Origin of the sequence: Clostridium muellerianum, assembly GCF_012926525.1 — a bacterium.
Taxonomy (GTDB): Bacteria; Bacillota; Clostridia; order Clostridiales; family Clostridiaceae; genus Clostridium_AM; species Clostridium_AM muellerianum.
Genome location: NZ_JABBNI010000001.1, coordinates 1 through 57,671 on the forward strand (window position 1 = coordinate 1; position 57,671 = coordinate 57,671).

The window sequence follows — 57,671 nt, forward strand, 5'->3', positions numbered from 1 at the left end:
AAAGTTTTTTGAAAATCCATTTTATAAAACTGTATAAGTGTTTCTATTAATTTTGGATGAAATAACCTATAAATCATGTTTTATCCTCAATATGAAATTTAGATTTTAAAATTGCATAACTGAAGTTATTTAGTTAAAATAATATGTTTTTTTTATTTTATAAATAGATAAAAATTATATATACAACTGCTTTTAGTTAAGTATCCTTGCAATATTATAATATGTAGTAAGTTTTTATTTGCCACATATTTTCAATATTTTATATACTCAGTAATTGAAAATTATTAATTTAACACATTGCTAAGTAGATGCATAGTATGAAATAAAAATTATATATAGCAAAAAACTTATCTATAGGATAAATAGAGGTGAAAAATTGTGAAAAAGAATAATAATGAATATTTAATGGTATTTACCTGCTATAGCAAGGCAGTATTTGTATATAAAAAACTCATAGAAAAAGGATATAAAGTTAATTTAGTTTCTACTCCTTGTAAAATTTCATCAGGATGTAGCCATTCTATTAGATTTAAAGAAGAAGATTTTTCAATTGTTAAAAGCGAGACAGAAAAAAATAATATTGTACCTAAAGCTATATATAAAATAGTTTTACAAAATAATAAGGAAAGCTATGAATTATTATAAAGGCAAGTTTTCAAATATTTGCGAAGTTTAGGGAGGAGATTATGATTTATTTAGACAATGCTGCAACTACTTTTCCTAAGCCTAATGAAGTTTACAAAGAAGTTATAAATTGTATGGAAAATTACGCAGCAAATCCTGGAAGAAGTTCTCACAACTTAGCTATAAAAGCGCAATCGAAAATTATGGATACAAGAGAGGCTATAAAAGAAATTTTTAATATTCCTGATCCTTTTCAGATAATTTTCACAAGTAATGCAACTGAGTCGTTAAATATAGGAATTAAGGGGATTTTAAAAAATGGTGATCATGTAATAAGTACAGTTATTGAGCATAATTCAGTATTAAGACCTTTAAATAGTTTGGTAAAAAAAGGAGTACAGGTTACACTGCTTAAGGTGGATAAAAACGGTCATATAAATATAAAAGATTTGAAACAAGAAATAAGAAAGAATACAAAATTAGTAATTATAAATCACGCTTCAAATGTTATAGGAACTGTACAATCTATATCAACTATTGGTAAAATAGCAAAAGAAGCAGGTATTTTATTTATGGTAGATGCATCTCAAAGTGCAGGAACTATAAATATAGATGTAGAGGAAAGTAATATAGATGTATTAGCATTTCCTGGACACAAAGGATTATTTGGACCTCAGGGTACAGGTGGTTTATTTATAAGAGATGGGGTTTTTGTAGAAGCATTTAAAGAAGGTGGAACAGGAAGTAATTCAAGCGATGTGAAGCAGCCTGATTTTATGCCAGATAAATTTGAAAGTGGAACATTAAATACTCCAGGTATTGCAGGATTATGTGAAGGAATAAAATTTATTAAAAAGGTTGGTATGAAAGAGATTTACAAGCACGAATTATTATTAACAGAGTATTTACTAATAGAATTAAAAAAACTTGACTATGTAAAAGTTTATGGCCCAACTAGTTTAAAAGATAGATGTGCAGTAGTTTCAATTAATATTGATGGAGTGGATAGCTCAATAGTAGGGTATAAACTTAACGAAAAGAATATAGCAGTAAGAACAGGATATCACTGTGCACCATTAATTCATAAAGTTATAGGAACTAGCAACAAAGGTACAGTAAGAATAAGTCCAGGTTATTTTAACACTTTTAAAGATATAGAAACCATAATAAAAAGTATAAGGGGGATATATAAACAATAAGCATAAAGCAACGCAATGTAGTGAAGTAACATTTAATTATATTAGTTCATGTATAGTTGAAAGTTACTTCCTATAATTTTTATATTATTAGAAAAATAAGGTATATTGTATTAGCGAACATGTTAAACATAGAATAAGCGATTTGAAGAATTAATAATTCACAAATCGCCTATTTTTATATATTTAGACATAAGGTATCTTCAAAAAATAACAAGTCTATATGCTAATCTATTTTTGTAATACTGCATCCACAGAACCCTTAGATAAAACAATTATCCGAGGAACCTGCCTTCTTGTCTTACAAAAAATATCCGTCGCATATTCGACTTATTATTTTCTTTTAGATGCCTAAAGTTAACTTTTAAATATTAGAAAATGATATTCCTCGTGTTGTAAAAGAAATTTCAACAAAACCATTTTCTGTATTTGTTGAAATAATATTGACAGGGTTGATTCCACCGTTGAAGGAACCACCGCCACCACCACCGTCAGTACCAACCTTATAACCATTGCCACCGCCGCCACCGCTGAAACCTCCGGCGCCGCCGCCACCGCCCCAAGTTGGGTCGGTATCACCACCACCGCCGCCACCGCCGAATCCGCCAGGGCCGCTATTGCTAGTACCACCTTTACCAGGATTTATAGGATCATTAATTGCTGTTCCACCACCGCCGCCACCGATAGAGGCAGAGGTCCCATTACCTAGAATACCTGCACCACCACCGCCGCCATTACCGCTTCCATTCCCAGCAGTACCACCACTGCCATTTGTACCACCTTGGCTCCCTCCACTGCCTGGATCAACAGTTACACCATCACCACTGTTGGCATTTGCGTCAATTCCAGGAGCATCATTAGTAGCACCGCCACCACCACCTGCGGCAATTAGTAAGTTAGCAGCTGTTACGCTTCCTGTTCCTCGCCAAACAAAGGAACCACCGCCGCCACCGCCACTTAAATGAGTACCGTTACTACCTCTTCCACCTACTAATATACTTAAAATGTCTCCTGGAGTTACAGCAAAGTCACCCTGTATTGAGGCTGGTTTGCCAGGTACCTTACCTCCGATAATAGTACCACCACCACCACCTACAGCTTTTATTGTAATTGATGTTACTCCAGTAGGAATTGTAAATGTTTGAATTGTATTATCTATAAATCCAAAATTAACTGACATAGAAAGTTTACCTCCTCCTATAAAATGTTTAGCTGTGCTCAATTTTATAATATTCAATAAAGGGATTTATGCTACTATAAGACATAAAATACATACAACTAGAGTTACTAACTTGGATTTGAGATTTTATGTGGAAATATGAAAATAATACTTCGTATTATGCTTAAAGTGTAAAATACTCCACTTATGTGCCTAAAATAAGTTTTAAAAGATAAGAATATACTGTATAATAAAAAACGTATGGTTAAGAAAACAGTAGGAGAGATGTAGGATGAATAGAATAGAACTGCTGGCGCCAGCAGGAAGCATGGATAGTCTTTATGCAGCAGTACAGTGTGGAGCAAATGCAGTATATTTAGGAGGAAATAAGTTTTCAGCAAGAGCTTATGCTTCTAATTTTGATAATGAAAATATGAAAAAAGCAGTGGAATACTGTCATTTATATGAAGTGAAAGTATATGTAACTATAAATACCTTAATGAAAGAAAAGGAGCTTAAAGAAGCTTTAGATTATGCTAAGTTTTTATATAGTATTGGTGTAGATGCACTAATTATACAGGATATATCATTAGTAGTGTTGATAAAGGAAGTGTTACCTGATTTTGAACTTCATGCTTCAACTCAAATGACAGTACATAATGGTGAGGGCGCTATTCTTTTAAAGAACAAAGGATTTAAAAGAATTGTGCTTTCAAGAGAGCTTTCTTTAAATGAAATAAAATATATATCTGAAGATTTGAATATAGAAACAGAAATTTTTATACATGGAGCATTATGCGTATGTTATTCTGGTCAGTGCCTTATGAGCAGCCTAATTGGTGGAAGAAGTGGCAATAGAGGAAGATGTGCTCAGCCTTGTAGGCTACCATATACCATAGTTAATAGTATTAGTGGAAGAGAAAAAAAAGGATATTTATTAAGTCCAAAGGACATATGCACTATAGAAAATATAAAAGATATAATTAAAAGTGGAGTTACTTCTTTAAAGATAGAAGGAAGAATGAAAAGACCTGAGTATGTAGCTGCAGTAGTATCATCCTATAGAAAAGCTATAGATAGTATTCTAAAAGGATCAGATGTTAATATTGAACAAGAAAAGAAAAAGCTTTTACAGCTTTTTAATAGAGAAGGTTTTTCAAAGGCTTATTTGTTTGGAAATGTAGGTAAAGATATGATGGCCTATACTTTCCCTAAAAATACAGGGGTAATGCTTGGAAAAGTTCAAAAGGATTTGAGTATTACATTACAAGAAGACTTGAGCATTAAAGATGGTATAAGAAATGGAGAAAAAGGATTTACAGTTTCAAAAATAATACAAAATGGAAATGAAGTTTTAGAAGCTACTAAGGGAAACAAAGTAAAACTTAAACCAGCAGATTTTAAAAATGGAGATATTCTTTATAAAACTTCAGATGTAAAATTACTTACTTCTATGGAGAGTATTTATAAAAGTCCTTTTGGAAAAAAAGTAGATTTAGATTTAAAAGTAACCTTTAAGTTAAATGAACCTATAAAATTAAGTACCATTTATAGAAAAAAACAATATTTTATTGAAGGTGAGTTAGTTCAAAAGGCTTTAAATAAACCTGTATATGTAAATAAGTTGAAAGAGCATCTTGAAAAAAGCGGAAATACTCCTTTTAGGTTTACAAATATACAATTTGAGGATTTTGAAGAAGGTTTTATGCCTGTATCATCCATAAATGAAAGTAGAAGAAAATTAATAGAGTCTATAGAAAAAGATTTGCTTAAAGTAAATAGGGATACTAGTATAAAAATGTTAAATAAAGAAAAAAGTGTTTTTGCAGAAATTCCTAAATACATGGTTTGTGTTAATACAATAGATCAAATGAAAGCCACTCTGGAAAATGGATTTTTAGATGTGATAGTGGATATATTTTATAGAAAAGGTGATATAAAAGATGAATCAATAAAAGAAAACAATGTTTGGCTTAAGGTTCCTAATATTATAAAGGAGGAATTTTCAGCTATATGTTCTAAAGTAGAAGAATTACTTCCTCATATAAAAGGTATAGTTACAGCAAATTTGGGCATATTGCATAAATTTAAAGGAAAAACTACAATAATAGGAGATTATAAATTAAATATATTTAATCCTACTTCTGCACAATTTTATAATGACTTATTAGATGGCACATGTATAAGTGTGGAACTTAATAAAAGTGAAATATTGAATTTAACTAAAAAGTCTAAAATGCCATGTCAAGTAATGGTTTATGGCAAAATAGAAAATATGGTTTCGGAGTATTGTGTATTAGGAAGTACCTTTGGAGGCAAAAATGCTTCTCAAAATTGCAGCAGAGCGTGTGAAAAAGGAACATTTTATTTAAAAGATAGAATGGGAGCATGTTTTACTGTTAATACAGATAAATTCTGTAGGTGTCATGTTTACAATAGCGTACCTACAAATTTGATAGATAACATAGATGAATTAGAAAAAGCAGATATAAATAATTATAGAATTGATTTTATAGATGAAAGTTATAATGAAGTGAATAATGTACTAAAATGTTTAAAAGAAAAAAAATGGAATGGAGATTTTAGTAAATTTACAAGAGGACACTATAAAAGAGGCGTAGAGTAGCCTATGTTAAATAAATAATACAGTTTGTAAAAAGGTGGTTGAACAAGTTGAATGAAAAATCATTAAAAGTGCTGGAATTTTATAAGATAAAAGAACAGTTAAAGAATTATACAAGTACTGGCGCAGCTAAGGATTTAATAGAGGAATTAAAACCTTATGATAATATATATGAAGTTAGAGAACATATTGAGGAAACAAAGGAAGCCTTTAAACTTTTAGTAACAAAAGGTGCACCTCCTTTTGAGGGCGTTTATGATGTAAGGGAAGGTATAAGTAGAGCTGGCAAAGGATCTACTTTAATGCCAGGGCAACTTTTAAAAATAGCAGCAATACTTAGAGCAGCTAGAAGATTTCAAGAATATATAAGTCATAAGCAGGAAGAAGAAGGTTTTAGGGTTTTAGAAGATATATGTCAGGGAATTATTCCGTTAAAAAACATAGAAGATCATATATTTATGTCTATAGAAAGTGAAGAACAGGTTTCAGATAGAGCAAGCACAGCTCTTTATAATATAAGAAAAGCTTTAAAGGATAAAAATTCTTCTGTAAGGGATAAAGTAAATTCTCTTATAAGAACTTATTCAGATTATCTACAGGATAACTTATATACTATGAGAGGAGATAGATATGTTTTACCTGTAAGAGCAGAACATAAAGGAGCAGTTCCTGGACTTGTTCATGACCAAAGTTCTAGTGGAGCGACTTTATATATAGAACCTATGGGCTTAGTTAATTTGAATAATGAAATAAAAGAACTTATGTTAAAGGAAAAAGCAGAAGTAGATAGGATATTAGCATACCTATCAAATGAAATTTATGGCAGTATAATAGCAGTAAGAACTGATGCAAATATAATATGGGAACTAGATTTTATTTTTGCTAAAGCTAAGTTTGCTAGTGAACTTAATTGCATAGCTCCTAAGGTTAATGATGAAGGAATTATTGACATAGTACAGGGAAAACATCCTTTAATAGATAGAAAGATAGTAGTACCTTTAGATGTATATTTAGGTAATGGTTTTACATCATTGGTGGTAACTGGGCCTAATACAGGAGGTAAAACAGTTACATTAAAAACAGTTGGATTACTACATATTATGGCATTAAGTGGACTTATGATTCCAGCTAGAGAAAATTCTACTGTAAGCTTTTTTAAAGAAGTATTTGCAGATATTGGAGATGAACAGAGTATAGAGCAAAGTTTATCAACTTTTTCATCACATATGACTAATATAGTAAATATAATTAATGAAGCAGATGATAAGTCTTTAGTTCTTTTTGATGAATTAGGAGCAGGAACAGATCCTACAGAAGGAGCAGCACTAGCTGTATCTATTTTAGAAAATTTGAAAAGTAGAGGGTGCAGAATAGTTGCCACTACTCATTATAGTGAACTTAAAGTTTATGCTTTAAAAGTTGATGGGGTGGAGAATGCATCTGTAGAATTTGATGTAGAAACATTAAGACCTACATATAGACTTTTGATTGGAATACCCGGTAAATCAAATGCTTTTGAAATATCTAGAAGATTGGGACTTGCAGATTATATAATTCATGATGCAAAAGAAAATATAAGCAGTGAGACTCTTCAATTTGAGGATTTAATACAAAGCTTACAGGATAAAACTGTAAAAGCTGAAACTAATGTACGAGAAGCAGAAACTCTAAAATTAGAGGCTGCTAAAATTAAGGATAAGTATGAAGAAAAAATGGTTACACTTCAAAATGCTAGGGAAAAAGCTGTAATAGAAGCTCAAAGAGAAGCAAAAAGAATTGTAAAAGAAGCTAAAGAGGAAGCAGATAATATTCTTAAGGAAATGAGAGAATTGGAGAAAGTCGGGTATGCTTCAGATGTACGACATAAGCTTGAAGAGGAAAGAAGAAAACTATCAGAAAAGCTTGATAATATAGATGAAAAAGTTAATAAGGTGAAAAAGGATGATGGTGAGGAATTAAAACATGTAACCCAAGGTCAAGAAGTTTTTGTACCTTCTTTGAATCAAAAGGTAATAGTCATATCTAAACCAGATAGCAAGGGAAATGTTCAAGTTCAAGCTGGAATTATGAAGATAGAAGTTAAATTAAAGGATTTAAGAGCAGTAACTGGTGCTATGAATAAAGAACAGAAGAAAAAAATAAAAAGAGAAGCAAAGCTTAATTTAAAATCTGTAGCTTCATCAGTGGATTTAAGGGGAATGGATTCTTTAGAAGCAGTATATACTGCAGATAAGTATTTGGATGAAGCGTATTTAGCAGGACTAAAGGAAGTAACTTTAATTCATGGTAAAGGAACAGGTGTATTAAGAAATACTATAACAGATATGCTTAAGCACCATTCTCATGTAAAAAGATATAGATTAGGTGAATATGGCGAAGGTGGTACTGGAGTTACAGTGGCAGAACTTAAGTAGAATAAGTAATAATAGATTTGAGTAATAAAGATAATGCGAAGCATTATTTTTAAGAGGATAGAGGACAATTCTCCTCTTAAAAAAGTTGATTCACATTATTTTTAAAATTGTAAGAATTAATTTTAGATTTATAGGGGAGAGTGAAAATCTATGATATTAGTTAGTGCGTGTTTATGCGGAGTAAACTGTAAATACAATGGTGGTAACAATTTAAATACTAAGGTTCTGGAACTATTGAAGCAGGGGAAAGCCATACCTGTATGTCCTGAACAATTAGGGGGGCAGAGTACACCAAGACCGGCACATGAAATAAATAATTCTACTGGAGCAGAGGTATTGGATGGAAAGGCTAGAATAGTTGGACCGGAGGGGGATGATGCTACTGCAGAATTTTTAAAAGGAGCTTATGAAACTCTTAAAATAGCAAAAGAATGTGAAGCAAAAGTTGCTATTTTAAAGGCAAGGAGTCCTTCATGTGGATACGGGAAAATTTATGATGGCACATTTACTGGAAATAAAATAGATGGTAATGGAGTTACTGCAGAGTTATTAAGTAGAAATGGAATTACAATTTATACAGAAGAAGATGTTAAGGCATATGAAAGAAAATAGCAAGTCAAAGATGTTAGTATATTTTGCGATGGACAAGGAAACAGGTTCCGCTGATAGTTGTTCTATCAAAGGGTTCTGTTGACGCAGTATGACGCAAAATATACTAACATACTGACTTGTTATTTTTTTGAATATGCCTAATAGTGGTAAATGTAAATTTGACCTTTATTAACTTTGCAGACAGATAAGGAAAATTTTTAATAACAATGGTTTTGTTAAATCTGCTTATATAATTTTAAAAATTAACAATGAAATTTAGTTAATAATTATTGAGATTTAAAATAAATGAATTATAATTAAAGTGTATGTTTAAATTAAAATATTATATTCATAAAATAGTATAAGTGGGGAGATAAAGATGGATTACAAAGAAGTATTAAAAAATGCTCGTGAAAATTTAAATGGAAGTTGTAAAGTATGTCCGATTTGTAATGGTAAGGCTTGTGCTGGAGAAGTTCCAGGAATGGGTGGAAAGGGTACAGGAGAAGCTTTTTCAATTAATGTTGAAGCTTTAGATAGTTACAAACTTAATATGAGAGTTATACATGATGCTAAGAATCCAGATACTAGTATAGAATTATTTGGAAAGAAAATGGATGTACCAGTATTTGCAGCACCAGTATCAGGAACCACATTAAATATGGGGGGAAAGTTTACAGAGGAACAATACATATCATGGGTAATTGGAGGATGTCTTGATGCAGGTATATACCCTATGGTAGGAGATACTGCAGTAGATTCATTTCTTATAACCAACCTTCAACAGTTAAAAGAGTTTAATGGAGAAGGAATTGCTATAATAAAACCTTGGGAAAATAGTAATGTTATAAATAAAATAAAACTTTCAGAAGAAGCAGGTGCATTTGCCGTAGGTATGGATATAGATGCTGCAGGACTTATAACTTTGGCACTTCATGGAAAACCAGTGGGACCTAAAACAGTAAATGAAATAAAAGAAATAGTACAAAGTACAAAGCTTCCGTTTATATTAAAAGGAATAATGACTGTGGATGAGGCAAAGCTTGCAGTAGAAGCTGGGGTGGATGCTATAGTTGTTTCAAATCATGGTGGAAGAGTACTTGATCAAACACCAGGGGTAGCAGATGTACTTCCAGAAATTGCAGAGGCAGTGAAAGGTAAAGTTACAATACTTGCAGATGGTGGAGTTAGAAATGGTGTAGATGTTCTTAAAATGTTAGCTTTAGGGGCAGATGCAGTTCTTATAGGAAGACCATTTGTAACAGCTTCATTCGGAGGAGAAAGAAACGGAGTTAAACTATATATAGATACATTAAAGAGTGAATTAAAATCAGCTATGGTTCTTACAGGATGTAAGTCTGTAAAAGATGTTACAGATAGAATTTTATACTAATATATATTGAAAAATCCAGGCTTATGAAGATAAGTCTGGATTTTTTTGTGCGTACAAAACTTTAATTTAATATTATAAGCATATTGCGATGCAAAGGTGCAGTAGTAGTTTGGATTTTAACTTTTACCATATATTCAATGCGGACTCCACCTAAAAAGTTGCGTTGCAATATTTTTAAACTGCGAAAGTCAAGTGTGCAATCAATAGTACTAATGGTATCGTTACTTAATACCGTTAGTACCATTAATCAAAATATTAAAAAGTAAAAATATTAAAAATCATTAGAATAGAAGTACTATAAGATTGGCATAGTATTTGCTATCTATTAATGTAGCGTTGATATAAAGTTATTTTTAATAGAACTAAATGATGGTATGAAAAAATAAATACTTGTTTAGGTAAAAGAGATTACTAATTAAGGTAAGTACGATGTGGTGAATTAATTACAATAATGGGGGTAAATATTTATGGTGAAGAAACTAGAACAATTAATAAGCTTAGCTAAAGAGAAAAGTAAAAAAACACTTTCAGTAGCAGTAGCTCAAGATAAAGAAGTTTTAACAGCTGTATCAGAAGCAGTTAAACTTGGAATAGTAGATGCTATTTTGGTGGGGAATGAAGAAGTTATAAGAAATATAGCCAAAGAAGAAAATTTATATATAGATAATGTTGAGATTGTGAATGAAAAGGATATCAAAAAAGCAGCAGCGAAAGCTGTGGAGTTTGTATCTAGTGGACAGGCTCAATTCATAATGAAAGGAATGCTTGGAACTGCAGATTTATTAAGGGCTGTATTAAATAAGGAAGCAGGACTTAGAAGCAAAGGCTTACTTTCACATGTAATGGTTTACCAGGTACCTTTATATCACAAACTAATTTTTTTAACTGATGGAGGTATGGTTCCGTATCCAACTTTGGAAGACAAGATAGGGATAATAAATAATTCAATAAAGGTTGCACATAAGTTAGAAATAGAAAAACCTAAAATAGCGCCTGTTTGTGCAGTGGAAGTTGTTAACCCTTCAATGCAGGCAACTATTGATGCAGCTGTATTAACTCAAATGAATAAAAGAGGACAAATAAAAGGTTGCATTATTGATGGACCTTTAGCTTTTGATAACGCAATATCAAAAGAAGCAGCAGAACATAAAGGCATTGTAAGTGAAGTAGCAGGAGATGCAGATATACTTTTAGTTCCAAATATAGAAGCTGGAAATTTTGTAGGAAAGTCTATGACGTATTTTGGTAAAGGAGAAAATGCTGGAGTTATAATGGGTGCTAAATGCCCTGTGGTACTTGTTTCAAGGGCAGATAGTGCTAGGTCAAAATTATATTCTATAGCATTGGGATCTATAGTATCATAGTAAAAACAATTTTATTGAATTAAATAAAACATAGTTTAATTAACGATTTAACAGTAATGTGTATGTTGAGCCAATTAACAAAATTTAAAAATGGAGGTATATATATGAAAGTCATTATGTCAGGAAATGAAGCTATTGCAAGAGGTGCGTATGAGGCAGGATGTAAAGTTGCTTCAGCTTACCCTGGAACACCAAGTACAGAAATACTTGAAAATTTTGCTACTTATGATGGAGTATATGCAGAATGGGCGCCAAATGAAAAGGTTGGTTTAGAAGTAGCATCAGGGGCTGCTATTGGAGGAGCAAGAAGTTTAACAACCATGAAACATGTAGGATTAAATGTAGCAGCAGATCCATTATTTACTATGGCATATGAAGGTGTAAATGGGGGATTAGTAGTAGTTACAGCAGATGACCCAGGAATGCATTCATCACAAAATGAACAGGATAATAGACTTTTTGCTCCTCATGCCAAAATAGCTATGGTAGAACCATCAGATTCACAAGAATGCAAAGACTTTATGAAAGAAGCTTTTAATATAAGTGAGCAGTTTGATACAGTTGTACTTTATAGAAGCACTACAAGAGTTTCACATTCAAAAAGTGTAGTAGAATTAGGAGAAAGAGAAGAGGTAGAAGTAAAGCCTTATGAAAAAGACATAAAAAAATATATAATGATACCAGCACATTCTAAAAAGAAACATTATGAAGTAGAAGAAAGACTTAATAAGCTAAAAGAGTATTCTAATAATTGCGGTTTAAATAGAATGGAGATAAAAGATACTAAAATAGGCATAGTAACGAGTGGTATATCTTATCAATATGTAAAGGAAGTTTTTGGAGATAAAGTATCTATATTAAAAATAGGAATGAGCTATCCACTTCCAGATAAAATGATGAAAGAATTTGCTTCAAAGGTAGAAAAACTTTATGTTGTAGAAGAAAATGAGCCTTATTTAGAAAATGCACTTAAAGTTTTAGGAATAAATTGTATAGGAAAAGAAGTTATTCCTATATGTGAGGAGTTAAATCCGGATATTATAAGAAAAGCTATATGTAAAGAAAGCGTTGAAGAAAATTATTCAATAGATATAAAAGCTCCATCAAGACCTCCTGTACTTTGTCCAGGATGCCCACATAGAGGAATTTTTTATGCAGTTTCAAAATACAAAGATAATATAATATCTACAGGAGATATAGGATGCTATACTTTAGGTATGGTAGCTCCTTTAAGTGTAACTGATACTGTAGTTTGTATGGGTGCTTCAATTACAGCAGGACTCGGAATAGAAAAAGCAAATCAGTTGGCAAAAAGAGATAAAAAGGTATTTGCTTTTATAGGAGATTCAACATTCTTCCATTCAGGTATTACAGGACTTACAAACTCAATATATAATAATATACCTATAGTTACATGTATATTGGATAATAGGACAACAGGTATGACAGGTCATCAGGAAAATCCAGGAACTGGCAAAACTCTGCAAAATAAGCCAGCACCAATGATAGATATAGAAAAAGTTGTACTTGCATTAGGTGTAAAAGAAGAAAATGTAAAAGTAGTAGATCCTTATAAATTACAACAAACTGAAGAAGCTGTGAAAGTTGCATATGAGAGTAGAGAGCCTTTTGTTATAATAACAAAGCAGCCTTGTGCTTTAAAGAAAGATGTTATAAAGAGAAGGGCAAATATGTTCTGTCATGTAGATTCAGATAAATGTAAAAAATGTAAAGCGTGCTTGAAAACAGGATGTCCAGCACTTAAGTTTAAAGAAAATGTAGTTAGTATAGATAAAAATATGTGTAATGGCTGTGAATTATGCAAACAGGTTTGCAAATTTGATGCTATAGAAAAGGTTGGTGAATAATATGAATAATGTTAAAAGTATATTATTCGTAGGAGTAGGTGGACAAGGAACTATACTTGCTTCAAAGATTTTAACAGAGGGATTGTTAAAAAACGGATATGATGTAAAGATGTCTGAGGTTCATGGTATGGCACAAAGGGGAGGTAGCGTTAGTACTCAAGTTAGATTTGGAGAAAAGGTTTATTCACCACTTATAGAGAAAGGAACAGCAGATGTTGTAGTAGCTTTTGAAAAGAGTGAAGCGGCAAGGTGGCTTCCTTATTTAAAAAAAGATGGGTACTTAGTTGTAAATGATTATGAAATATATCCAGTTCCAGTTTTAATAGGTGAGGAAGAATATCCTAAAAATGTTAATGAATCATTAAAGAAAACAGTGAAAAATACAATAATAGTTAATGCTACTAAAGTAGCAGAAGAACTTGGAAATATTAAGGCACAAAATGTTGTGCTTCTAGGAGCATTGCTTACAGCTCTTAAGTTAGAAAGTATAAACTGGAATGAAATTTTAGAAGTTATAGTTCCGCCTAAAGCTATTGAATTGAATAAAAAAGCTTTAGCAAAAGGAATGAAAGCATAACTGAAATTTAAGGCATATAAAAGAAAATAACAAGCCCAATAGGCGATGGATATTTTTGTAACACAAGAAGACAGGTTTAACAGAAGTTTAAGTTATCTAAGGAATATGTGGACGCAGTATTACAAAAAATAGACTAGCATATAGACTTGTTATTTTTTGAAGATATCTAAAGGCGAATAGCGTAAAAATTTTACCCAGCACTTTTAAAAGTGCTGGGTATTTTCAAAGCTCGAGATATATGGTTTAATATATATCTTCATTATTATTTTACAACTTTAATTATTTCTACTTCAGGATCTTCAGTTCCCTGTACGTATAATCCGGTTTGTTTAAGCTTTTGAACATAGTCTATAATTTCTTTTGTTATTTCTTCCCCGGGGCATAGTATAGGTATTCCTGGTGGATAAGCCATTAAAAATTCTCCACTTATCATGCCAATACTTTCTTTTAAAGGCACAGCAGTTTTTGTTCCGTTAAAAGCTTCTCTAGGTATTCTAATTTGTTTTGGTATGGAAGGAATATCTATAAAATCAGATTTTTTATTTCCATTACCATAATATTGTCTGCTTATTTCTTTTAAAGCATTTATAAGGGCATTTATGCTATATTCAGTATCACCAAATGATCCTACTGCAAGTACATTGTATAAATCGGAAAGCTCAAGTTGTATATGATATTTATTTGAAAGTATCATATCTAAATCATATCCTGTTATTCCTAAATCTCTACATGTAATTGTTATTTTAGTTGGATCAAGGGCAAAAACGCCTTCATTTCCTAAAATTTCATCTCCAAAACAATAAAAGCCTGGAATTTTATTTATTTCACGTCTAGCATAATTCGAAAGTTCAATAGTTTTATCTAAAAGTTCTTTACCATTAAGAGCAATTTGTCTTCTTGCACAATCTAATGAAGCCATTAATATATATGAAGGTGATGTAGTTTGTAATAAAGATAAAATTTGTTGAACTCTATTTATATCTATACGATTTGATCTAACTTGTAATAAAGAGCACTGAGTTAGAGCTCCAATTATTTTATGTGTGCTTTGGGCACATATATCAGCTCCAGCTTCCATTGCAGAAGTTGGTAATTTCTTATTAAAACCAAGGTGTGGACCATGTGCTTCATCCACTATTAAGGGAATATCATAACCATGAACTATATCTGCTATTTTCTTTATATCAGCAGCAACTCCATAATAAGTTGGATTTATAATTAAAACTGCTTTAGCATCAGGATTTTCTTTAAGTGTTTTTTCTACTGTTTCTGGTGTAACTCCATGAGCTATACCAACCTTTTTATCTAACGCAGGCTGCATATAAACAGGTACTGCACCACTTAATATAATTCCTGCAGTAATGGATTTGTGAACATTTCTTGGTATTATTATTTTATCTCCAGCTTTAACTACAGACATAACCATGGCTTGAATAGCACCTGATGTTCCGTGTATTGAAAAAAAAGAGGCATCTGATCCATATGCATCGGCAGCTAATTGTTGAGCTTTTTTTATAGGGCCAGTTGGATGATGAAGGCTGTCAACTAATTTAAAGACAGTAACATCTATTTTAAATGGATTTTCTCCTATAAAATTTTTAAACTCTTCATCTACACCTATACCTTTTTTATGGCCAGGAACATGGAAAGGAATTGTTTCTCTATTTACATATTCCATTAATGCATCATATAAAGGGGTTTGAGTTTGATCTAATTTATACACCTTGATAAAGCACCCTCTTTCATAAAAATACAACCGTTGAACTGTGATAGTTCAAGGGTTGGCCTATATTTTCATTTAAACCAATATAATTATATGTTAAATGTTTTCTAAATGCAACAAAGAGAAGAAATTTTATAAATAAATATTTTTTACAGCAAAATTGTGAATAATATGAGTAACTATGTAAATAATTAATAATATGATTAAATTATGTTAAATGCTTTTATAAAGTCCATGTTTAGGAGGAATTTAAAATGGAAGAATTAGAATTATATAAAAGAAGTAAGAATACAGTACATGAAGCTAGAAAAGAAAGAAAGCTTGGAAAAGTACCAGGTATTATTTACGGAAAAAATATCAATAATTTAATGTTTGAAATAGGAGAACTTGAATTAAATAAAAAAATCAGTAATAATGGAGAGCATGGTATATTAAATGTTAGATTCCAGGAAGAGAAGTATAATACTTTGATAAAAGAGGTGCAGAGAGATTCTGTAAATCATAGAATAGTTCATATAGATTTAGAAGAAATACCTAAAAATGAAACTATTCAAACGGATGTTCCTATAATATTTACAGGTGAAGAGTTAATAATGAGAAAAGGCGGCGTTGTTCAAAAGGAAAAAACTAATATAAAGGTTCAATGCAAGAGTGAAAATATACCAAACCATATTAACATAGATATTTCTAATTTGGAAATAGGCCAGTCTTATAGAGTAGGGGATATAGAACTTTCAAAGGATATAGCTTTTATAGATGATTTAAATACTATAATAGCATTTGTAACTGCTAATAATAAGGTTGATGACAATGGATTAGAAGGAGTGGTAGTAGATTAAAAGTTGGTGATAAGAATTTATAATTCTTATCACCAATATTTTTTGAAAGTTAATAAAAATGTTATTGATTAGAGATATAATTGTAACATAATTTATAGTATAATAGTAAATGTTAAATATTACATATTTAAGGAGGGTTATGAAATGGAATATAAAGAAAAATATAATTTATGGGTAAATTCGGAGTTTTTAGATGAAGATTCAAAAATAGAATTAAAAAAATTGCAAAATGAAAAAGAGATAGAAGATAGATTTTACAAAGATTTAGAATTTGGAACAGGTGGATTAAGAGGAATTATCGGGGTAGGAACCAATAGAATGAACATATATACTGTAGGTAAAACTACGGAAGGTTTATCCCAATACTTAATAAATAAATATAAAAGCGACATTTCTGTAAGTATAGCTTATGATTCAAGAATAATGTCAAAAGAGTTTGCAGAGGCAGCAGCATCGACGCTATGCGCTAATGGAATAAAAGTATATTTATTTGAATCCTTAAGACCAACTCCTATTTTATCTTATACTGTAAGACATCTTAAAAGTAAGGCTGGAATTGTGATAACCGCATCTCATAATCCAAAAGAATATAATGGATATAAGGTTTATGGCGAGGATGGTGGACAGGTAACAGATAACAATGCAAAGGAAATTTTTTCATTTATTGAAGGAATAAATGATTTTGATAAAGTAAAAACTATGAATTTAGAAGAAGCAAAACAAAGTGGTCTTCTGGTTATTATAGGAGAAGAAGTAGATAAAGAATATATTGATAGAGTAAAAGCTTTAACTATAAGAAAAGAATTAGTGGACAAATGTGCAAATGACTTAAAGATAATTTATACTCCAATACATGGAGCGGGAAATATACCAGTGAGGAGAGTTCTTAAGGAATTAGGATATAATAATGTAACTGTAGTAAAGGAACAAGAACAGCCAGATGGATATTTTCCTACAGCAGCTTATCCTAATCCAGAAGATCCTAAAGTGTTTACTATAGCACTAGATATGGCCAAAAAAATCGAACCAGATATAATATTTGGAACAGACCCTGATTGCGATAGAATAGGTATAGTTGTTAAGGATAGTAGCGGAGAATATAGAGTGTTAACGGGTAATCAGACAGGAGCACTTTTAACTCATTATATATTATCATCTTTAAAAGAAAAAAATAAATTGCCTAAAAATGCAGCTGTAATAAAAACAATAGTTACTACTGAAATGGCAGCTGATATTGCAAAAGAATATGGCGTAAATCTTATAGATGTATTAACTGGATTTAAGTATATAGGTGAGAAAATAGGTGAGTTTGAGAAAAAGGGAGACCAAAAATACATTTTTGGCTTTGAAGAGAGTTATGGATATTTAGCAGGAGATTTTGTAAGGGATAAAGATGCAGTTATAGCATCAATGCTTATATGTGAAATGACATTATATTATAAAAGTAAAGGTATGAGTTTATATGAAGCTTTAATGAATTTATATAATAAATATGGATTTTATAAAGAAACTCTAGTATCTTTAGAGCTTAAAGGAAAAGAAGGACAAGAAAAAATAGAAAAAGCTCTTCAATATTTAAGACATTCTATGAGTTATAGTTTAGGAGAAGTTAAAATAGTAAAAAAGATGGATTATAAAATAAGTGTAGAAAAAGATTTAGTAAATATTAATGAAAAAATAATACAATTGCCAAAATCAAATGTACTTAAATTTATAATGGAAGATGACTCTTGTTTTGTAGTAAGACCTTCAGGCACTGAGCCTAAGATGAAAGTTTATCTATCTGTAATTGGTAATAGTATAAAAGATTCAGAAGAAAAAATGGAATTATTCAAAAAAAATGTTATGGAAGTTATAGACGAAGCATGTAATTGCTAAAAGAATTAATAACTTTTAGGGTGGAGATAAAGAAGATATTTCTACTTTAGAAATTAAGTTATAGATTTTTACTTTATATTAACTAGTATTTATAGTAAAATTCAAAGTGTTAAATATATTAAATTAAGTAGGTGTTATATTTTATGAATCCAAAATCTCATTTTAAAGATAAATTATCTCAAGTTCTATTTTTAGAGATAAAAAAAGAAAATATAAAGAGGTTATTTAATACAGAGGTTAATGAAGACATATATATTCCAGTTAAGTCCTCAAGCATAGTGAATCAGGTTAAAACAGAAAAAAATGTAGGAAAAATACCCATAAGTTTTTTTATTGAAGGTATGTTTTATGTTATAGGAGCAGATGAAAAGTTTAGATTTAATGATATCTATAATAATATACTTATTAATATAGAAGATAGTGATAAATTTATTAAAGGAAAGATTGCAGAGAATATAAAGCATAAGAATTACGAAGATGCATATATACTTCTTAAAGGATTATCTAAAACTGAAAACAATATAGAAATTTACGATAAACTTTTAATTGTAGTTGATGAATTAAGAAAATTAGATAAAAGTTATGAAGATGAAGAATTGTCACTTATTGAAATAGTGAAAAAAAATAAAAACTATCCAATGGCATACTTTTATGAGGCTATTATAATGAGGGAACAGGGGGATTTTGAAAAAGCTCTTTTTTGTATAAATAATTATACAGAGAATGGAGGAAAAGAGTCTTTGGAAGTTACAGAGTTTAAGGAATCATTAAAATTAATTATAAATTATGAAAAAGGTAAAGAAATATTATATGATTCACCAAAAGAAGCTTTAAGTTTACTTTTACCTCTTGTTAATGAATTTGGTAATGACGCTATTTTATACTATCACATTGCAGTAGCGTATAGAATATTAGAAAATTATGAAAAAGCTATATACTATTTAAATGAATCAATGAGCATAGATAGCAATATTATGGAGGTAATAAATGAATTTGGAATTAATTATGCTTCATTAGGTGATTATGAAACTGCTATAGCATACCTAAGAAGGGCATTTGAAGCAACTAAATCTATAGAAATATGTACTAACCTTATTATGTGTTACTTGAATAACAATGACATAAAAAATGCTAAACTTCATTTAGAAATTGCAAAAAAGATAAATCCTGAGGATGATGTTGTGGTGGAACTTGACGGTATAATAAAGTAATTACTGCTTTTTATACAGGTATATAAATTAAAATAAATGTGAAAAATAAATTGGATGTGTATTTTGTAATATTTTTAATTGGAAGTGAAAGGGGATTTGTTATGACAGTAAAAAAAGCTATAATACCTGCAGCCGGACTTGGAACAAGATTTTTGCCAGCAACTAAGGCACAGCCAAAAGAGATGCTTCCTATAGTAGATAAGCCTACAATACAATATATTATAGAGGAAGCAGTAGCTTCAGGAATAGAAGAAATACTTATAATAACAGGAAGAAATAAAAGGGCTATAGAAGATCATTTTGATAAGTCAGTAGAATTAGAAAAGGATTTAGAAGATCATAAAAAAGAAGATTTACTATATCTAGTTAGAGAAATATCTAATATGGCAGATATATATTATATAAGACAAAAGGAACCTAAAGGACTTGGACACGCCATAAGTTGTGCAGAAACTTTTGTAGGAAATGAGCCCTTTGCAGTAATGTTAGGTGATGATGTAGTAGATAGTAAAATTCCTTGCTTAAAGCAGCTTATAGACTGTTATGATGAATATAAAACATCTATTATAGGAGTTCAAGAAGTTAATAAGGAAGATGTATATAAGTATGGAATAGTAAAAGGAATGTACATTGAGGACAGTGTTTATAAAGTAAAAGATTTAATTGAAAAACCTAAAGTAGAAGAGGCACCTTCAAATATTGCAATACTAGGACGATATATAATAACCCCTGCTATATTTGATATATTAAAAAACACTATTCCGGGTAAAGGAGATGAAATTCAACTTACAGATGCACTAAGAACATTGATTAAATCTGAAGCAATGTATGCGTATAGTTTTGAAGGAAGAAGATATGATGTAGGAGATAAATTGGGATTCCTTAAAGCTACAGTCGAGTATGCATTAAAAAGGGATGAACTTAAAGAACCTTTTATGGAATATCTTTTAACATTAGGTGAAACAGAGTTTTTTAAAAATCTTAAAAATGAAATATCAGAAAATAAGGAAAAAGGGCTGTAATATCTTACAACTCTTTTTTAAGTGTGCTCCATTCTTTAAAAAAATATATTGAATAATTTTTTCTATGATGTAAAATAGAAAAAGGGAGTTTTAGTACAAAGTTTTTACAATAATGTTTAAGGATGTGTTAACATGGAGAAAGATAAAAAGCTTATAATATATGATATAGTTTTTCTTATAGTTTCTTTATATTTTGCTTTTCTTTTGAAATTTAATTTCAAGATACCACCAGAGGATATGGTATTTTTAAAATTATCATTAATTCCAGTGGTTGTTATAACTTTAATATGTAATAAGTTCTTCAAATTATATAATAGTATATGGAAATATGCTTCTATTGAAGAACTGATGTCTATTATATATTCGATATCTGTATCAAATATTATATTTGTAATATATAGTTATCTTATAACTTATAAGTTTTTAGAAAAGACTTATTATAGATTTCCATTTTCAGTACATATAATATTTTGGATATTATCTGTAATTGCATTAGGCGGAATAAGATTTAATTATAGGGTTAAGGAAGAAAGTAAGGGAGAAAAGGTTGGCAAAAAGCATGATAAGAAATTGCTTATAATTGGAGCTGGTGATGCTTCAGCAATGCTTATAAAGGAGATAAAAAGACATAAAGATTTAAATTATGATATAGTAGGACTTATAGATGATGATGAATCTAAAAAAGAAAAATTAATTAATGGAATAAAAGTTATAGGTGGTAGAGATCAGATAAATAGAATATGTACTCAAAAGGGAGTAGAGGAAATTATACTTGCTATACCGTCAGCTGATCTTAATATAAAAAGGGAGATAATAAATATATGCAAAAGTACTAATTGTAAGTTAAAAACTCTTCCTGGAATATACCAAATAATAGATGGGAAAATTAATATAAGCAAGTTGAGAGATGTTAATATAGAAGATTTATTAGGAAGAGATGAAGTTAAACTTAATAATGAAAATATTAATAGGTACATAAAAGATAAAACCATTCTTGTTACAGGAGGCGGTGGCTCAATAGGATCAGAGCTTTGTAGGCAAATAGCTAGGTTTAGTCCTAAAAAACTATTGATATTAGATATTTATGAAAACAATGTCTATGATGTACAAATGGAATTAAATTACAATCAGCCTGACCTTAACAAAGAAGTTATCATAGCTTCTATAAGAGATAAAAAACGAATGAATAAAATTTTTGATAAGTATAAGCCAGATGTGGTATTTCATGCAGCAGCGCATAAACATGTGCCTTTAATGGAAGGTAATCCATCAGAAGCTATTAAAAATAATATTATAGGTACATACAATGTGCTTAGATGTTGTGATGAATTTAAAGTTAAAAAATTTGTGCAAATAAGCACGGATAAAGCTGTAAATCCTACAAATATAATGGGAGCTACAAAAAGATTTTGCGAAATTATGGTTCAAGCCTTTGATAGGGCTAGTGAAACAGAATATGTGGCAGTTAGATTTGGTAATGTTTTAGGAAGTAATGGTTCAGTAATACCATTATTCAAAAAACAAATAGCTCATGGAGGTCCAGTTACAGTAACCCATCCTGAAATAAATAGATTTTTTATGACTATTCCAGAAGCAGCACAGCTTGTAATTCAAGCAGGGGCTATAGCTAAAGGTGGAGAAATATTTGTATTGGATATGGGTCAACCAGTAAAAATAGCGGATTTGGCTAGAGATTTGATAACTTTATCAGGTTATAAGCCTGATGTAGACATAAAAATAGAGTATACAGGACTTAGACCTGGTGAGAAGTTGTATGAAGAATTGTTAATGAATGAGGTTGCATTAACTTCTACAGAACATGATAAAATATTTGTAGATAAACCTATTGGTGAAGATATGAAATTTATAGAAGAATCAATAGATCAGTTTAGTAATGTTGCCTATATGGATAAGGAAAGCATAATTAAGCTTGTAGAGGAAAAGGTACCAACATATAAAAGAAAACAATAAAGTGAATTACAAATAATAAATTAAACTTATTATTTGTTAAGTATATTTCAGATTAAGTAAAAAATCATATCTGAAGGTGATAAGTGTGTTAATATATAAGCATACAGAAAATTAAGCCGGTAAACGTAACAGTAGATACAGTTACGATATTATAAGAAATACGGGAGGAAGAAAGATGTCACAGTTAAGAGATGAATTAATATTAAGACTAAAAAACAAAACAGCTAAACTAGGTGTTGTAGGATTGGGTTATGTAGGACTTCCACTTGCAGTTGAAAAAGCTAAAGCTGGATATAATGTCATAGGATTTGATGTTCAAGATAAAAAAGTAGAAATGGTAAATAAAGGTGAAAATTATATAGGAGATATAGTAGATACAGATTTAGAAAGGCTAGTAAAGGAAGGAAAGTTAAAAGCTACTACAGATTTTAGTTTTGTAGAAAGTGTAGATGCTGTTTCAATAGCAGTACCAACACCATTAGATTTATACAAACAACCAGATTTATCTTATGTTGTAAGTTCGGCTAAGAGTGTTGCAAAATATTTACACAGAGGAATGCTTATAGTTCTTGAAAGTACAACATATCCAGGAACTACTGAAGAAGTATTAAAGCCAATTCTAGAAGAAAGTGGATTAAAATGTGGAAAAGATTTCTTTTTGGCATTTTCACCAGAGAGAGTTGATCCAGGTAATAAACAATTCAAAACTAAAAATACTCCAAAAGTAGTTGGTGGTTGTACAACAGAATGTACCGAAGTTGCTGCTACTCTTTATAGAAGTGTTCTAGAAGGAGAAGTTTTCACAGTATCTTCACCAGCTGTAGCTGAGATGGAAAAAATACTTGAAAATACTTTTAGAAATATAAATATAGGTCTTGCAAATGAAATGGCTATATTATGCAATAGAATGAAAATAGATATATGGGAAGTAATAGAAGCTGCAAAAACTAAGCCATATGGATTTATGCCATTCTATCCAGGTCCAGGACTTGGTGGTCATTGTATACCATTAGACCCATTCTATTTATCATGGAAAGCTAAAGAATTTGATTTCCATACTAAATTAATAGAGGCATCAGGAGATATAAATGATTCCATGCCAGCTTTTGTAGTAGATAATGCAATGAAGCTTTTAAATACTCAAAAGAAAGCAATGAATGGTGCAAATGTATTATTATTAGGTGTAGCATATAAAAATGATATTGATGATATGAGAGAATCACCAGCTCTTAAAGTTATAGAACACTTAGAGAAGAATGGTGCCAATGTAATAATAAATGATCCTTATATTCCTAAATTTAAACACAATGGAAAAGAGTATGTTTCAGTAGAGTGGGAAGAGGCTATAAAAACTGCTGATATTGTAATTATAACTACAAACCATAGTTGTTATGATTATGAAACAATAGTTGAAAAAGCTAATTTACTTTATGATACAAGAAATGCTACAAAGGATGTAAAGAATAACAGAGAAAAAATTCATAAGCTTTAATATAATGTTTTCGGAAGGCACTACACCTTCCGAAAATTATTAAAAGGCAGTTTTATATACAAGAAAATATAAGATTTAGGAGTGATATTTGTGAAAAAATTGAAGTTTGCAATTATAGGTTGTGGAAGAATATCATATAAACATGTAGAAGCATTAATTGATAATCAAGAAGAAGCTGTTTTAGTAGCTGTTTGTGATGTTATAAACGAAAAAGCAGAAGAAAAGAAAAAAGAATATATAACAAAAATAGGAAAAGAAGTTCAAGTTTCTGTATATACAGATTATAAAGAGATGCTTGAAAAAGAAGATATAGATGTAGTAACTATAGCTACAGAAAGTGGTTATCATCCTGAAATATCTAAGTACTGCATGAATAAGAAGAAACATGCTATAGTTGAAAAACCAATGGCATTATCAATAGAAGATGCTGATAGCATGATAAAATGTGCAAAAGAAAACAATATTAAGCTTTGTGTAAGTCATCAAAATAGGTTTAATGTACCAATACAACAATTAAGAAAAGCTGTAGAGCAAAATAGATTTGGCAGACTTGTTAATGGAACTGCGAGAATACTTTGGAATAGAAATATGGGTTATTATACTCAAGCGCCATGGAGAGGTACATGGAAGCTTGATGGTGGTACTTTAATGAACCAGTGTATACATAACATAGACTTATTGCAGTGGATGATGGGCGGAGAAATTGATACTGTATATGCTCAGTGCGATACATTTTTAAGAGATATAGAAGCTGAAGATTTTGGAGCAATAGTTATAAGATTTAAAAATGGCGCTATAGGAATAGTAGAGGGAAGTGCTTGTGTATATCCAAAGAATTTAGAGGAAACTTTAAGCATATTTGGAGAAAAAGGAACTGTAGCTATAGGCGGTCTTGCAGTAAATAAAATAGAAACTTGGAGATTTGAGGATAATAAAGATAATGAGGATGAAATATTAAAAGCTCAAGGTGCTGATCCAGATTCTGTTTATGGATTTGGACATAATCCATTATTTAAAGATATGATAGATGCTATAAATAATGATAGAGCTCCTCTTGTAAGCGGTGAAGAAGGTAAAAAGGGTATGTCTATAATTCTTGCAGCGTATAAGTCAAGACTTACAGGAATGCCAGTTAAGTTCCCAATGGAAAGTTTTTCAACTACGGAAATGGTGAATGTAGAAAAAATACATAAAAAATAGTGTTTTAGAATGGAGAATTGAAAATGGAAAACTATATATCGGGTAAAGCTAAAATAGGCGCTAATGTAAGCCTTGGAAGATTTGTAGTAATAGAAGATGATGTGGTTTTAGGAGATAACTGTCTTATAGGTCACAATGTAGTAATACATAAAGGTACTAAGGTAGGAAATAATGTTAGAATAGATGATAATACAGTAGTAGGAAAACAACCTATGAGAGCTGTAAATAGTATATTCAAAGATGAGAAGGAATTCCCAGGAGCGAAAATAGGAGAAGGATGCTTAATAGGAGCAGGTGTTATTATTTACTGTGGCTGTGAAATAGGAGAAAAAACTCTTATTGCAGACTTAGCTACTGTAAGGGAAAATGTAACTATAGGAAGTAAAACTATAATAGGAAGAGGAACTGCTGTTGAAAACTTCTGCAAGGTTGGTTCAAATTGCAAATTAGAAACAAATGTATATTTGACAGCATATTCTGTAGTTGAAGACAATGTATTTATAGCGCCTGGAGTAGTAACTTCAAATGATAACTTTGCAGCTCGTTCAAAGGAAAGATACAATCATTTTAAGGGAGTTACTGTTAAGAAGGGTGGAAGAATTGGAGCTCAGGCTACAATATTACCTGGAAAAGTTATAAATGAAGATGGTTTTGTAGCTGCAGGAAGTCTAGTAACAAAAGATGTACAAAAGGAAATTATAGTGGCAGGAAATCCAGCTAAAGAATTGAGAAAAGTGCCAGAAGATCAACTACTTAGGAATCAATAATATATAACATTATTCAGCAGATAGTTGGCAATGTCCATTGTCAACTGTTGCTGTTTTAGGGAGTGTAATTAATGGCTAAAATATGTTTTTTAGCAGATGCGGAAAGCATCCATACAAGGAAATGGATAAATTATTTTTCTGATCTTGATAATGAAATATATTTAATATCTATGAGAGATACTAAATATAAATACAGTGAAAATGTAAAAAGTTTTGTTATAAAACCGCCTTTTGGAAATAAGCTATCATATTTTTTTATTGTTAATAAAATAAAAAAATTAGTAAATGAAATAAAACCAGATATATTGCATAGTCATTATGCTACAAGCTATGGACTTTTTGGCAGGATTAGCGGATATCACCCCTTTATTGTATCTGTATGGGGAAGTGATGTGTATGACTTTCCTAAGTCTAATGCTTTTAATGCTAAGTTATTAAAATACATACTTAATGGTGCAGACGCAGTATGTTCTACCAGTATGGATATGGCTAATGAAACGAAAAAGTATTATAAAAGCAAAAAAGATATAACAATAACTCCTTTTGGGGTAGATATAAATAGATTCAAGGAAAGTACTTCAGTTCTACAAAAAAGTTATATAACTATAGGTGTAATGAAAAATTTAAATAAAATATACGGAATAGATTATTTAATAAGTGCTTTTAATGATTTATGCAAAGAAAGTAATAAAGACATAAGGTTAATGATAGTTGGAGATGGAGAGGAAAGACAAAATTTAGAAGGTCTATGTACAGAATTAAATATAGAAAATAAAGTTACTTTTACAGGAAAAGTAGATAATGTAAAGGTACCTGAATACATAAATATGATGGATATAGTATGTATACCATCCTTAAGAGAAAGTTTTGGAGTAGCAGCAGTAGAAGCATGCGCATGTGGAAGACCGGTAGTGTCAACTAATGTTGGTGGATTAACAGAAATAGTTTTTAATGATGTTAATGGTTATACTGTAGAACCTAAAAATATTAAATTATTAAAGGAAAAATTAAAGATTTTAATAGAAGATGAAGATAAAATAAGAAAATTTTCTGTTAATGCTAGAAAGTTAGTTGAAGATAGATATAATTGGATACATAATGCAGGAACTATGAAGAAATTATATGATAGTTTTCTGATTTCGGGAGGAAAAACAGATGAACAAACTAGATAAAAGAAGCTTAGGATTTTTATGTGTAGTATTTATTGCTGTACTTGCAAGATCATTTTTAATTCACGATTATGTAATTGGAATGCTATTTTTTGTATGCACAGCTTTAAGCTTAAGCTTAACTTATTCACCTGAATTATATGATAAATTGTATTGTACATTGTTAGTATCTGCTGCATTTGAATATACAGCATATTTGCCAGGGCATGAACAAATTTATTTTTTTCATGTAATGTTGTTTATTATGATTATTTTTACAGCTTTACAGTGGATTAAAAATGGTGGAATAAATGTAAACATGGATAAAAAGATTTTAGTTTTTTTTGTAATATGGTTTATATACATATGTGCAGGCTATTTTTGGTCAAAGAATAAATCTTTTAATATTAAATATATTGCAATTTATGCTATGATGTTTGCTTTTTTAGCAGTGATTGTTATATATAATAATACAAAAGAGAAATTTAAAAATACTATAAAAATTATTGGATTAATGGCTGCAGTAATAGTTGTTATAGGAATAATAGAAACTGCAGTTGGTGTAGAATTACCTGTAAAACATTATTATAACTATACTGTTCATAAGCTCTCAGAAATGGAGATAGAGCTTTTAAAAACAAGACCTATGGTATTTTCCTATAACCCTAATAATTTGGCTACACTATTAAGTTTATGTTTGCCTATTCCAGTGTTTCTTTTCACTTTTGGAAGGTATAGCAAACAAAAAATAGTTTATTTGTTGTGTAGTTTACTTATTTTTGCTGCAATAGCACTTACAACATCAAGAGTGAGCCTTTTGTCTGTAATATTAATGGTGGCAATTTTTACTATAGCTATGTTAAAAGAGTATAAACTAAAAGGTTTAATATATCCACTAATAATTGTTATAGGCTTTGGGGTTGTATACAAATTCAGCTATGTATTTGTAATGAGAAACAGTGATATGTATCGTAATCAAATGAAGCAAAAAATGAATAAACTTACTAATATAGAAAATGTTAAAGTCGGTGAAGAAGGTTCAGAAGGTGAAAGATTAACGGTAGTATATGATGTAGTTGAAGGTGTATTTCATGATAAAAAACTTTTAGGTTTCGGTGCAGGAAATACTACTCAGCAACTAATGGATAAAGGAAATACTCATGGCATATACAGTCCCCATGGATTAGCCATAGAGGTGCTTGGTGATTTTGGAGTTTTCTTCTTTATTTTATATGGAATTTACTATTTATATTTATTATACAGATTACTTCTTATATCCAATATGAGAGATTATGAAGCTAAAATATCAGCATACACCTTAATAGCGGCATTGTTTGGTTTTGCGTTATCCAGTTTTGGACCAAGTTCTGTTACTTACTTCTTTCCATATTGGATGATGTATGGTGTTACAATATCATGCATTAATTTATATAGTAGACAGTAAAAAAGGTGAAAAAATGAGTGATGGAAATAAATTAGTAAAAAGTGCTACTATAATAGTTGTATGTACTTTTATAAGTAAAATACTTGGACTATTAAGGGATAGTGTAACAGCTGCAAAATTTGGAACTATAGAGTTAGATGCTTATAATGCAGCATCTAACCTTCCAATGGTATTATTTATAATGATAGGAGCAGCAATTACTACTACACTAATTCCACTTTATAATGAAAAGAGGAAACAAGGTAAAAAAGAAGCATGTGAATTTGTAAGCAATGTCTTGAATTTCTTTATATTCATAACTGTAATTATATCTGTAATGTGTGTAATTTTTATAAATCCTATAGTGTCTCTTTTAAATCCAGGATTCGTAGGTGGTAAGCTTCAATTTACAAAACTACTTACGATTATATTAATACCTACACTTACAGTTAATGCAGTATTATATATATTTAATGGTATGCTGCAATCTGAAAATAATTTTGCAGTACCTTCTTTAGTAGCGCTTCCATTTAATGTACTTATAATTGGATATTTGTTTATTTTTGGCAAAAAATATGGCGTAATGGGATTTACAATAATAACTCTTATTGCAACTGCAATTCAAATACTACCTCAAATACCATATGTAGTAAAGATTGGATTAAAGCATAGTTTTAAAATAAATTTCAGAGATCCTATGCTTAAAAGAATGTGTTTAATGCTTATTCCTGTTATTTTAGGAACAGGAGTTCAGCAAATTAATACATTTGTTGAGAGGGGAGTAGCTACGGGTTATAGTGCGGGAAGTTTATCATCTCTAACTTATGCTTATAGAGTTTTTGCTTTATTTGTAGATATATTTGTAGTGGCCATATCTACAGTAATTTATCCCAAGATGGCAAGGCAAACAGCCAATAATGAGATGAAGGAAATGAAATCTACTTTAAGTGAATCTATATGTACGTTAATAGTGTTTATATTACCTATGTCTTTAATTGTAATGATGCAAAGTAAACCTATTATTTATATATTGTTTGAAAGAGGAGCATTTACTAGAAGTGCTACAGATATAACTTCTAGTGTATTATGTTTTTACTCATTAGGACTTTTAGCTTTTGGCTTAAGAGATTTTGTATGTAAAGCGTATTATACACTGCAGGATACAAAGACTCCGATGATAAACAGTGCTATATCACTTGTATTAAATATAATATTAATATTTATATATAAATACTTTCTAGGACTTAAAGGATTAGCTTTAGCTAATGCTACATCTATGTATATAGCTTGTGCATTACTCATTTTCAGTTTGAGAAGAAAAATAGGAAGTATGAATGGTAAGAAGATACTTATAACTGCAATAAAAACCATTATTGCTTCAGCTGTTATGCTAATAGTTATATACTATTTAAATATGGTATTGGATTTAAAATATGTATCAACAGTTTCAGTATTCATTAAAATTTTAATTTCTTCATTTGCTGGAGTTATTGTATTTATAATAACTGCATTTATAGTAAGGATGGAAGAAATTATTAAATTAAAAGAAATGATAATGTTTAGAAAAGCAGTATAAGTCAAAAATATTAAAAAGGCTTTTCAAATAGGAGGAAGAGGTATGAAGATATTAACAGTGGTTGGAGCAAGACCACAATTCATAAAAGCTGCAGCTGTGTCTAATGTTATAAGAAAGCAGCACGAGGAAATACTTATTCATACAGGTCAGCATTACGACGAAAACATGTCTAAAGTATTTTTTGATGAACTAAAGATACCTAAACCAGACTATAACCTAGAAGTTGGTTCAGGTAATCATGGACATCAAACAGGAACAATGCTTATTAAGCTGGAAGAAATATATTTAAAGGAAAAACCAGATTTGGTTTTAGTATATGGAGATACTAATTCTACATTGGCAGGAGCGCTATGTGCTAGTAAGCTTTTAATTCCAGTAGCTCATGTAGAAGCTGGACTTAGAAGTTTTAATATGACTATGCCTGAAGAACAAAATAGAATTTTGACAGATCATATTTCAAAGTTCTTATTTGTCCCTACAACTTCAGCTATAGAAAATCTTAAAAATGAAGGCATAACCAAGGGAGTTCACAATGTTGGAGATGTAATGTTTGATGCTGTACTTCATTTTAAAGGGTTAGCTGAAGATAAATCTAACATAATTAATGAACTTAAAGTTAACAAGAATGAATATATCTTAACTACCATACATAGGGCAGAAAATACTAATGATATAAATAGATTGAAAAATATAATTGAAGCATTAAATGAAAGTGGTAAAACAGTAATATTGCCTATGCATCCAAGAACTAAAAAATATATTAGTGATTATGGACTAAAATTTAATGAAAATGTAAAAGTAATAGAGCCTGTAGGATATCTTGAAATGATAAATTTAGAGATGAATTCACAAAAAATAGTAACAGACAGCGGCGGAGTTCAAAAGGAAGCTTTCTTCTTAAAGAAACCATGTGTAACCATGAGAGATGAAACTGAATGGGTTGAAACAGTTCAAAATGGATGGAATAAGGTTGTAGGAACAGATAAAAACAAAATACTTGATTCAATAGTTAATTTTGAGCCAAAAGAGCAGCAAAAGGACATATTTGGAGATGGAAAAGCTGGACACAAAATACTAGAGATAATAGGAAAATAAGGAGTGGAAAAATGAAAATCTTATTTTTAACTCAATATTGTCCTCCAGAAGTTGGAGCTCCTCAAAATAGAATTTTTGAGTTTGCTAAACAGTTAAAAAAGTTTAACCATGAAGTTACTATATTAACTGCTATGCCTAATTATCCTAAGGGGGAAATATTTGAAGGATACAGGGATAAAAAAGTTGTTCTTGAAGAAATAGATGGAATAAAAATAGTTCGTACAAGTATTTATGCAACAAAGGATAAAAGTTTTACAAAAAGACTTAGAAACTATTTATCATTTACATTTTCATCAGTGCTTACAGGATCAAAGTACATAGATAAGCAGGATGCAATAATAACAGAATCACCTCCACTATTTTTGGGATGGTCAGGTTATATTTTAGCTAAGAGAAAAAAAGCGAAGTTTATTTTTAATATATCCGATTTATGGCCTGAATCTGCTGTAAAGCTTAACGTGCTTCATAATAAATTATTGATTAGTTTATCCACATGGCTTGAAGAATTTTGCTATAAGAAAGCACATGCAGTTACAGGACAAACTAAAGGAATAGTAGATAATATAGTTAGTAGAGGATTTGATAAAAATAAAGTACATCTTATAACTAATGGTGTAGATACAGAATTCTTTAAAAGAGAAAATAGAGATGAAGAATTTAGAAAAGAACTTGGTGTTCATGGTAAATTTGCTATATGCTATGCAGGTATTCATGGTATAGCTCAAGGGTTAGAAGTAATTATAGAAGCAGCGGACATTTTAAGAGATTATAAGGATATACAGTTTTTATTTTTCGGTGATGGACCTGAAAAACAGAAATTAATTGATATGGTAAAAGAAAAGGGACTTAATAATGTAACTTTTATGCCGGTACAATCAAAACCTAAAATGCCTAGAATAGTAGCATCCATGGATGCCACAATTATACCTTTGAAGAAACTGGATTTATTTAAGGGAGCGTTACCTTCCAAAATGTTTGAATCACTGGCTTCAGAATTACCCATAGTTTTAGCTGTAGAAGGTGAAGCTGAAAAACTTATAAATGATGCTCAAGCTGGAATTACTGTTGAACCAGAAAATTCTAAAGAGATTGCAGAAGCTGTTTTAAAATTATATAAAGATCCAGAGCTAAGAATTAAACTTGGACAAAACGGAAGAAAATATGTAATGGAGCATTATGCAAGGGAAGCTATAGCTAGAAAGCTTGAAAAAATATTATTAAATTTGAAATAGTAAGAATGTTGGCATGCAAATATTGCATGCCAAAGTTATATTTATATATTATATATAGTAAGTGTAGCATATACCGTGTTATATATATTAGGCAGGTGATTTATATTAAAGTTCTACAGATTATATCAGGAAATGATAATGGTGGTGGTGGAAAACATGTATTAAATTTATGTGTTTATTCAAAGGGTAAATTTGATACTGTCATTGGGTGTATAGGAAAAGGTGAATTATATGATAATGCCAGGAATATGGGAATAAGGGTAATATTAATTGAAAGCTTGAGAAATAATCAAATTTGTGATTATGTAAAAGAAAATAATGTAGATATTATAAATTTCCATGGAGCTAAGGCATTTTTTATGTATTATCTAATGAAGAAAAAGCTTAGTAAACCTTGCGCTGCTACTGTTCATAGTGATTACAGATATGACTTCTTAAATAACAAGTTAAAGTATTTATTTTTTACACCATTAAGTAAATTAGGTTTAAAGAGTTTTCCTTACTATATATGTGTTTCAAAGTATATAAAAAAGCTTTTGGAGCAAAGTAATTTTACTGGAAAAAAGACTGTTGTCAATAATGGAATTGATTTAGAAGAAATAAGTATTTTAAATGACAAAGATAAAGTAAGAAATAAATATGATATAAGTAAGGAAGATTTTGTATATGTAATGGTGGCAAGAATGCATCCCATAAAAAATCATTTGCTTTGTATAGAAGCTTTTAATAAATTAAATAGCGAATATCCTAATACAAAACTTTTATTAATTGGGGATGGAGAGCTTAAAGCTGTTTTAGAGGAAAAATGCAATCAATTATCAATTAAAGATAAAGTTATTTTTACCGGATTTCAAAGTAATGTGGTAGATTTTATAAATGCATCAGATATAAGTATACTTACATCATTTAATGAAGGTGGGTCACCTCCTATTGTTATATTAGAAAGTGGTGCAGCTAAAAGAGCGGCTATATGTTCAGATGTAGGTGATATAAATGAGTGTATAAATGATGAAACAGGATTTTTAATAGATCCAAAGTCAGTAGAAGATATATATTTAAAAATGAAATCAGCATATGAAAATAAGGATATGTTAAGAGATAAAGGACAGAATTTATATGAACTTGTGAAAAAACAATATTCTATGAATACATTTTGTAATGGATATTATAATTTTTATAAACAAATACTGTCAGAGGGACATAGGTGGAGTGAAAATTAATGACTAAAAAAATGATAAAAAAGTCTATATTAGTTATGGTGTTTATAATTTTAGGCAAGGTATTGGCATTAGTAAGAGACTCATTAATTGCAGCAAAGTTTGGAGCAAATTATACTACGGATATATATAATTTTGCATTAGGAATAGTTTATTTGCTTACCACCATAAGTTATGGACTAACTACAACTTTTATACCTGTACATACAGAGCATTTACAAAAAAGTGTTAAGAAGATAAGAGATAAGTTTGTAAATAATGTTATAAATGTATCATCAATAGTTACTATTGTAGTTACTATTATATTGATTATTTTTACTAAAAACATAATTTATATATTTGCCCATGGTTTTGTAAGTAATCCTAATGTATTTGAAATGTCTGTGGAAATGACAAGAATTATGTTGTTGTCTTTAATATTTGTAAGTCTTCAGAGTATAGTGACAGGAGTACTTCAATGTCATAATGAGTTTTATGAACCAGCAGCTATGGCTTTTGTATCTAATGCAGTGTATATAATATATCTTGTATTTTTGACAGCTAGATATGGAATAAAAGGATTTGCAGTAGCTACAGTTATAGGATTCTTTGCACAATTTATAATTAATGTACCTAAGTATAAAAAGTTGGGATATAAGTATCAAGGGCATATAAGCTTTAAAGATCACGAAATGCTTAATATGTTTAAGCTTATGATACCTGTTATTATAAGTACATCATTAATTCAGTTAAATGTGTTTGTAAACAGATCATTTGCTACAAATATATTTTCTGGAGCTGTTACTGTTTTAGATTGCGCTAATAAAATTAATACCCTAGCATATGAAGTCTTTGCTATAGGAATAGCAATGATAGTATATCCAACTATGTCGGAATTAGCAGCAAGGAAGGATAAAACAGAATATAAAATTGCAGTAAAAAGAGCAATAAATATAATTATACTTATAATGGTACCAGCAGCAGTGGCTATAGCAGTATTAAGACAGCCTCTTATAAGTATCATATTTAAAAGAGGAGCCTTTACAAGTGAAGCAGCAAAGCTTACTTCAAGTGCGCTGTTATTTTATTGTCCCGCTATGATTTTTTATGGAATAAGAGACATTTTAAATAAAGCATTTTATTCTATTAAAGATACAAAAACACCAATGATAAATAGCTTTGTAGGAATATTGATAAATGTAGTTATAAACATATTTATAGTAAAGTATATGCAGGTATCTGGATTGACTCTAGCAACTACAGTAGCTTCAATTATTGTTACTGTAATAATGCTTATTGACTTAAATAAAAAGATTGGAAGTGTAGATGTAAAAAAAATATTTAGCGTGATGGCAAAAACCTTTTTAGCCTCTGCAATTATGGGAATGTTTATTTTTGCAGTAAATAAGTTAAGTATGTTATTAATTACATCAGAACTAAAGGCTAGTATAGTATCAATAATAATATCATTTTTTATAGGAACAGGAGTTTATATGGCATGTATCCATTTATTTAAAGTAGAAGAATATATGTACATGGTATCTCTTATAAAACAAAAAATAAGAAAAGCTTAATGTTAACATAGATTTAATAATTGATGTAAAACATTGAAACTTAAAGAACTATTTGATATATTAGGTAATGGAGTCTTAATGACTATTATTTTGTGTAAAGAGAGTGTGTAATAATGAAGATTTTAGAAAATGTTTTGTATGCATTTATATGCATTTATATATTTATACTTCCGTGGAAACAAGGAAAGACTACATATGGCGATGGAATATTAGCTTTAATAATGTTTCTATATATAATAAGGTTAGTTTTATCTTCACAAAGTAGGCGAAAAATGATTTCAGATATTAAAAGCTTTTTCCATGATTACTTAAGTATATCTATGAGTATATTATTCTTAGTAATGATTATATCTGTAAGCTATTCTTTTGATAAGAAAATAGCAGTAAGTGAAAGTGCTAGATTTCTTTCATATATAATTTTGTTTTTTATAATTAAATATGAGTGTAATTATAAAAGGTATATTCACGGTATAATAAATTCATATGTATTTTCTGTTTGCTTTATTTGTATTTTTGGAATATACCAATATTTTACTGGATTTGGATTAAGTCCAGAATTTATGAAGTATGACTATACAGATAAAAAAATAGCAGCAACATTGGATAATCCAACTAACCTAGCAGCATTTTTGGTATTGGCTTTATTTCCAATAATAATGGTTTCAATATATGAAAAAAATAAAGTTAAAAAGTCTGTTTATTTATTAATATTAGTACTTGTAATAATTAATATAGTATTAACAGATTCACGTAATGCACTTATTGGAGTAGCAATAGGGGCGATTATATTAGCTATAGTATTTAGTTGGAAATTGATATTCATAATAGGTCCTGCAGCAGTTATTTCATTATTTATACCTAGAATTAGCCATAGAATTTTAGATATTGCTAATTCATCGCAAAATGTATCTAGAATTTATTTATGGAAAACTGCTTTAAAGATGATAAAAGAACATCCTATATTAGGAGTGGGTAATGGTAACTATGTTAGTTTATACGATACATATGTAAAGAAATATCCAGAATTGAAATATCCATGGTTTACCCAAAGACCTACACATAATTCATATTTGAAGGTTACTAGTGAATTAGGTATTTTAGGTATAATATCATTTGTTTGTATGTTAATATTTTCTCTTTTAAAAGTAAAACAAGTAGCTTCAAGTGCTAAAGATAAATTTTATAGATATTTTTGTACAGGAGTTTTTGCTTCAATGGTAGGATTTTATTTTATGAATATATCCGACAATTTATTTTTTGTACCTAAGACAACTGCTTATTTTTGGATACTTCTAGCTATTTCCCAAGCAATAGTAATAAGGGAAAGTAGCAGTGAAAGTCTATTTTAGATAATGTATGTGTAGAAGGGGGTGACAGAAAATTAGTAGTAAAAGACGTATTTTAGAAATGGATGTCATAAGAACTTTGGCTACTATTAGTGTAATACTTATTCATGTTTCTGCAACAATTTTATATAGAACAAATGTAAATTCTAATACGTACAAGGGGTTTTTAGTTATCAATCAACTTAGTAGATTTTCTGTACCAGCCTTTATAATTTTATCTGGTATGGGACTTATTAATACATATAAAAAAGAAAAAGGATATTTTAAGTTTCTTTCACATAGGCTTTATAAAACTATACCTAGATATTTAGTATGGTGTGTTATATACATTATATTTGTAACTAAGGCTTTTAATATATATAAGTCAGGTAATGATGTTATTTTTGGAAATGTATATTATCATCTTTATTTTGTGCCTATAATTGTAGAATTTTATTTGTTTTTTCCTTTTGTATATAAGTTTATAGGTTCTAAATGGAGTTTACTTATAACATTTATAATAACCACAAGTATTTTGGTAGCAACACATTATTTTACCATACCAGGTATATTAGTACGTTTTTTTGAAAGAAAAAACATGTTGAATTGGATTTTTTATTTTTCTCTTGGTGCTTTTATAGGGAAAAACGTGGATTATATTAAAGAAAAAGCTCTTAAATATAGAATTGTGATAGTTCCTATGTTTATTGCAGTGACTTTTGGGTTAATTTATGAAGCAATGGTAACTACTAAATTTGTTTCAGATATAGATTATGTTGCTACATTTTTAAGACCTAGTGTATTAATATATAGCACAGTTTTTGTATTTTTTATATTCAGTATTAATTGGAAAGAAAATCTATTAATGAAATCAATACAGTATGTTTCGAAAAGTTCTTATGGTGTGTATTTATCACATGCATTTATACTTTATTACTATATTCAATATTGCACAAATAGATCAATACCTGTAAATACAGTACAATTCGGAATTAAAGCTTTTTTAATAAGTTTTATTGGAGCAATGTTAATAAATGAAAGTCGTAAATTACCTTAAATATAAGAAGGTAATAATAAGTTTTTTTTAAATAAACAGTTAAATTTATATTCATTTGGGGGGCGCTTTGTCGAATGCTAAATTCAAAATCTAAAGGTGTAGCTGCGTATAAAAAACTAATAATATTATGTTTTACTTTATTAGGCTTAATATTTGCTACAGTAAATAAGCAAGAAATAGTTTATGCAGCAGCATCTAACAATACTTATTATATTTCAACAAAAGGCAATGATATTAATGATGGAACAAAGGAAAATCCTTTTTATACTATTCAAAGAGGAATTAATCAAATGAAGCCAGGAGATACACTTATAATAAGAGAAGGTATGTATCATGAAGCGGTTCAAATTTATCAAAAAAAAGCATCAAATGATTCATGGTGTACAATTAAAAGTTATCCAGGAGAATCAGTTACTGTAACAGGGGATTATAAACTTAACATAAATGGTATGAATGCGCCTGATGCTTTTACCTTTAGAGAGAGTTCTTATTGGAAAATACAAGGTATTAAAATCACTGAGTTTACAGGAGCAGGTATCTATATAACAGATAAATCCAGTTATATTGATATGAATGATTTAAATATAGGAAATATAGATTATCCTGTTTATAGACCTTATGGAACATCTGGTATAGATGGTCAGGATTCTAGTTATTGCACAGTTAAAAATTGTGAGATATATAATGTAGGACTAAAGGTTGATAAACCAAAAGATCATGGGATTTATATAGGATATGGTTCAACTCATTGGACATTTGAAGGAAATAACATACATGATAATGCAGGTGCCGCTATACAAATGTATGGTAATCCTAATGGGGGAAGTAATTGTATAATTAATAATAATAAATTGTATAATAATCATGCATTTGGACTAGCAATCGGATCAAATGCTGTAAACAATTCTATAAGTAATAATTTGTTTTATGGAAATAAAGGATGCGATATATATTTACTAGAGAATTCTAATAAAAATTGGTTTAAAGAAAATTTATTTTTAACACCATACTGTAACTATAATTTAGAATTTGCAGATGAACAATCATTTGATAATTCATTTAATTATAATACTTACTATAAAGCAGATGGAAAAGTAGTTAGTAAGTATTATCAACTTAACCAGTATAATGAGGCTGTAAGCTACGAGCAGTGGAAGGCTTCTGGTCAAGAAGATTCAGGAAAATTTATAAGTGAACCTGATGAAGCAAATGAAGCTATAGAAAGATGGCAGCCTATCAGTGTCAAACAATATACAAGTAAGAGATTAAGTGGAACAGATAGATTTACTACAGCAGCTAGTATAGCTGAAGAATTTAATAGTGGAAAATTAACTGATGTTGTTATAACCTCAGGATACGATTTTACAAATGCATTAAGTGGTAGTGTATTAGCTAAAAAATTAAATGCACCGATACTTTTGTCTGGAAAAACCAATTTAGAAAATGATGCTGCAATTAAGTATATACAAAATCATTTAGATAAGAGTGGTAATATATACATACTCGGTAATGAAATGGGTGCCAATGAAAGTATTATTATAAGTTTAAAAAGTTTAGGATATAATAATATAAAAATGCTAAGTGATGGAGAAAAATTTGGAGCTACAAAAGCAATTAATGATGCTATAAATGCACCAGTAGGTACACCTATAATAATTACATCAGGAAATGAATTTGCAGATGGGTTAAGTGCATCTTCAGTAGCAGCGTTAAAAGGATATCCAGTTATATTGTCTGATGTATACGAATTGCCTTCAGAAGCACAGGAAACTCTAAAAAAGGTAAGACCTTCCAAGGTTTATATAATAGGAGGAAATACAATAGTATCAGATAACGTAAAGGATAAAGTGAAAAGAGTATGTGGATTGTCCGAAGATGATATTATTAGAATATGGGGACAGGATAGATATACTACGTCTATTAATATAGCAAAATATTTTGACATTAATGGAGAGAATATTACTTTAGCTTCTGGAGAAAATTTCCCAGATGCACTTTCAGCAAGTGTTCTTTCAGCAAAACTTAATTCACCATTGCTTCTTTTAGGTGATAATAATAATGATCAAAAGAGATTTATAGATTCAAATAAGTATATTAATGAAATAGTAATCGGGGGAACGTCCTCAATATCTGAGAAAGTTAAAACTGATTTAGCAAGATGATATAAAAAATATTGTGACACAATATTTTTATAGAGGACAGAGGACAATGAAGGAGAATTTTTCTCTGTCCTCTGTCAAATGTCCTCTGAAAAAGTTGTTATAATTATATTGTAAATGCATGTTATATCTGATATATTATATACTTGTAGATGAATAATTGTAGGAGGTTATCATGCAGATTGAAAGTATAAAGATAGATTTAGAAAAAGATATAAAATCAAAGAAATTACATTTTCTTCTGAAGAGATTGAGTGATATAATATTATCGGCTGTAGGAATACTTATATTATCACCAGTATTTATAATACTGGCTATATGGATTAAAGTGGATTCAAAGGGACCAGCCATTTTTAAGCAAGTTAGAGTAGGAAAAGACGGAAAAGATTTTACCATATATAAGTTTAGAACTATGGTTGTAAATGCAGAGAAAAAAAGAGAATTAAACATAGATCCAGGTAATTTGGAGAATTTTGTTTTTCAAAGTAAAACTGATAATAGAATTACGAAGTCAGGGGCTTTCTTAAGAAAAACAAGCTTAGATGAAATTCCACAATTGTTTAATGTATTTATAGGTAATATGAGTTTAGTTGGACCTAGACCAGAAATACCAGATGTAGTTAAGCTTTATCCAGAAGAATACAGACAAAGATTGCTAGTACCACAAGGTATAACTGGTTTAGCACAAATAAGTGGAAGAGGAGAAATTGAATTAGGAAAAACAATTTTTTATGATTTAACTTATATAAAACGATTTTCAGTATATACGGATATAAAGATATTATTTGGAACTGTATTTTCAGTATTTAAAAAAGAAGGAGCTTTTTAAGGCATTGCAACTGAAATATTCTGTTTTATAATTTATAGAAACTCAAGGAATAATTTTATGTTAAATTTTCCTTGAGTTTCTGTGGATTTAGGTTATGAAGGTATATGATTTGGAGGAATAGTATGTTTACTAGAATATTACAATATAATGTTTTTAATGGAACTTTAAAGGAGCTTATGAATTATATAGAAAAATTTAATAAGGTAAATATAATATCAGGAAATCCAGAGGTTTTATATAATGGACTTAATAATCCTCTATTGTTCAATAATTTTACTGGGGATAATTCTATAATAATTCCAGATGGTGTTGGAACTGTAGTAGCTTCTAAAGTTGTAAAAAATCCTGTAAAAGAAAAAATTGCAGGTATAGAGCTTATGGAGGAAATAGTAAAAAAATGCCAAAGGGAAAGTAAAAGTATATATTTAATTGGTGCTAAACAAGAAATATTGGATGCATGTGTGGAAAAACTTCAAAGTAAGTACACTAAATTAAATATAAGTGGTAGTCGTAATGGATATTTTGATTTAAATAATTGTAGTGATTTAATAGATGATATTAAAGCTAAAAAGCCATACGCACTATTTATAGCTATGGGATCACCAAGACAGGATTCATTCATAATAAAAAATATGGACCAGCTTCCCTGTAAAATTTTCATGGGAGTTGGAGGAAGTTTTGATGTGTTTTCAGGTAAGGTAAAAAGGGCACCTGCCTGGATGATAAGTTTAGGATTAGAGTGGTTATATAGAGTTATTAAAGAACCTTTTAGAATTAAAAGATTGGTTTCAATACCTAAATTTTTATTGAAAGTTCTTAAATATAAAAATGAGTAATTACCACAAATGAGAGAATAGAAAATCCATTAAATGATAGTAAATGGTTCATGAATAATGTATATATTATTTACGCAAACTACATTTAAAGGAGTGTGGAATTTATGCAATTTTATGATGTTATAAAAAATAGAACCAGTATAAAAGAATTTAAAAATACTATAATAGACAGAGATAAGGTGGACAGAATGATTAATGCAGCAATGATGTCTCCTTCATGGAAGAATGCTTCAGATTATAAATTTATTATTGTTGAAGATAATGCTAAAAAGGATATCATAGCTAGTGCTGTAAATAATCAAACTGACGAAGCTGGAAAGTCTATTAAAGAGGCACCAATGGTAGTAGTGGTAGTAGCTGATCCTGATAAGTCGGGAGAAGTAGATGGAAAGCAGTATTATCTTGTAGATGGAGCTATTGCTATGGAGCATTTCATTCTTGCAGCTACTGAGGAAGGTTATGGAACTTGCTGGATAGCAGCTTTAGATGAAGATGTGGTAAAACGTGCATTAAGCATACCTGAAAAATATAAAGTTGTTGGAATTACACCTGTAGGAGAAATAAAGCAAGAAAAAGGTCATTATGCTGCAAAAAGTGCTGGAGAGTATGTATTTCATGATTCATGGAATGAAGCTTATGTAGGAAATAGTAAAGTTCTGCATTAAATAATACATTCTAGATGTCTAAGAATGAGAAAATCATATTTTCATTAAGATAAAGTTCATAAAGCAATATAACAATAGATGTAATTAAATTGAAATTAAAGGGGCTGCCGCATCAGGAATAAACATTACAATATATTGGCTTTGCTATGATTTTTAAAGCAATATATTGTACATAAATTTCTTAATGCGATAGCCTCTTGCTAAGTTGTTAATTATTACTTTCCTGAGTAAATTCTTTTAAATTTAATTGTTCTTCATAAATTGGTGAAGCTATCTTTAAAAACTTATTTAAATAAAATTCAAAGTCATCTAGAATATCTTTGGCTTTTTTACTATTAGTAAAATTATAATGTTCACTTAAAAGGCTTTTCAGCTTATTTATGTCTCTAGGGTTATTAAGTGGTTTTGCCTCTGTAGTTTTTCCATTATAATTGCTTATAAAATCACCTGTTTCATCTAGAACATAAGCTATTCCACCGCTCATTCCAGCTCCAAAATTGCTGCCTGTATGGCCTAGTATTACTACTGTTCCGCCAGTCATATACTCACATCCATGATTACCAATACCTTCAACTACGGCTTCAGCACCACTATTTCTTACACAAAATCTTTGACCTACTTTTCCATGAATAAATGTTTTACCAGAGGTTGCACCATAAAGTATGGTATTGCCTGCAATAACATTTTCGTTAGGTTCAAAAGAACAATTTACTTGAGGAGTTAATATAATTGTTCCACCAGATAAGCTCTTGCCTACATAATCATTAGCGTCTCCATTAAGAATTAAGGTAACACCTTTAACGGCAAAAGCGCCAAAGCTTTGTCCTGCAGAACCATTAAATTTTAATATAATGGTATCATCAGGTAAACCTTTGTTGCCATATTTTCTAGCAATTTCTCCACTTAACATAGCACCAACAGTTCTATCTGTATTCTTTACTTTAAATATTTGTTCAGCTTTAATACCATTTTCTAAGGCTGGTCTTGATAGCTCAATTAATTTTTTATCTAAAACTTCATCTATTCTATGATTTTGATCAATGGCATGTTTGCCTATAATACGAGATGGTAGTTCAGGTTTATATAATATTTGTGTTAAGTTTAAATTTTTAAGTTTACCTTCAAGAGGACCTTTTATATCAAGAACATCTACTCTACCAATCATTTCATTTAGTGACTTAAATCCTAGTTCGGCCATTAATTCTCTTGCCTCTTCTGCAATAAAAGTTAAGTAGTTAATTAAATGATTAGGTGTACCTTTAAATTTTTTGCGAAGCTCAGGATCTTGGGTTGCAATTCCAGCAGGGCATCTATTTAAGTTACACTGTTTGCACATTATGCATCCTAGTGATATAAGAGCAGTAGTAGCAAAACCATACTCTTCTGCTCCGAGTAAAGCTGCAATAACAACATCACGTCCTGATTTTAATTTCCCGTCTACCTGAACAGTAACTCTACTTCTTAAGTTATTTAATAATAAAGTTTGTTGGACCTCTGCAAGGCCTAATTCCCATGGAAGTCCTACATATTTCATAGAACTTATTGGAGAAGCACCGGTACCACCATCATGACCACTAACCATAATTACATCAGCATGGCCCTTAGCTACTCCTGCAGCAACGGTTCCAATTCCAATTTCAGACACTAGTTTTACTCCAATTCGTGCATTTGGATTTACATTTTTTAAGTCAAATATTAGTTGTGCTAAATCTTCTATGGAGTATATATCATGATGAGGTGGAGGAGATATTAAATCTATGCCAGGGATTGAATGACGAACCTTAGCAATTTCTTCTGTTACCTTACTTCCAGGCAAATGACCTCCTTCACCAGGTTTTGCACCTTGTGCCATTTTAATTTGAAGTTCACTACAGTTTACAAGGTAATTGGTAGTTACCCCAAATCTTGCTGAAGCAACCTGCTTAACTGAACTTTTAGCATCATCTCCATTAGGCCTTAATTTATATCTATCAGAATTTTCTCCGCCTTCCCCTGAGTTACTAGAGGCTCCAATTTTATTCATAGCAATAGCAAGTGTTTCGTGAGCTTCTTTGCTTAAAGAACCAAAAGACATACCTGAAATTGTAAAATGCTTTAAAATGTTTTCTATAGATTCTACTTCTTCTAAAGGTATACTTTTTCTGTTTTTAAATTTTAGTAATCCTCTTATAGTTATTGCATCGTCTAGTTTTTCATTAACATTTTTACAATAGTCTTTGTAAAGATTATAATCTTTGTTTACTGATAATGTTCTAAGTTTTTTTACTACTATAGGATTCAAAATGTGATGGTCAGTTTGTTCTAAACTAGAATCATTTTCATAAGGAGATGAGTGCCTTTGTATAACGTCATTTGCAATATCTTCTAGTTCAATGCCTGAAATTCTTGAAGGTGTATGTGGAAAATATTTATTTATTAAATCTTCACTTAATCCTATGCATTGAAATATTTGAGCACCATTATAACTTTGCAATGTAGAAATACCTATTCTTGAAATAATTTTTAAAAGTCCTGAAGAAATTGCATTGCAATAATTTTTAAATCCTTCTTCCAGGTTATTTATATTTTTAATGTATTTTTTATCTTCGATCATGTTAGAAATAGTGTAGTATACCATATAAGGATTAATAGCTTTTGCTCCATAACCTACTAGAAGAGCCATATGCATAACATCTCTAGCATCTCCGGTTTCAATTATTAAATCGGCTGAAGTTCTTAATTTTTTTTCTATAAGATAAGAATTAACAGCACTTAGAGCTAATAAACTTGGAATTGGAGCATAGTATAAATTAATGTTTCTATCGCTTAATATTAAAATATTATAACCCTTTAAAATACTCTCTTCAGCACGTTTGCATAGAGAAGTTAGAGCTTCTTCTAATCCATTTTTACGATCAGTTTCGAAAATAATTGGAAGTGTAATTGTTTTAAGTTCCTCAGTATCAAGGTGTCTAATATCCTCTAATTCACCATTAGAAAGTATAGGTTGCTCAATTTCAATATATTTTCTATCAGTTTCTGTTTCAATTTCGTCAATAATCTTTCCGTGTGTTCCAATATATTGAGTTAGAGACATTACCATAGATTCTCTTATAGGATCTATAGGTGGATTTGTAACCTGGGCAAAGGTTTGTTTAAAATAATTAAATAAAAGCTGAGGACTGTTGGATAAAACAGCAAGTGGAATATCCATTCCCATAGATCCAATTGGTTCTTTAGCATTATCAACCATAAAAGCTATTACTTTCTTTAATTCTTCTTCAGTATAACCAAATATTTTTTGTTTTAATAATAGAGTTTCTGTTCGTATTGATTTTATTTCACAATTTTGTTTTATATTTTTAAGGGTTAGTTTATTTCGTTTAATCCACTCGGTAAAAGGTTTGAAGTTATATGCTGATTTTTTTATTTCATTATCAGAAACGATTCGCTTTTTTGAAGTATCAATTAAAAACATTTTACCAGGTTCTACAAGACCTTTTTCTTTAATATTGTTATCATCAATGTTTACTACACCAGTTTCAGATGCCATAATAACTAAATTGTCATTTGTTATTATATAACGGGCTGGCCTTAAACCGTTTCTATCCAGTATAACGCCTATCTTTATACCATCAGTAAATGCAATAGTTGCAGGACCATCCCAGGGTTCCATTAACCTAGCATGATATTCATAAAAAGATTTTTTGTCTTCATTCATTGAGAGATTTTTTTGCCATGCTTCTGGAATAAGCATCATCATAGAATATTCTAATGAATATCCATTTTCGATAAATAGTTCAAATGCATTATCTATAGAAGAGGAATCGCTTCCACCAGGTTCAATTACAGGTAAAATCTTTTTGAAGTTTTCTCCAAAGCTTTTAGAATATATAACTCCTTCTCTCGCGTTCATTTTATTAATATTTCCACGTATAGTATTAATTTCACCATTGTGAGCTATATATCTAAAAGGTTGAGCAAGCTGCCAGGAGGGAAAGGTATTGGTACTGTATCTTTCATGTACTATTGCAATTGCAGTTTTTACATTACTATTTTGTAAATCTAAATAAAAATCTTCTAATTTATATCCTAAAATTAAACCTTTATATACTATTGTTTTATTTGATAAACTACAGATATAAAAACTTTCTGAATTTGTTTTTTTTGAATTGATAATTGAGTTTTGTACTTGTTTTCTTACTATTAAAAGTTTTTGTTTAAATGTAATTTCAGATTGATTATTTCTATCTATAAATACCTGTACAATAACTGGTCTTGTTGCTTTAGCAGATTCTCCACATGCATTTTCATTAATGGGTACTTCTCTCCAACCTAACAGCTTTTGATTTTCTTCTATTAGTACTTTTTCAAAAATTCCTTCACAAAACAGTCTTACATTTGGGTCTCTAGGTAAGAAAAGCATTCCAACAGCATAATCTTCCGAATCAGGAAGATTAAATCCCAGCATTTTAACTTCTTCTTTAAAAAATTCATGAGGTATTTGAATAGTAATACCAGAACCATCTCCAGTATTAGCGTCAGCCCCAACAGCACCTCTATGTTTCAGGTTTTTTAGTATCTGAAGACCTTGTTTAAGTATAGAATGTGATTTGATGCCTTTTATATGTGTTATAAATCCAACACCACAACTATCTTTTTCCATAGCAGCATCATATAATCCTTGTTTTTCTGGAAAATTGTTCTTATTCATAGTAAATAAATGCCCCCTTATTATATTTATTTCTAAGTATCACATACAATTGAATGTTTAAAATATATAAAATTCATTTTTCGGACTAAATGAGTATTGCTAACTATTTTAACATAGATGCATATCTATTGCAATATATAGATATAAAGTAAAAGTGTAATTAGTTATAGATCATTGAAATGCATGATTATAAATATATACATGCAAATATGGATTGAGCATTATTCTATACTTTTAGTTTTTGCACTATTTAAAATAATGAGAAATTTAATTCGAATAACTAAAAGGAATTAAAAACAGAGTATGTTTCAATATTATGATAAGGGGTATTAATTAATTTGTTTGATATGTGAACTTTGCAATTTAAGTATAATATGACAGAACTTTTTTTGAGAGGACAATTGACAGAGGACAGTGAAGGTTGATTTTTTGCTAGTGCAAAAGAATCTTTAAATTTATATAGATCAGAAATGTTTCGCTTTGGCGAAACAGCTCATTAAAAATTTAATTAAAGATTTTTCGCAGTATAGCGGAGAAAAATCATCCTTCACTGTCCTCTGAAAAAATATTGTGTGGCAATATTTTTATATATTAAGTTAAGATTTTGTATGTGTGCAAGTTAAATATATAAATAACTATTTATTTTGTTAAATCTTCAATAAACTTTGGCAACACAAAGCAAGCTTTATGAAGTTCTTTAGTATAATATTTTGTATCTATATTTATAGTATTTGATAAATCAACAATTTGTGGATCATGTTTTTTAGAACCTACAGTGAAACTCCAGAATCCACTAGGATATGTAGGTATACCTGCCATAAATAGTTTAGTTATAGGGAATACAGCTTTCGCATCATTATAAACACGTTTTACTACTTCAGGTAAATAAAAAGGAGTTTCAGTTTGAGCTATAAATATGCCATCAGAAGTTAAACAGTCAAATATTTCTTTGTAAAAGCTTCCTCCGAATAATCCCTCGGCTGCGCCGAATGGATCAGTAGAGTCTACTATTATTACATCAAATTCATTTTTATGTTCATGAACATATTTAATTCCATCTCCTATGAAAACTTCACATTTAGGATTTTCTAATGCACAACTTATTTCAGGAAGAAATCTTTTACACTCATTAACGACTTCTTTATCTATTTCACATAGAACAGCTTTTTCTACTGAAGGATGTTTTAAAACTTCTCTTATAGCACCACCATCGCCTCCACCAACTACAAGTACCTTCTTTGGATTAGGATGGGTAAATAGAGGAATGTGAGCAATCATTTCGTGATATACATATTCATCTTTTATAGTTGTTTGAACTATACCATCAAGTAAAAGCATTCTTCCAAAACTATATGTATCAACTATAGCTAAATCCTGATAATCAGTTTTTTTAGTAACAAGAGTTTCCTTTATTTTATAAGTCATAGCTGCATCTGATATTTGACCTTCTTTTAACCACATATCCATAATATATACCTCCAAATTAAAAATTTATATAACGGGTTACCAATGTATAGTTATAAATAACTAGTATTAGTATTAGCTGGATAAACCTAAAGCTGAATGTTTTGATAATCTAATATTATAGTTATCTTTACAAATCCAGCAAATAATATTATAACAGTGATTTTGCAAAATAACAATTGATATGTATAGAAATACACAATATGGTAAAAATAAATAATAAAAATATAAAAAATGGCAGGAAAATAATTCCAAATGGAGAATATTAATTTAGGTACACAATGTAATTTCGAAAATTATTCAAAAGAAAACTTAAAAAAAGAAGGGGGGTAAGAGCGTCTTGCTCGGACTATGCGAATATGCATATGCTATAATTAAATTATAATTATAGGCACACTGTAAATTGTTATAGGAGACAGTGTGGTAAATTAAAGTTAAAGGAAAGCCTTTACGCTAAGATTATTGTAACAAATGTGTATTATAAATTAATCTTAGTAGAGCGAAGATAATATGTATTTAGAATTTGAAAATAAGGACAATAAGCTTATAGTTCATATGTTTGGAGAACTAGACCATCATAGCGCAGAAGAAGTAAGAAATAAAATAGATGATAGGTTAGATAGGGATAACATTGGAAAATTGATAATGGATTTTTCAGATGTATCTTTTATGGACAGTTCAGGTATTGGTGTAGTTATAGGCAGATATAAAAAGCTAAATTCTAAAGGTGGTACTATATGTATTACAAAAATTAGTGGCTCAGTGAAAAGGGTATTTGAATTATCTGGCATGTTTAAAATAATTAAGTTTTACAAAAATATTGAAGACGCAGTTGAAAGTATATAGTAGGGGGATTTGAAAATGTATGATAATATGATGAAAATAGAATTTGCAAGTAAATCAGAAAATGAAAGTTTTGCAAGAGTTGCAGTAGCAGCTTTTGCATCTCAGCTAGATCCTACCATAGAAGAAATAGCAGATGTAAAAACTGCAATATCAGAAGCAGTAACCAATTCTATTATTCATGGATATGAAAATGGAGAAGGCATAGTAAAAATTGAAGCTTATATTAAGGACAAAGAGTTTACTGTAATAGTGGAGGATGAAGGTTCAGGAATAGAGAATATAGAACTTGCTATGCAGCCATTGTATACATCAAGACCTGATTTGGAAAGATCAGGTATGGGTTTTACAGTTATGGAAACCTTTATGGATAGTTTGGAAGTACATTCTGTGCAAAATAAAGGGACAAGATTAATAATGAAAAAAGTTTTTAAATCTTTAAGTTAGGTGAATAATATGAGTGAAGAAGCATTAAAAAAAACAAATTATAATTATGATGACAACTTAGAACTTATAAGATATGCTAAAAATGGCAATAAGGATGCACTTAATGAATTAATACAACTTAATTTACCCTTAGTTTCTTCTATTAGTAAAAAGTTTCTAAATAGAGGATATGAATATGAAGACATATTTCAAATAGGATGTATGGGACTAGTTAAAGCTGTTAACAATTTCGATGAAAGTTATAATGTAAAATTTTCTACTTATGCGGTACCTATGATTTTAGGTGAAATAAAAAGGTTTTTAAGAGATGATGGTATGATAAAAGTAAGTAGAAGTGTAAAAAACACTGCCAAAAAGCTTCATTATGATAAGGAAGCTTTAACTAAAAAACTTAGCAGGGAACCAACTATCGAAGAATTGTCGAAATATTCAGGAATAGATAGGGAAGAAATCATATTTGCTGTGGAATCTGCTAATAGTTTACAATATCTGTATGATACTATACATCAAGACGATGGTGCTCCTGTGTTGCTTATTGATAAATTAAGCGAAAGTTCTAGTGGAGATAGTGAAATAGTAGACAGGATAGCTTTAAAAGAAGCTTTAAAAAATTTAGATGTTAAATCAAGACAAATTATTATGCTTAGATATTTTAAGGATAAAACTCAAATACAGGTAGCAAAAATGTTAGGTATAAGTCAGGTGCAGGTTTCAAGAATTGAAAAAAAAGTTTTGAAAGTTATGAAGGAAAAATTAAGTGGATAGGATACAAAGGTGTATCCTATTTTTTTTGGACAAATTAAAAGCGAATTATTCGCTTTTAATTTGTTATAGTAGGTTTCTTAGGATTTATAGTATTACCAGAATTACCATTCGTCTCCGTAGATGTATTAGGAGTACTTGCGTTTTCACTATTTGGTTGATTAGTATTGTTACTATTAGTATTTTTATTAACACCGTTAAAAAAAGGATTGTTTCTGAAACCAGAGTGTGAGTAATTACAATATTGTGAAGGCTCAGTTCCTTGGATAAATAGCTCATTATAGGTTCTTTTTCCGGCGGAATCACTATAACATGAAGATGTAGCTAGTTTACCAGAATCCTCACATACGTTTGCAGTTGTAATTCCTGAAGGCATTTGTATATCAGTTGGGGTTAAACCTTCATGTATTGGCTGCATTATAGAACTCCACACAGCAGCGGCTTTATTACTTGAACCATTTTTACAGACGGAGGCATCATCATTACCTATCCATACTGCAGCTGAATAGTACGGAGTAAGTCCACAGAACCAAAAGTTTTTGTTATCTCCAGAAGTACCAGTTTTACCTCTTATAGGCATAGTACCAAAGTTAGCATTTGTACCTGTTCCGCCAGTACTTACCGGACCTTTTAATAAATCGTACATTATATATGCACTTTCCGGTGAAAGTACTTTTCTTGTTGAAGTTTTATTATCTAAAATAGATTTACCATTTCTGTCTAAAACTTTAGTATAGAGCTTTGGAGCAGTATAATTACCACTGTTTCCAAAAACACCATAAGCGGCAGCCATAGTTAATGGGTTAGTACCATGATGTAATTCACCTAAGGATAAGGCTGCTATACTTGACTTATCATGTGAATCTAATGTTAAACCAAATTTTTCAGCATATTCAGCACCTGTTTTTAAACCAATTAAGTCTTCTAATTTTACGGCTACTAAGTTTCTTGATTTAGCTATTGCAGTTCTTATAGTAATATCACCCATAAATTCTCGATCATCGTCCTGTGGGTTGTAAGAAGCGCCATTAGAACCATATTTTTGAGCGAGATCATTGGACAATGCTGAGTCATCTACAACAGTAGCTGCTGTAGACTGTTTTGAATCAATACTAGGACCATATACTGTTAAAGGTTTTATACTGGATCCGGAAGGTCTTAAGAAATTTTCAGATGCAGCTCTATTATATGATCTAGGAGGCTGGTCACCTCTTCCTCCAACAATTGCTTTTATTTCTCCAGAATGGTAATCCATAACTACTGCTGAAGCTTGTGGTTGAGTTATACCATTTTTATCTGTTGAAGAAGAAACACCAAGTACACTATCTGAATTTATAGCATTCGCGGTATTTGATTGAATATCTTTGTCCATTGAAGTATATATTTTTAATCCACCATACATAAGCAGGTGTTGAACCTCAGTATCAGTATAATGGTATTGCCTTTTTAAGTCTCTTTTTACTTGCTCTATAGCTGGAAGCGTGAAGTATTCAAAATTAAGTTTATTACTAATTTGAACTTGAGGCTGAAAGACAAGCTTTTGGCCAGTTAGGTCATTCATAGCACCGTTGAATTGTGATTCATTTATGTATCCATTTTGATACATTTTTTTTAATACGGTTCCAGTCCTATTTAAGTATACTGAAGGATTTTTTTTCGCAGCATTAGAAAAAGGGTAGTATACAGATGGACTTTGAGGCATTCCAGCAATAAAAGCACATTCAACTAAACTTAAATCATTTGCTTTTTTATTAAAATACTGTTCAGAAGCAGCTTCTACACCATATGCTCTTCCGCCTAAGTATATTGTGTTCATATAAGCTTCAAGTATTTGATCTTTAGTTAATTGTTTTTCAAGTTGTACAGCTAAGTACATCTCCTGTATTTTTCTTTTAAAAGTTACTTCAGAGGATAGAAGTGTATTTTTAAGTAATTGCTGGGTTATAGTAGATGCACCTTGTACACCAGGTTGCCTTTTAATTCTATTTTTTATATCTATAACTACTACACCTGCTATTCTCTTAAAATCTATACCACCATGATCGTAGAACCTTTCATCTTCTATACTAACAAAAGCATTTTTTAAGTTTTGAGGCATATCTTTATTTTTAATAACAGTCCTTTGCTCGTTTGTTACAACTACATCCATAAATTGTTTCTTGCTATCGTATAAAATAGAGGGTTCATTTAAAGTTAGAATTTGATTTACATCTAGTGGAGGAGCATTTTGTAGTATAGCTAAAATAACTCCAAAGCAAGCAACAGATGCTAATATAAATAAACTTAATATAGTAATCAGCGTAGTTTTAAAAGCACTTTTCGAAGAAGTTTTTTTCGAAGAAGCTTTTTTCCGCCTTTTGCTCATAATTGTCCTCCTTCAATTTTTAGTTTTGAAATTAATAATTTTAAATAATTATAACATAAATTAAAATATTAATGAAATACAACTTTAATTTAGAAAAAAAATCCATTAAGTATTTTTAAAAAATAATTTTATATATATTGATTTTTAAGTCAAATTAATATCGGAATTATTGTGCGTTTTAAGGGTAGAAATGAAGTTACAATTTTAGAAACAATAGTATCTAAAAAGGTGTCAGAAACTGTTATAAATATGTGGTTAGATAATATAGAAGTTAAATTTCTAAATAGTAAGTAAACTATAAAAAAGTAAGAGAGATTGAAGTTAAGAATTAAGAATTAAGGGAAAATTTATCTAGATCGAAATAAAAATAAAATTCACCTCAGTGAATTTTAGAATTGCTATTTTTAACTTGATAAGAATAGCTACCGTAAATATTAATTCTTAACTTCAAAATAGTGAAACAAAGATAAGCTGTTTGGTTAAGGTATAAAGCTTTTATTCCCAGTTAAATACATATGGAATGTTTCTATAGTAATCTCCATAATTTAATCCATAACCTGCTACAAATACATCTTCAATTTCGAAACAGCAAAAATCTGGTTTTAAGTCTAATTTTCTTCTTTCAGGTTTATCTAAAAGAACACAACATTTAACGCTGGCAGCACCTAGTGCTTTCATGTGGCTTATTACAAAGTCCATTGTTATACCAGTGTCAATTATGTCATCCACAATAAGAACATCATAGCCAGTGATGTCATCCTGTACATCATTTACAACTTTTACACAACCAGAAGAAACTTCAGAATGTCCATAACTTGAAGTAGTCATAAAACCTATTTTTACAGGAAGATCTATTTCCCTTACTATGTCTGCAGCAAATATGAAACTTCCTCTTAAAAGTGATAAAACATAAAGTTTTTTACCTTTATATTCTTTAGTTATATCTTGTCCTAATTCCTGTATTCTACCAGCTATCTGTTCTTTGCTAATTAATATCTTTTTTACTTTGTCTTCCATTATGATCCTCCAACCTATATATATTTACAACGTTGATTTTATAGTATAAAATTATATGAAAGTTGTCAAGTATACACTTATATTGCTAAAATTCGTAATTTAAAAATAATGTGACGCAAGGGTGAAGTGGAAGTTTGTATTTTAACTTTTACTCCGTGATATATGATAAGTGTTTTATCACTGCTAAATGTTTCTAATTATTCTAAAGTTCAAAGTTTGTGAAAACCTAAGAACTTTGTCAAACTCGGCTTCCTCAAACAAGACTAAAGTTCTAAGGCTTTCACAAATTTTTCGCTAAGAATAATGAGAAACAATTTAGCTGATGTGATGAAACACTTATCATATATCACTACATAAAAGTTAAAATACAAACTAGTAACTTCAAGCATATACATATAATAAAATTGTTTTATTAATATTGTAATGTATTATAAGCAATTTTTAATATTAGAATTACAATAGTTACTACACAACTTGCTTATATTATAAATTACAGCTGTATTGTTAGAAAGTTACTTTAATTAAATAAAAGAATTGTAACTATAATGATGATAAGCAGGGATAAGTTTATAATTTCTAGAAATAATAAGACTATGGAGTGATGAAAATGATATATGGAAATATAGAAGGTGTAAAAAATTCTATCTTAGAAAAGTTAGAAAAAGTTTATGAAATGAAGATGCCTAAGGATAGTACTTGTACTGAGGAGTTAACAGAGTTATTATGTGATATTACAACATACTTAAATAGAGAAGTTAGTGTTGCTGTAACTAGAAAGGGAGCTGTAATAAGTGTGGCTATAGGTGATAGTAGTACTGTAGAAGTTCCTCAAATAGATATAAAGGAAAGAAAATTATCACAAGTTAGAATAATACATACGCATCCTAACGGCAATTCTAGACTTTCTGCTGTGGATATATCTGCCCTTATAAAACTTAAGTTAGATTGTATAGCGGCTATTGGAGTAGAAAATAATACATATACGGATATGACACTTGGATTTTGCACAATAGAAAATGACATGATTACAGCTGAAACAACAAAACCTCTTAGTATAGAGTCTGGAGTAAAATATAATATATTAGATAAAATAAAATATATAGAAGATTTAATAAAACATGAAAGCATTATTGATGATGATAGTGAAAGAGCTATTTTAGTAGGGGTAGAAAGTGAAGAAAGTATAGATGAACTTGAAGATCTTGCTAAAGCATGTAATGTAAAGGTCGTTCATAAAGTTTTACAAAAAAGAAGCGTAATAGATAGTGCTTTTTATGTAGGAAAGGGAAAAGTTGATGAAATAGCTCTTTTAAGACAGGGATACTGTGCTAATGTTATTATTTTTGATGATGAGCTTTCAGCTTCACAAGTGAGAAATTTAGAAGAAAATATAGGAGCAAAGGTTATAGATAGAACTACATTAATATTGGATATTTTCGCCACAAGGGCAAGAAGTAGAGAATCAAAAATACAAGTAGAACTTGCACAGTTAAAATACAGATTACCAAGGTTATCTGGGCTTGGAACAGTACTTTCTAGAACTGGAGGAGGAATAGGAACAAGGGGTCCAGGAGAAAAGAAGCTTGAAACAGATAAAAGACATATAAGAGAAAAAATATATGATTTGATGAGAGAGCTAAAAAAGATAAAACAAGTAAGAGAAACTCAAAGAGAAAGAAGAAATGAACTACCTAAGGTTTCTTTAGTTGGGTATACAAATGCAGGAAAATCTACTTTGAGAAATAAACTATGTGAAATTGCTATGCCCAAAGAGGCTGTGCATAAAGAAAAAGTTTTTGAGGCCGATATGCTTTTTGCAACGCTAGATATAACTACTAGAGCTATAGAGCTTTTAGATAGTAGAATAATTACTGTAACAGATACAGTTGGATTTATCAGAAAACTTCCACATGATTTAATTGAAGCTTTTAAATCTACACTTGAAGAAGTTATCTATTCTGATTTACTCTTGCATGTAGTAGATATATCTTCAGAAAATGTAGAAGAACAAATAGATGCTGTAAATAATGTTTTAATGCAATTAGGGGTAAAGGATAAACCTATGCTGCTAGTTTTAAACAAAGTTGATAAAGCATTAGAGGAAAATGTAGAAAAAATCAAAGAAACATATAGTGAAACAAAAACTATATGCATCTCTGCTAAAAAGGAATTTAATCTAGATTTATTACTGAAAGATATAGGTGAATTATTACCTTATAAATTAAAAGAAGTGGAATATCTTATACCTTATACAGAACAATCTGTGGTATCATTTTTACATAGAAATTCAAAGATTAAATGTGAAGAATATAGAGAAGAAGGAACTTATATATGTGCTTTAGCAGATGATGAAGTTTATAATAAATGCGAAAAGTATATAGTTTGAACTAAAATATATTACATGGAGAGTGAATGCTGTTGGAAAAAGTATGTCCAGTGTGTAATGGGTTAAGTGCAGTGAATTTATTATGTGAAAGATGTAAAGGTACAATGGAGGATATGGGGAGAGTTCAAGATTACACGGATCCTTATGCTTGTCAGCAGGAGATAAATGATGGAATTAACTATTGTTTACACTTATTTAAGTGTAAACAATGCAATAGCGCAAAAAGAATTAAAATTTCGAAAATTAGTCTATAAATTATTGAAAGAAATTATTCATCGAAACTTTCTAGTATTGTAATTGTACTAAAATATAGTATATAATTAAGAAAAATTAAATTTTTCTTAATTATAATTAATTTTTTGTTTTTATTAAATTTAAAAGGGGTGTAGTATAGTAGATGAAGAAAAGTATTTTACAATACCAGAAAGCATTTAATAATATAATTGAAAGATTGAAGTCAAATGATTCAGTGCTCGCAGTAATGGTTTTTGGAAGTATGGTTACGGGTGACTTATGGGATGAATCTGATATAGATATTTTTGTTATACTAGATAAGAAACATCCAGATATAGAGAATATATATACAGAAGAAAAAGATGTTCCGGTTCACATTAAATTAATGAGTAAAAGCAAATTTTTACAAATATATGAAGAGGACTTAAAAGGTGGATTTATACACAGAATATTTGCATCTTCTAGACTTGTATTCTCTAAAGATATACAAATAACTTCAAAATACGACAATGGTAGATATTATCCTGATTTAGATAGAGAAATATGGAACATGGTATATTTGGGGAATTTACTAAAAAGTGTAGGTGTATGTAAAAAGTATTTACATAATGATAGTATATATACAGCATATGCAGCTGCTATACGTTCTGTAGAAGAATACGCAAGACTTTATGTTAATTTTTCAGGATATATGATAAGTAAGGATGCAGTTACTATGGCTATGAATTTAAATGATGATTTTAAAAAGTATGTAGATGAATTATTTTTTAATAAAACAGATGTAGAAGAAGTTATAAAGCATATTTTAAATTATCTGCAGGATAATATAGATGGATCAATAAGAAATTTAAGCAATGTCTTACTAAATTATATGAGAGAAAAAGATTGTTTTCTAAGTGCTGAGGATATAAAAAATGATAAATTGTTTTATAATTATGATATAAATATGGAAGAAATATTGAACAAACTTTGGAAAAAGAATTTGATAAAGAGAGAAAATAGGGATTACAAAAGTGAAGAAGGAAAAATTTTATTTAAGGAGAATGTATACTTTATATAAGATTTTATTAATAGATAATGCAAATAAGCGAACTTAAATTTAGATAAAATCAAATTTAAGTTCGTTTGTTTTTTAATATATCAAATATGAGGAAGTGACATTATGGATAAATATTTTGTGAACTTGGAAGGGGAAACACCTAAATATGTAATCATTACTAAGCATATAAAAAAATTAATTGATACAAATAACATTGAAGATGGGGAAAAGTTACCTTCAATAAGATCTTTATCAAAATTTTTAAAGGTTAATAATGTTACTATAGTAAATGCATATAAGAAGCTTCAGAATGAAGGATATGCTGTGCAAAAAATGGGAAGTGGTAGTTATGCAAAAAAGAAAGATATAACTAAAAACTTTAGAAAAGAATATT

The 57,671-nt window shown here is 29.7% G+C and carries 44 protein-coding genes (1 of these 44 running past the window's edge); 38 read left to right on the plus strand and 6 right to left on the minus strand.

The genetic code is table 11. From position 1 onward, the window contains the following. Nucleotides 1–378: 378 nt before the first annotated feature. On the plus strand, nucleotides 379–645 hold the full coding sequence (locus HBE96_RS00005) for a putative Se/S carrier-like protein (RefSeq protein WP_169295724.1): 267 nt from the start codon (nucleotides 379–381) through the stop codon (nucleotides 643–645). Nucleotides 646–686: 41 nt separating this feature from the next. Continuing rightward, nucleotides 687–1,823 (plus strand): aminotransferase class V-fold PLP-dependent enzyme, encoded by a 1,137-nt coding sequence (locus HBE96_RS00010; protein WP_169295725.1) that lies wholly within the window; start codon nucleotides 687–689, stop codon nucleotides 1,821–1,823. 361 nt (nucleotides 1,824–2,184) lie between these two features. Here HBE96_RS00010 and HBE96_RS00015 read toward each other — a convergent pair whose 3' ends face one another. Further along, a complete protein-coding gene (locus HBE96_RS00015) occupies nucleotides 2,185–3,000 on the minus strand; it encodes a hypothetical protein (RefSeq protein WP_169295726.1) in 816 nt (271 codons plus the stop codon). 271 nt (nucleotides 3,001–3,271) lie between these two features. Here HBE96_RS00015 and HBE96_RS00020 point away from each other — a divergent pair, with 271 nt between their 5' ends. From HBE96_RS00020 to HBE96_RS00050, 7 genes are all read left to right on the plus strand, one after another. After that, nucleotides 3,272–5,605 (plus strand): U32 family peptidase, encoded by a 2,334-nt coding sequence (locus HBE96_RS00020; protein ID WP_169295727.1) that lies wholly within the window; start codon nucleotides 3,272–3,274, stop codon nucleotides 5,603–5,605. 47 nt (nucleotides 5,606–5,652) lie between these two features. Next, nucleotides 5,653–8,016 (plus strand): endonuclease MutS2, encoded by a 2,364-nt coding sequence (locus HBE96_RS00025; protein WP_169295728.1) that lies wholly within the window; start codon nucleotides 5,653–5,655, stop codon nucleotides 8,014–8,016. 150 nt (nucleotides 8,017–8,166) lie between these two features. Beyond that, nucleotides 8,167–8,628, plus strand: coding sequence for a 2-thiouracil desulfurase family protein (locus tag HBE96_RS00030; protein ID WP_169295729.1), 462 nt, complete (start codon nucleotides 8,167–8,169; stop codon nucleotides 8,626–8,628). Nucleotides 8,629–8,986: 358 nt separating this feature from the next. Then, nucleotides 8,987–10,000 (plus strand): alpha-hydroxy-acid oxidizing protein, encoded by a 1,014-nt coding sequence (locus HBE96_RS00035; RefSeq protein ID WP_169295730.1) that lies wholly within the window; start codon nucleotides 8,987–8,989, stop codon nucleotides 9,998–10,000. A 467-nt stretch (nucleotides 10,001–10,467) separates the two neighbouring features. After that, complete coding sequence (locus HBE96_RS00040) at nucleotides 10,468–11,364, plus strand: phosphate butyryltransferase (protein ID WP_169295731.1); 897 nt, start codon at nucleotides 10,468–10,470, stop codon at nucleotides 11,362–11,364. Between the two features lie 104 nt (nucleotides 11,365–11,468). Then, nucleotides 11,469–13,232, plus strand: coding sequence for an indolepyruvate ferredoxin oxidoreductase subunit alpha (gene iorA / locus HBE96_RS00045; RefSeq protein WP_169295732.1), 1,764 nt, complete (start codon nucleotides 11,469–11,471; stop codon nucleotides 13,230–13,232). A gap of 1 nt (nucleotide 13,233) precedes the next feature. Continuing rightward, nucleotides 13,234–13,809: an indolepyruvate oxidoreductase subunit beta gene (locus HBE96_RS00050; RefSeq protein ID WP_169295733.1), complete on the plus strand. Its 576-nt coding sequence runs from the start codon at nucleotides 13,234–13,236 to the stop codon at nucleotides 13,807–13,809. A gap of 262 nt (nucleotides 13,810–14,071) precedes the next feature. Here HBE96_RS00050 and HBE96_RS00055 read toward each other — a convergent pair whose 3' ends face one another. Then, the gene (locus tag HBE96_RS00055) at nucleotides 14,072–15,532 is read right to left on the minus strand and encodes an aminotransferase class I/II-fold pyridoxal phosphate-dependent enzyme (RefSeq protein WP_169295734.1); all 1,461 of its coding nucleotides are present in this window, start codon (nucleotides 15,530–15,532) and stop codon (nucleotides 14,072–14,074) included. A 254-nt stretch (nucleotides 15,533–15,786) separates the two neighbouring features. Here HBE96_RS00055 and HBE96_RS00060 point away from each other — a divergent pair, with 254 nt between their 5' ends. From HBE96_RS00060 to HBE96_RS00160, 21 genes are all read left to right on the plus strand, one after another. After that, a complete protein-coding gene (locus HBE96_RS00060; RefSeq protein ID WP_169295735.1) occupies nucleotides 15,787–16,371 on the plus strand; it encodes a 50S ribosomal protein L25 in 585 nt (194 codons plus the stop codon). Between the two features lie 144 nt (nucleotides 16,372–16,515). Next, nucleotides 16,516–18,249 carry a phospho-sugar mutase gene (locus HBE96_RS00065; protein ID WP_169295736.1) on the plus strand — a complete coding sequence of 578 codons (1,734 nt, stop codon included), beginning with the start codon at nucleotides 16,516–16,518 and terminating at the stop codon, nucleotides 18,247–18,249. Between the two features lie 143 nt (nucleotides 18,250–18,392). Further along, entirely contained in the window at nucleotides 18,393–19,460 is a 1,068-nt protein-coding gene (locus HBE96_RS00070; RefSeq protein ID WP_169295737.1) for a tetratricopeptide repeat protein, read from the plus strand. Between the two features lie 101 nt (nucleotides 19,461–19,561). Beyond that, the gene (galU, locus tag HBE96_RS00075; RefSeq protein WP_169295738.1) at nucleotides 19,562–20,482 is read left to right on the plus strand and encodes a UTP--glucose-1-phosphate uridylyltransferase GalU; all 921 of its coding nucleotides are present in this window, start codon (nucleotides 19,562–19,564) and stop codon (nucleotides 20,480–20,482) included. 132 nt (nucleotides 20,483–20,614) lie between these two features. Continuing rightward, nucleotides 20,615–22,453, plus strand: a complete 1,839-nt coding sequence (locus HBE96_RS00080; protein WP_169295739.1) for a polysaccharide biosynthesis protein — start codon at nucleotides 20,615–20,617, stop codon at nucleotides 22,451–22,453. Nucleotides 22,454–22,628: 175 nt separating this feature from the next. Continuing rightward, nucleotides 22,629–23,945 (plus strand): nucleotide sugar dehydrogenase, encoded by a 1,317-nt coding sequence (locus HBE96_RS00085; RefSeq protein ID WP_169295740.1) that lies wholly within the window; start codon nucleotides 22,629–22,631, stop codon nucleotides 23,943–23,945. Between the two features lie 90 nt (nucleotides 23,946–24,035). Continuing rightward, nucleotides 24,036–25,145, plus strand: a complete 1,110-nt coding sequence (locus HBE96_RS00090; protein WP_169295741.1) for a Gfo/Idh/MocA family protein — start codon at nucleotides 24,036–24,038, stop codon at nucleotides 25,143–25,145. Nucleotides 25,146–25,168: 23 nt separating this feature from the next. Then, nucleotides 25,169–25,912 (plus strand): acyltransferase, encoded by a 744-nt coding sequence (locus HBE96_RS00095; protein ID WP_169295742.1) that lies wholly within the window; start codon nucleotides 25,169–25,171, stop codon nucleotides 25,910–25,912. A gap of 71 nt (nucleotides 25,913–25,983) precedes the next feature. Further along, the gene (locus HBE96_RS00100) at nucleotides 25,984–27,084 is read left to right on the plus strand and encodes a glycosyltransferase (protein ID WP_169295743.1); all 1,101 of its coding nucleotides are present in this window, start codon (nucleotides 25,984–25,986) and stop codon (nucleotides 27,082–27,084) included. After that, the gene (locus HBE96_RS00105; RefSeq protein ID WP_169295744.1) at nucleotides 27,068–28,504 is read left to right on the plus strand and encodes an O-antigen ligase family protein; all 1,437 of its coding nucleotides are present in this window, start codon (nucleotides 27,068–27,070) and stop codon (nucleotides 28,502–28,504) included. The genes HBE96_RS00100 and HBE96_RS00105 overlap by 17 nt, the downstream gene beginning before the upstream one ends. Then, nucleotides 28,461–30,059, plus strand: coding sequence for a murein biosynthesis integral membrane protein MurJ (gene murJ / locus HBE96_RS00110; RefSeq protein ID WP_169295745.1), 1,599 nt, complete (start codon nucleotides 28,461–28,463; stop codon nucleotides 30,057–30,059). Before HBE96_RS00105 ends, murJ (HBE96_RS00110) begins: the two co-directional genes overlap by 44 nt. A gap of 42 nt (nucleotides 30,060–30,101) precedes the next feature. Next, on the plus strand, nucleotides 30,102–31,154 hold the full coding sequence (gene wecB / locus HBE96_RS00115) for a non-hydrolyzing UDP-N-acetylglucosamine 2-epimerase (protein WP_007061930.1): 1,053 nt from the start codon (nucleotides 30,102–30,104) through the stop codon (nucleotides 31,152–31,154). Between the two features lie 11 nt (nucleotides 31,155–31,165). Then, on the plus strand, nucleotides 31,166–32,386 hold the full coding sequence (locus tag HBE96_RS00120; RefSeq protein WP_169295746.1) for a glycosyltransferase family 4 protein: 1,221 nt from the start codon (nucleotides 31,166–31,168) through the stop codon (nucleotides 32,384–32,386). Nucleotides 32,387–32,481: 95 nt separating this feature from the next. Continuing rightward, nucleotides 32,482–33,606: a glycosyltransferase gene (locus HBE96_RS00125; protein WP_169295747.1), complete on the plus strand. Its 1,125-nt coding sequence runs from the start codon at nucleotides 32,482–32,484 to the stop codon at nucleotides 33,604–33,606. Further along, entirely contained in the window at nucleotides 33,606–35,156 is a 1,551-nt protein-coding gene (gene murJ / locus HBE96_RS00130; protein WP_169295748.1) for a murein biosynthesis integral membrane protein MurJ, read from the plus strand. Before HBE96_RS00125 ends, murJ (HBE96_RS00130) begins: the two co-directional genes overlap by 1 nt. A 113-nt stretch (nucleotides 35,157–35,269) precedes the next feature. Next, nucleotides 35,270–36,505 (plus strand): O-antigen ligase family protein, encoded by a 1,236-nt coding sequence (locus tag HBE96_RS00135; RefSeq protein ID WP_169295749.1) that lies wholly within the window; start codon nucleotides 35,270–35,272, stop codon nucleotides 36,503–36,505. Between the two features lie 58 nt (nucleotides 36,506–36,563). Continuing rightward, complete coding sequence (locus HBE96_RS00140) at nucleotides 36,564–37,538, plus strand: acyltransferase (RefSeq protein ID WP_169295750.1); 975 nt, start codon at nucleotides 36,564–36,566, stop codon at nucleotides 37,536–37,538. Between the two features lie 74 nt (nucleotides 37,539–37,612). Beyond that, entirely contained in the window at nucleotides 37,613–39,700 is a 2,088-nt protein-coding gene (locus HBE96_RS00145; RefSeq protein WP_206154775.1) for a cell wall-binding repeat-containing protein, read from the plus strand. Nucleotides 39,701–39,872: 172 nt separating this feature from the next. After that, the gene (locus tag HBE96_RS00150; RefSeq protein WP_169295751.1) at nucleotides 39,873–40,526 is read left to right on the plus strand and encodes a sugar transferase; all 654 of its coding nucleotides are present in this window, start codon (nucleotides 39,873–39,875) and stop codon (nucleotides 40,524–40,526) included. A gap of 122 nt (nucleotides 40,527–40,648) precedes the next feature. Further along, entirely contained in the window at nucleotides 40,649–41,362 is a 714-nt protein-coding gene (locus tag HBE96_RS00155; RefSeq protein ID WP_169295752.1) for a WecB/TagA/CpsF family glycosyltransferase, read from the plus strand. Nucleotides 41,363–41,466: 104 nt separating this feature from the next. Next, nucleotides 41,467–42,027: a nitroreductase family protein gene (locus HBE96_RS00160; protein ID WP_169295753.1), complete on the plus strand. Its 561-nt coding sequence runs from the start codon at nucleotides 41,467–41,469 to the stop codon at nucleotides 42,025–42,027. A gap of 208 nt (nucleotides 42,028–42,235) precedes the next feature. Here the strand turns inward: HBE96_RS00160 and gltB are convergent, their stop codons facing one another. Both gltB and speE read right to left on the minus strand, forming a co-directional pair. Then, nucleotides 42,236–46,720, minus strand: coding sequence for a glutamate synthase large subunit (gene gltB, locus HBE96_RS00165; RefSeq protein WP_169295754.1), 4,485 nt, complete (start codon nucleotides 46,718–46,720; stop codon nucleotides 42,236–42,238). Between the two features lie 639 nt (nucleotides 46,721–47,359). Further along, a complete protein-coding gene (gene speE, locus HBE96_RS00170) occupies nucleotides 47,360–48,187 on the minus strand; it encodes a polyamine aminopropyltransferase (RefSeq protein WP_169295755.1) in 828 nt (275 codons plus the stop codon). Nucleotides 48,188–48,694: 507 nt separating this feature from the next. Here speE and spoIIAA point away from each other — a divergent pair. From spoIIAA to sigF, 3 genes are read left to right on the plus strand one after another with little or no spacing between them, the layout of a single operon-like run. Continuing rightward, nucleotides 48,695–49,030: an anti-sigma F factor antagonist gene (gene spoIIAA / locus HBE96_RS00175; RefSeq protein WP_169295756.1), complete on the plus strand. Its 336-nt coding sequence runs from the start codon at nucleotides 48,695–48,697 to the stop codon at nucleotides 49,028–49,030. Nucleotides 49,031–49,045: 15 nt separating this feature from the next. Then, nucleotides 49,046–49,474 carry an anti-sigma F factor gene (spoIIAB, locus tag HBE96_RS00180; RefSeq protein WP_169295757.1) on the plus strand — a complete coding sequence of 143 codons (429 nt, stop codon included), beginning with the start codon at nucleotides 49,046–49,048 and terminating at the stop codon, nucleotides 49,472–49,474. Between the two features lie 9 nt (nucleotides 49,475–49,483). Continuing rightward, on the plus strand, nucleotides 49,484–50,239 hold the full coding sequence (gene sigF / locus HBE96_RS00185; RefSeq protein WP_169295758.1) for an RNA polymerase sporulation sigma factor SigF: 756 nt from the start codon (nucleotides 49,484–49,486) through the stop codon (nucleotides 50,237–50,239). Between the two features lie 55 nt (nucleotides 50,240–50,294). Here the strand turns inward: sigF and HBE96_RS00190 are convergent, their stop codons facing one another. Further along, nucleotides 50,295–52,601: a transglycosylase domain-containing protein gene (locus tag HBE96_RS00190; protein WP_169295759.1), complete on the minus strand. Its 2,307-nt coding sequence runs from the start codon at nucleotides 52,599–52,601 to the stop codon at nucleotides 50,295–50,297. A gap of 171 nt (nucleotides 52,602–52,772) precedes the next feature. On the opposite strand from HBE96_RS00190, the gene HBE96_RS26570 reads away from it, so the two are divergent. After that, the gene (locus HBE96_RS26570; RefSeq protein WP_281064315.1) at nucleotides 52,773–52,895 is read left to right on the plus strand and encodes a hypothetical protein; all 123 of its coding nucleotides are present in this window, start codon (nucleotides 52,773–52,775) and stop codon (nucleotides 52,893–52,895) included. 201 nt (nucleotides 52,896–53,096) lie between these two features. Here the strand turns inward: HBE96_RS26570 and hpt are convergent, their stop codons facing one another. Then, a complete protein-coding gene (gene hpt, locus HBE96_RS00195) occupies nucleotides 53,097–53,618 on the minus strand; it encodes a hypoxanthine phosphoribosyltransferase (RefSeq protein WP_169295760.1) in 522 nt (173 codons plus the stop codon). A 607-nt stretch (nucleotides 53,619–54,225) separates the two neighbouring features. Between hpt and hflX the strand changes: the two genes are divergently transcribed. The 4 genes from hflX to pdxR form a co-directional block, all read left to right on the plus strand. Then, nucleotides 54,226–56,004, plus strand: a complete 1,779-nt coding sequence (gene hflX / locus HBE96_RS00200) for a GTPase HflX (protein WP_169295761.1) — start codon at nucleotides 54,226–54,228, stop codon at nucleotides 56,002–56,004. A gap of 32 nt (nucleotides 56,005–56,036) precedes the next feature. After that, nucleotides 56,037–56,258 carry a hypothetical protein gene (locus tag HBE96_RS00205; protein WP_243186783.1) on the plus strand — a complete coding sequence of 74 codons (222 nt, stop codon included), beginning with the start codon at nucleotides 56,037–56,039 and terminating at the stop codon, nucleotides 56,256–56,258. 143 nt (nucleotides 56,259–56,401) lie between these two features. Then, nucleotides 56,402–57,298, plus strand: coding sequence for a nucleotidyltransferase domain-containing protein (locus HBE96_RS00210; protein WP_169295763.1), 897 nt, complete (start codon nucleotides 56,402–56,404; stop codon nucleotides 57,296–57,298). A 102-nt stretch (nucleotides 57,299–57,400) separates the two neighbouring features. Then, nucleotides 57,401–57,671, plus strand: the beginning of a protein-coding gene (pdxR, locus tag HBE96_RS00215; protein ID WP_169295764.1) for a MocR-like pyridoxine biosynthesis transcription factor PdxR. 1,133 nt of this gene lie beyond the right edge of the window; the window shows 271 of its 1,404 coding nt (coding positions 1–271); its start codon is at nucleotides 57,401–57,403; the stop codon falls past the right edge of the window.

Bases quoted from the DNA above. Each gene is read 5' to 3' on its own strand.
- HBE96_RS00010 (WP_169295725.1), top strand. From the start codon at position 687: ATGATTTATTTAGACAATGCTGCAACTACTTTTCCTAAGCCTAATGAA.
- HBE96_RS00015 (WP_169295726.1), bottom strand. From the start codon at position 3,000: ATGTCAGTTAATTTTGGATTTATAGATAATACAATTCAAACATTTACA.
- HBE96_RS00020 (WP_169295727.1), top strand. From the start codon at position 3,272: ATGAATAGAATAGAACTGCTGGCGCCAGCAGGAAGCATGGATAGTCTT.
- HBE96_RS00030 (WP_169295729.1), top strand. From the start codon at position 8,167: ATGATATTAGTTAGTGCGTGTTTATGCGGAGTAAACTGTAAATACAAT.
- HBE96_RS00035 (WP_169295730.1), top strand. From the start codon at position 8,987: ATGGATTACAAAGAAGTATTAAAAAATGCTCGTGAAAATTTAAATGGA.
- HBE96_RS00040 (WP_169295731.1), top strand. From the start codon at position 10,468: ATGGTGAAGAAACTAGAACAATTAATAAGCTTAGCTAAAGAGAAAAGT.
- iorA (WP_169295732.1), top strand. From the start codon at position 11,469: ATGAAAGTCATTATGTCAGGAAATGAAGCTATTGCAAGAGGTGCGTAT.
- HBE96_RS00050 (WP_169295733.1), top strand. From the start codon at position 13,234: ATGAATAATGTTAAAAGTATATTATTCGTAGGAGTAGGTGGACAAGGA.
- HBE96_RS00060 (WP_169295735.1), top strand. From the start codon at position 15,787: ATGGAAGAATTAGAATTATATAAAAGAAGTAAGAATACAGTACATGAA.
- HBE96_RS00065 (WP_169295736.1), top strand. From the start codon at position 16,516: ATGGAATATAAAGAAAAATATAATTTATGGGTAAATTCGGAGTTTTTA.
- HBE96_RS00070 (WP_169295737.1), top strand. From the start codon at position 18,393: ATGAATCCAAAATCTCATTTTAAAGATAAATTATCTCAAGTTCTATTT.
- galU (WP_169295738.1), top strand. From the start codon at position 19,562: ATGACAGTAAAAAAAGCTATAATACCTGCAGCCGGACTTGGAACAAGA.
- HBE96_RS00080 (WP_169295739.1), top strand. From the start codon at position 20,615: ATGGAGAAAGATAAAAAGCTTATAATATATGATATAGTTTTTCTTATA.
- HBE96_RS00085 (WP_169295740.1), top strand. From the start codon at position 22,629: ATGTCACAGTTAAGAGATGAATTAATATTAAGACTAAAAAACAAAACA.
- HBE96_RS00095 (WP_169295742.1), top strand. From the start codon at position 25,169: ATGGAAAACTATATATCGGGTAAAGCTAAAATAGGCGCTAATGTAAGC.
- HBE96_RS00100 (WP_169295743.1), top strand. From the start codon at position 25,984: ATGGCTAAAATATGTTTTTTAGCAGATGCGGAAAGCATCCATACAAGG.
- HBE96_RS00105 (WP_169295744.1), top strand. From the start codon at position 27,068: ATGAACAAACTAGATAAAAGAAGCTTAGGATTTTTATGTGTAGTATTT.
- murJ (WP_169295745.1), top strand. From the start codon at position 28,461: ATGGTGTTACAATATCATGCATTAATTTATATAGTAGACAGTAAAAAA.
- wecB (WP_007061930.1), top strand. From the start codon at position 30,102: ATGAAGATATTAACAGTGGTTGGAGCAAGACCACAATTCATAAAAGCT.
- HBE96_RS00120 (WP_169295746.1), top strand. From the start codon at position 31,166: ATGAAAATCTTATTTTTAACTCAATATTGTCCTCCAGAAGTTGGAGCT.
- murJ (WP_169295748.1), top strand. From the start codon at position 33,606: ATGACTAAAAAAATGATAAAAAAGTCTATATTAGTTATGGTGTTTATA.
- HBE96_RS00135 (WP_169295749.1), top strand. From the start codon at position 35,270: ATGAAGATTTTAGAAAATGTTTTGTATGCATTTATATGCATTTATATA.
- HBE96_RS00140 (WP_169295750.1), top strand. From the start codon at position 36,564: ATGGATGTCATAAGAACTTTGGCTACTATTAGTGTAATACTTATTCAT.
- HBE96_RS00145 (WP_206154775.1), top strand. From the start codon at position 37,613: ATGCTAAATTCAAAATCTAAAGGTGTAGCTGCGTATAAAAAACTAATA.
- HBE96_RS00150 (WP_169295751.1), top strand. From the start codon at position 39,873: ATGCAGATTGAAAGTATAAAGATAGATTTAGAAAAAGATATAAAATCA.
- HBE96_RS00155 (WP_169295752.1), top strand. From the start codon at position 40,649: ATGTTTACTAGAATATTACAATATAATGTTTTTAATGGAACTTTAAAG.
- HBE96_RS00160 (WP_169295753.1), top strand. From the start codon at position 41,467: ATGCAATTTTATGATGTTATAAAAAATAGAACCAGTATAAAAGAATTT.
- gltB (WP_169295754.1), bottom strand. From the start codon at position 46,720: ATGAATAAGAACAATTTTCCAGAAAAACAAGGATTATATGATGCTGCT.
- speE (WP_169295755.1), bottom strand. From the start codon at position 48,187: ATGGATATGTGGTTAAAAGAAGGTCAAATATCAGATGCAGCTATGACT.
- spoIIAA (WP_169295756.1), top strand. From the start codon at position 48,695: ATGTATTTAGAATTTGAAAATAAGGACAATAAGCTTATAGTTCATATG.
- spoIIAB (WP_169295757.1), top strand. From the start codon at position 49,046: ATGTATGATAATATGATGAAAATAGAATTTGCAAGTAAATCAGAAAAT.
- sigF (WP_169295758.1), top strand. From the start codon at position 49,484: ATGAGTGAAGAAGCATTAAAAAAAACAAATTATAATTATGATGACAAC.
- HBE96_RS00190 (WP_169295759.1), bottom strand. From the start codon at position 52,601: ATGAGCAAAAGGCGGAAAAAAGCTTCTTCGAAAAAAACTTCTTCGAAA.
- hpt (WP_169295760.1), bottom strand. From the start codon at position 53,618: ATGGAAGACAAAGTAAAAAAGATATTAATTAGCAAAGAACAGATAGCT.
- hflX (WP_169295761.1), top strand. From the start codon at position 54,226: ATGATATATGGAAATATAGAAGGTGTAAAAAATTCTATCTTAGAAAAG.
- HBE96_RS00210 (WP_169295763.1), top strand. From the start codon at position 56,402: ATGAAGAAAAGTATTTTACAATACCAGAAAGCATTTAATAATATAATT.